We start from the raw sequence: 57,671 nt of genomic DNA on the forward strand, positions 1-57,671 counted from the left end.
TACCTTACATCGTTGTATTCTTGAACAAATGCGACCTTGTAGACGACGAAGAGCTTCTTGAGCTGGTTGAAATGGAAGTTCGTGAACTTCTTTCTACTTATGACTTCCCGGGCGATGACACTCCAGTAATCCGCGGTTCTGCACTTGCTGCACTTAACGGTGAAGCTGGTCAGTATGGCGAAGACGCTGTTGTTGCACTGGTTGAAGCACTTGACTCTTACATTCCAGAGCCAGAACGTGCAATCGACCTTCCATTCCTTATGCCAATTGAAGACGTATTCTCAATCTCTGGTCGTGGTACAGTAGTAACTGGCCGTGTAGAGACTGGTATTGTTAAAGTAGGCGAATCAGTTGAAATCGTTGGTATCCGTGATACTCAAGTAACTACAGTTACTGGCGTTGAAATGTTCCGTAAATTGCTTGACGAAGGTCGTGCAGGCGAGAACTGTGGTGTTCTTCTACGTGGTACTAAGCGTGAAGACGTACAACGTGGTCAAGTATTGACTAAACCAGGTGCGATCAAGCCACATACTAAATTCGATGCGGAAGTATACGTACTTTCTAAAGAAGAAGGTGGTCGTCACACTCCATTCCTTAACGGTTACCGTCCACAGTTCTACTTCCGTACTACGGACGTAACTGGTGCGATCGCGCTTAAAGAAGGCGTTGAAATGGTTATGCCTGGTGACAACGTTGAGATGTCAGTAGAGCTAATCCACCCAATCGCAATGGACCCAGGTCTACGTTTTGCGATCCGTGAAGGTGGTCGTACAGTGGGTGCTGGTGTAGTTGCTAAAGTAACTGCATAATCATAGAATAAGATAAACGGGTTGGGGTTTCGGCTCCAACTTGTTATTTTGCAGGTCAGTAGTTCAATTGGTAGAGCGTCGGTCTCCAAAACCGAATGTTGGGGGTTCGAGTCCCTCCTGACCTGCCAAGTTTTGAAAAAGACGCTTGATGTCGGCAAAATTGGTCATATAATAAGTCGCGAAACCTACGACGAGTACAAAAATGTCGAATGAAAAATCACGCGACGCATTAGGCGAAGCGGCAATTCCTCAAAGAAATAATCCTGCAGTAGATGTAAGTTCTGGTTCTCCATTAGACATGGTTCTATGGGTTATCGCCTTGATTTTATTGGTTGGTGCAATGATGGTAAACCAATATTTACCAGCATACTGGGCCCCTGCGAATGATATTTGGGTGCGTGTTGGGGTGATTTTGGCTTGTATCGTTGCAGCATTCGGTTTATTATACGCCACCCATCAAGGCAAAGGCTTTATTCGTCTGCTGAAAGATGCACGAATCGAGCTCCGTCGAGTGACCTGGCCTACCAAGCAAGAGACTGTGTCCACATCTTGGCAAGTTCTTGTTGTAGTCGTAATTACCTCCATTGTTTTATGGTGTTTCGATTATATTTTAGGCTGGTTAATCAAGTTTATTATCGGGTAAGAGAGCTATGAAACGTTGGTACATTATTCATGCCTATTCAGGTTATGAAAAACAAGTAATGCGTTCGCTTAATGATCGAATCCAGCGTAGCGCTGTTGCCGATAGCTTTGGTGAAGTCCTGGTTCCTACCGAAGAAGTGGTAGAAATGAAGGATGGCAAGAAACGTAAATCAGAGCGCAAGTTCTTTCCTGGCTATGTTCTAGTCGAAATGGAAATGAATGACGACACTTGGCACATTGTTAAAGAATGTCCGAAAGTTTTAGGCTTTATTGGTGGTACGGCGGAAAAACCGGCGCCAATTACGCAAAAAGAAGCCGATGCGATTCTTGCGCGTGTACGCAATACTGGTGAAGCACCTCGTCCTAAGACGATGTTTGAACCAGGCGAAGAATTACTCGTAGTTGACGGTCCATTCACAGACTTTAAAGGTGTGGTGGAAGAAGTTCAGTACGAAAAGTCACGTTTGACGTTGACCATTAATGTATTTAACCGTCCAACTCAAGTTGAACTGGAATTTCGTCAAGTCGAAAAATCAGTTTAATTGGTTTGGGTTGAAAACGCCTGATTTGCGTGCAAATCAGGCATTGTTGTTGTAACGGTATCGTTACTTGAAATCATTGGGGAGCCTTCACCGGCGTTTGCACCCAGAGGTAATTTGAAATGGCTAAGAAGATTGACGGCTATATCAAGCTGCAAGTTCCAGCTGGTAAAGCGAATCCATCTCCACCGATTGGTCCTGCACTAGGTCAACGTGGTGTGAACATCATGGCATTCTGTAAAGAATTCAATGCTGCGACACAAAAAGTTGAAGCTGGTCTACCAATTCCAGTCGTGATCACTGTGTACAACGACAAGTCGTTCACATTCATCATGAAAACTCCACCTGCTGCTGTTCTTCTTAAGAAAGCTGCTGGTATCCAGAAGGGTTCAGCTGTACCTAACAAAACTAAAGTTGGTAAGTTGACTCGTGCTCAAATCGAAGAAATCGCGACTACTAAAGAACCAGATTTGACTGGTGCTGATTTAGACGCACGTGTACGTACCATTGCTGGTTCTGCGCGTTCTATGGGCTTGGAAGTGGAGCTTTAAGACATGGCTAAATTAACTAAACGTCAAAAAGCGATCGTAGCTGCTGTAGAAGCGCACAAAGTTTACACGCTAGAAGAAGCTGTTGCAGTTTTAGAGAGCCTTCCAGCTCCTAAATTCAAAGAATCTTTGGATATCGCGGTAAACCTAGGTGTTGATCCTCGTAAATCTGACCAAGTTGTTCGTGGCGCGACTACACTTCCTGCAGGTACGGGTAAAACTGTACGTGTAGCTGTATTCGCTCAAGGCGCTGCTGCTGAAGCTGCTAAAGCTGAAGGCGCAGACGTTGTTGGTTTCGATGATCTTGCTGAAAGCATCCAAGCGGGTAACCTTGACTTTGACGTTGTAATTGCTGCTCCAGATGCAATGCGCGTTGTAGGTAAACTTGGTACGATCCTTGGTCCACGTGGCTTAATGCCAAACCCTAAAGTGGGTACGGTAACTCCTGACGTAGCAACTGCAGTTAAAAATGCAAAAGCTGGTCAAGCACGTTACCGCGTAGACAAAGCGGGTATTATCCACGCTGCGATCGGTCAAGTAGGTTTCACTGCTGAAGCTGTTCGTTCAAACGTTGAAGCACTTGTTGCTGACTTGAAACGTTTAAAGCCTGCGACTTCTAAAGGCGTATACATTCAAAAGATCACTTTGAGCTCAACTATGGGTCCTGGTTTGATCGTTGATGTAGCAAACGTTTCTAAATAAGTCTCGACTTATACAGAATTTTAAAGCCCTGAGTAAGTTTTAAAGCACTGCTTTAAAACTTACGCAAGAAACGCTCCGTCGTATTTTGCAAACTTAGGCAAACTTTGAATTGATAAATGAAAATTTATCAGCGTCAAAGACCGCGGGCGAGGGGAGTTTTATGCTTCGCTCTTAATCGTCCAGCCTGCGTAGACGCGGTGGTGTGATTTGTTCATCCTCCGCGTGTTAGTCCAGTGATGGATTAACGAATTGGGAGTGTACTTCGCGTAAGTACATAAATCACCGTTAGGAGGTTTTACAATGGCTCTTCTTATCGAAGGCAAAAAACAGATCGTAGCTGAAGTAACTGAAGTTGCTTCTACTGCATTTGCCGCTGTTGTTGCTGACTATCAAGGTTTAACTGTTGAGCAATTAACTGCTCTTCGCGTTGAAGCTCGTAAACTAGGTGTTCACACACGTATCGTGCGTAACACTTTGGCTAAACGCGCTCTTCAAGATACTCAATTCAATATCTTGAACGACAACCTTGTTGGCCCAACAATCTTAGCTTTCTCGACTTCTGAAGACGACATGGGTGCTGCTGCACGTTTGTTCGAAGAATTCGCTAAAACTAATAAAGCATTTGAACTTAAAGCTGCTGCATTTGATGGCAAACTTTATCAAGGCGAAGAAGTTAGCGTTATCGCGAATCTTCCGAACCAAGAAAAAGCGCTTACTATGCTTGCAAACGTTCTTCAAGCTCCTATTTCGAAATTGGGCCGCTTACTTACAGCGCTTCAAGAGAAAAACGAGTCAGAAGCTGCTTAAGCTCAAACTTACACACATCATTCAATACCCATTTGGAATTAATCTCATGGCTTTAACAAACGAAGAAATCCTAAACGCAGTTGCTGAAAAAACTGTTCTTGAACTTGTTGAACTTATTTCTGCTTTCGAAGAGAAATTCAACGTTTCTGCTGCTGCTGTAGCTGTTGCTGCTGGTCCTGCTGCTGCTGCTGCTGAAGAGCAATCTGAATTCAATGTTGAATTGACTTCTTTTGGCGCAAACAAAGTTGCTGTAATTAAAGCAGTTCGTGAAGCAACTGGCCTTGGCTTGAAAGAAGCTAAAGACATGGTTGAAAGCGCTCCTACAGTTCTTAAAGAAGGCGTTTCTAAAGAAGAAGGCGAAGAACTTAAGAAGAAACTTGAAGAAGCTGGTGCTACAGTTACTCTTAAGTAATAGCTTAAGGGAGCCGGTTTTTTTATAATCAGCTCCAAAAATTGGCTGATGGCTCTTGGGTCATCAGCCTTTTTGCGTTACAATAATCGGCTCGATTTTTGTTTGCATGATATAAAAATCATACAAATTAAAAATAAACATAATGAACAAACGTTTACCAATATTTTTCAGTAAAAAAATATTGATAAGCGTTTTAATACCACTAAAAATTGCAGCATTTGTAAAGAGTGGTGGCCATATCGGCCAGCGTAATTCCTTCTGAGCCCGTTCTGCAGGCGGGCTTGGTTTACACTTTCCGAGGACTCCAGATGGCATACTCATATACCGAAAAGAAACGGATCCGTAAGAATTTTGGTAAATTGCCTAGCGTTATGGATGCTCCGTACCTGCTCGCGATTCAAGTCGACTCGTACAGAACGTTCTTACAAGATGGCAAATCACCAAAAAACCGCGAAGATATCGGTCTCCAAGCCGCATTTCGTTCAGTTTTTCCTATAGAAAGTTATTCTGGCAATGCTGCTTTAGAATTTGTTGAGTATAGTCTTGGTAAGCCTGAGTTTGATGTACGCGAATGTATTCTTCGTGGCTCAACTTATGCAGCACCAATGCGTGTAAAAATTCGTTTGATCCTGAAAGATCGTGAAACGAAGTCAATTAAAGACGTACGTGAACAAGAAGTCTATATGGGCGAAATGCCATTGATGACGGATAACGGTACCTTTGTAATTAATGGTACCGAGCGTGTAATCGTATCTCAATTACACCGTTCACCAGGCGTATTCTTTGACCACGATAAAGGTAAGACTCACTCAAGTGGTAAAGTCCTTTATTCAGCGCGTATCATTCCTTACCGTGGTTCATGGTTAGATTTTGAATTCGATGCCAAAGACCTGGTCTATGTACGTATTGACCGTCGTCGTAAATTACTTGCGACTGTGGTGCTGCGTGCGCTGGGTTATAGCAACGAAAACATTCTCAACATGTTCTACGAGAAAGTCCCTGTATATCTTGACATGGGTAGCTATCAAATTGACTTGGTGCCGGAACGTCTGCGCGGCGAAATGGCACAATTTGACATCTTGGATAAAGATGGCAAGGCAATCGTTGAACAAGGTAAACGTATTAACGCGCGTCATGTACGTCAGATGGAAGCTTCAGGTCTTGAAAAACTTGCAGTGCCTGATGAGTATTTGTATGAGCGTATCACGGCTGAAGACATCGCATTAAAAGATGGCGACGTGATTGCTGCAAATACCGTATTGAGCCATGAAGTCATGGTGAAAATTGCAGAAGGCGGCGTGAAGCAGTTTAATGTTCTGTTCACCAATGATATCGACCGTGGTTCATTCGTTGCAGATTCTCTACGTGCAGATACTACGACCACTCGTGAAGAAGCATTAGTAGAAATCTACAAAGTCATGCGTCCGGGCGAGCCACCAACCAAAGAAGCAGCTGAGAACCTGTTCAATAACCTGTTCTTCTCTTCTGAGCGTTATGACTTGTCTCCAGTCGGTCGTATGAAGTTCAACCGTCGTTTGGGTCGTCCTTACGAAGTGGGTACAGACCAGAAGTCGCGTGAAGTTGAAGGTATTCTCTCGAACGAAGATATCACTGATGTATTGAAAACATTAGTTGAAATCCGTAACGGTAAAGGTGAAGTCGACGATATCGATCACTTGGGTAACCGTCGTGTTCGTTCTGTGGGCGAAATGACAGAAAACCAATTCCGTGTCGGTCTGGTTCGTGTAGAACGTGCTGTTAAAGAACGTTTATCTCAAGCTGAAACAGACAACCTGTCTCCGCAAGATCTAATCAATGCGAAGCCTGTTGCTGCTGCAATCAAAGAATTCTTTGGTTCAAGCCAGTTGTCTCAGTTCATGGATCAAAACAACCCGTTGTCTGAAATCACGCACAAGCGTCGTGTATCAGCACTTGGTCCCGGTGGTTTGACGCGTGAACGTGCGGGCTTTGAAGTACGTGACGTACATCAAACGCATTACGGTCGTGTATGTCCAATTGAAACGCCGGAAGGTCCAAACATTGGTTTGATCAACTCGCTTTCTGTATATGCTAAAGCGAACAACTTCGGTTTCTTGGAAACGCCTTACCGTAAAGTAGTTGATGGCCGTGTAACCATGGACATTGAATACCTGTCTGCGATTGAAGAAGTGGGTACTGTGATTGCACAGGCCGATTCTGCAGTAGATGCTGATGGTAATTTATTAGAAGAAGTTGTATCTGTACGTCACCAAGGTGACTTTGTACGCATGCCGCCGGAAAAAGTAACGCATATGGATGTATCTGCTCAGCAGGTTGTATCTGTGGCTGCGTCACTGATTCCGTTCCTTGAACACGATGATGCTAACCGTGCATTGATGGGTTCAAACATGCAACGTCAGGCTGTTCCTACGTTAATCGCTGACAAACCACTCGTAGGTACGGGTATGGAAGCGAACGTAGCACATGACTCTGGTGTGTGTGTGATCGCTCAGCGTGGTGGTCGTATTGAGTTTGTTGATGCATCTCGTGTCGTGATTCGTGTGAACGAAGAAGAGATGATCGCAGGTGAGGCAGGTGTAGATATCTATAACCTGATCAAATACACCCGTTCAAACCAAAACACCTGTATCAACCAGAAAGTTCTGGTGAACCTGGGCGATAAAGTGGGTCGTGGTGACGTATTAGCTGATGGTCCATCGACTGATGGCGGTGAGCTAGCGCTTGGTCAAAACATGCGCGTCGCATTCATGACCTGGAACGGTTACAACTACGAAGACTCGATCTTACTTTCAGAGCGTGTACTTCAAGAAGACCGTTTAACCTCGATTCATATCCAGGAATTGTCATGTGTCGCACGTGATACTAAGCTTGGTGCTGAAGAAATCACGGCCGATATCCCGAATGTGGGTGAAGCAGCGCTTTCTAAACTTGATGAATCAGGTATTGTTTACATCGGTGCTGAAGTAACAGCAGGTGATATTCTTGTTGGTAAAGTGACGCCTAAAGGTGAAACGCAGCTAACGCCGGAAGAAAAATTGCTTCGTGCAATCTTCGGTGAAAAAGCAGCTGACGTTAAAGATTCATCTTTACGCGTTCCATCTGGTACCAAAGGTACTGTGATTGATGTTCAAGTGTTTACACGTGATGGTCTTGAAAAAGACGAACGTGCTCAAGCAATTGAAAAAGCTCAGCTTGATGCTTACCGTAAAGACTTGAAAGAAGAGTTCAAGATCTTTGAAGAAGCAGCACGTGAACGTGTAATTCGTTTGTTGAACGGTCAAGAGTCGAATGGTGGCGGTACCACTAAACGTGGCGACAAACTGTCTGAAGACGTGTTGTCTGGTTTAGAGCTTGTTGATCTTCTTGAAATTCAACCGGTTGATGAAGCAATCGCTGAACGTCTAACGCAAATTCAAGTGTTCTTGAAAGAGAAGAGCTTCGAAATTGACGAGAAATTTGCTGAGAAAAAACGCAAACTTTCTACAGGCGATGAGCTGACCACTGGCGTATTGAAAGTAGTTAAAGTTTATCTTGCGGTAAAACGTCGCATCCAGCCGGGTGATAAGATGGCCGGTCGTCACGGTAACAAGGGTGTTGTATCAAACATCTTGCCGGTAGAAGACATGCCACACGATGCCAATGGTGTACCTGTTGATATCGTACTGAACCCGCTGGGCGTACCATCGCGTATGAACGTGGGTCAGATTCTTGAAACTCACTTAGGTATGGCTGCCAAAGGTCTTGGCGATCAAATCGACAAGATGATGAAAGAACAGCGTACTGTACTTGAGCTTCGTGATTTCCTGGACAAGATTTATAACAAAGTTGGTGGCGAGCAAGAAGATCTTGACAGCTTGACTGATGAAGAAATCTTGAAACTTTCTGGTAACTTGCGTGCTGGTGTGCCTTTGGCAACACCTGTATTCGATGGTGCTGAAGAAGGTCAGATCAAAGAATTGTTACAACTTGCAGGTCTATCAAGTACTGGTCAGACAGTATTATATGATGGTCGTACTGGTGAGCGTTTCGACCGTCCAGTAACTGTAGGTTATATGTACATGCTGAAACTGAACCACTTAGTTGATGACAAGATGCATGCGCGTTCAACTGGTTCTTATTCTCTAGTCACGCAACAGCCGCTGGGTGGTAAAGCACAATTCGGTGGTCAGCGTTTCGGTGAGATGGAAGTCTGGGCACTAGAAGCTTACGGTGCAGCATATACGCTACAAGAAATGCTGACTGTGAAATCGGATGACGTTGAAGGCCGTACCCGTATCTACAAGAATATTGTAGATGGTAACCATTATATGGACCCGGGTATGCCTGAATCGTTCAACGTATTGACCAAAGAGATCCGTTCTTTAGGTATCAACATTGAACTGAAAAATGGTGACTAATTAGTTCCATTGAATCTCCCTTGCGAAGCAGTGCTTCTCACCTCTTTAAGAAAGAGGGGAAAGTCCCTCTTTATAAAGGGGGATTTAGGGGGATTCTTGGGATTCCCAATTCAGTTAAAAACAATATTTGTGACCCAGTCGAGAAGTGAAAATCTCCTCGACACACGGAGAAAAAAATTGAAAGACTTGCTCGATATCATGCGCAAAAAGACGGATTCAGACGGTCATGCTCCTGTAGAGTTTGACCGCATCCGTATTGGTCTTGCGTCACCAGAAATGATTAAGTCATGGTCTCACGGTGAAGTTAAAAAGCCAGAAACCATTAACTATCGTACGTTCAAACCTGAACGTGATGGTTTATTCTGTGCCAAAATCTTTGGTCCAGTAAAAGATTACGAATGCTTGTGTGGTAAATACAAGCGTATGAAATACAAAGGCGTCATTTGTGAAAAATGTGGCGTTGAAGTAACAACTGCGAAAGTTCGTCGTGAACGTATGGGTCACATCGAGCTAGCTTCTCCAGTTGCACACATCTGGTTCTTGAAATCATTGCCGAGCCGTATCGGTCTATTATTAGACATGACGCTACGTGATATCGAACGCGTATTGTATTTCGAATCTTATGTGGTTACCGATCCTGGTATGACACCATTTGAGAAATACCAGCTTCTGAACGATGAAGAATACTTCAATGCGTTGGAAGAACACGGTGATGAATTCACAGCGAAAATGGGTGCTGAAGCGGTTCAAGACTTGTTGAAAGACATCGATCTTGAAGCTGAAATTGCGCGTCTTCGTGAAGAAATTCCTGTGACAACTTCAGAAACCAAGCTGAAAAAAGCCTCTAAGCGTTTGAAGTTGATGGAAGCATTCAACGATTCGAACAACAAGCCAGAATGGATGGTGTTGACTGTACTTCCAGTTCTGCCACCAGACCTTCGTCCGTTGGTACCACTTGAAGGTGGTCGTTTCGCGACTTCTGACTTGAACGATCTTTACCGTCGTGTGATTAACCGTAACAACCGTTTGAAGCGTCTTCTTGACCTTGCAGCGCCAGACATCATCGTACGTAACGAAAAACGTATGTTGCAAGAGTCTGTCGATGCATTGTTAGACAACGGTCGTCGTGGTCGTGCAATTACCGGTTCAAACAAGCGTCCGCTTAAATCTTTGGCAGATATGATCAAAGGTAAGCAAGGTCGTTTCCGTCAGAACTTATTGGGTAAACGTGTCGATTACTCAGGTCGTTCGGTCATTACCGTTGGTCCAAACCTGCGTTTGCACCAATGTGGTCTTCCGAAGAAAATGGCACTTGAACTGTTCAAGCCATTCATTTTCGCGAAACTACAAGCATCTGGTCAAGCAACCACCATTAAAGCTGCGAAGAAAATGGTTGAGCGCGAGACGCCAGAAGTTTGGGACGTTCTTGCTCACGTGATCCGTCAACATCCAGTGATGTTGAACCGTGCGCCAACACTTCACCGTCTAGGTCTTCAAGCATTTGAACCGATCCTGATTGAAGGTAAGGCGATCCGTCTACACCCACTCGTGTGTGCTGCGTTTAACGCCGACTTCGATGGTGACCAAATGGCGGTACACGTACCATTAACACTTGAAGCGCAGTTAGAAGCGCGTGCGTTAATGATGTCGACCAACAACATCTTGTCTCCAGCGAACGGTGAGCCAATCATCGTGCCGTCTCAGGACGTTGTCTTGGGCTTGTATTACATCACGCGTGATGCAATCAATGCCAAAGGTGAGGGCATGGTGTTCGCGGATACTCACGAAGTAAACCGTGCACTGGCAACAGGTCAGGTTGATCTACACGCTCGCGTTAAAGCACGTGTACACCAGACTGTCATCGATGAAGATGGCAACCGTGAACATCAAACCATTATTGTAGATACCACACCTGGTCGCTGCCTACTTTGGGAAGTTGTGCCTGAAGGTATGGATTTCCAGCAAATTAACGTTGAGATGACCAAGAAAAACATCTCTAAGTTAATTAACTCTTGCTACCGTAAATTGGGTCTGAAAGATACTGTTATCTTCGCTGACCAATTGATGTACCTAGGCTTCCGTCAGGCGACGCGTTCAGGTGTATCTGTCGGTATGGAAGACATGGTTATTCCACCGCAAAAACAAGTCATTATTGGTAAAGCGGAAGCTGAAGTTCGTGAAATCGAACAACAGTTCGAACAAGGTTTCGTAACTGCCGGCGAACGTTATAACAAAGTGGTCGATATTTGGGCGCGTACCAATGACCAGGTTGCTAAAGCGATGATGGACAACTTGTCTTTCACGACTGTTAAAAACAAACAGGGTGAAGACGAGAAGCAAAAATCATTCAACTCGATCTACATGATGTCTGACTCGGGTGCCCGTGGTTCGGCAGCTCAGATTCGTCAGTTGGCGGGTATGCGTGGTTTGATGGCGAAGCCGGATGGCTCGATCATTGAAACGCCTATTAAAGCGAACTTCCGTGAAGGTTTGACTGTACTACAGTACTTCATCTCGACACACGGTGCGCGTAAAGGTTTGGCCGATACAGCACTGAAAACTGCGAACTCTGGTTACTTGACGCGTCGTCTGGTAGACGTTGCGCAAGACTTGGTGATTACCGAGCCAGATTGTGGCACCTTCGACGGTCTAGTAATGACACCATTCATTCAAGGTGGCGATGTCATCGAGAACTTGGGTGCACGAGTATTGGGTCGTGTGGTTGCTGAAGATGTGAAACGTGTCGGTACAGACGAAGTTCTGCTTCCACGTAATACTTTAATTGACGAGAAACTGGCGACGTTTATCGAAAGCCAAGGTGTCGACGAAATTAAAGTACGTTCGGTTGTAAACTGTGCGTCTACTTTCGGTGTATGTGCGAAATGTTACGGCCGTGACTTGGCGCGTGGTCATCAGGTGAACCCGGGTGAGTCTGTTGGTGTCATGGCAGCTCAATCAATTGGTGAACCAGGTACACAGTTAACTATGCGTACCTTCCACGTGGGTGGTGCTGCAAGCCGAACGTCTGCTGCAAACAGCGTACAAGTTCGTAACCAGGGTACAGTGCGTTTCCACAACGTGAAAACAGTACAACATGCCAAAGGTCACTTGGTATCGACTTCACGTTCAGGTGAGATCGGTATTGCGGATGATTTAGGTCGTGAGCGCGAGCGCTATAAACTGCCTTACGGTGCATCTATCTTGCTAAAAGATGGCGAAGCTGTAGAAGCAGGCGGTATCGTGGCGACTTGGGATCCGCATACACATCCATTGGTAACAGAAGTTGCAGGTAAAGTGCGTTTCAGCCAGATCGCTGATGGCGTGACCGTGACTTCGAAAACTGATGATGCAACAGGTATGTCAACCATCGAAATCTTGCCAGTGACTTCACGTCCTGCGTCAGGTAAAGATTTGCGTCCTGCTGTAGTGTTAGACACAGTTGAAGGCACTGAACAGTTCTACTTCTTGCCACAAAACACCATTCTTTCTGTCCGTGATGGCGAAACGATTGGTGTCGGTGACGTTATTGGTCGTGTACCACAAGAATCTTCACGTACCCGTGATATTACCGGTGGTCTACCGCGTGTAGCTGACTTGTTCGAAGCACGTAAGCCGAAAGAGCATGCAATCCTTGCAGAAGTATCGGGCGTTGTGAGCTTCGGTAAAGAAACCAAAGGTAAGAACCGTCTGGTGATTACACCGGATGATGGCTCTGAGATTTACGAAGAGCTGATTCCGAAATGGCGTACCATTAACGTGTTCGAAGGCGAACATGTGAACCGTGGTGAAACCATTTCTGATGGCCCACAGAACCCGCATGACATTTTACGTCTGAAAGGTGAAGTGGCGTTGACCAACTACATCGTGAACGAAGTTCAGGACGTATACCGTCTGCAAGGTGTAAAAATCAACGACAAGCACATTGAAGTCATCGTACGTCAAATGCTGCGTAAAGTGGATATCACTGATGGTGGCGATACCAGCTTCATCAAAGGCGAACAAGTGGATTACATCCGTGTTGTACAAGAAAACCAAGCAGTTCTTGCACAAAACAAGTTCCCTGCGAAGTTTGAACGTCTGTTGATGGGTATTACCAAAGCGTCGCTTTCGACTGACTCGTTCATCTCTGCTGCATCGTTCCAGGAAACCACACGTGTGTTAACTGAAGCGGCTGTAACAGGTAAAGAAGATGACTTACGCGGTCTGAAAGAAAACGTGGTTGTAGGTCGTCTGATCCCAGCGGGTACAGGTTTGGCTTACCATCTCGAGCGTCGTCGTCAAGAAGCAGAAGCTGCAGAATTTGAACTGCACAATGACTTCTCTGATGTTGATCAAGCTTTAAGTCAAGCATTTAACGAAGAATTCTAATTCAAGTTAAAGCTAAAAAAGAGACGCCTTCGGGCGTCTTTTTTTGTCTTAAATACATAAAAATTAAAAGCTAATTAAAGGCTAAACAGCGGAATAATCCATTGATACTTACAAAACTCAGCAGGAATACCGAGAGAAGTAACACGCTCCATGTTTTAGTTTTATAAAATGAAGATAAGCTAAATTAAAGTATGAAAAGGAAGGCCAAAGTCATGAAAAAATTAATGGGTGTGATGGCAGTTGCAACTCTCTCCACCTTTATGCTGGCAGGTTGTGAAAGTATGTCTGCCAATGAGCAGCGTATCGGTGCTGCCGCCTTAGGTGGTGCAGTCGGTGGTGGTGTAGGTAATAGTGTCGGGGGTGGTCTTGGTTCTGCAGTCGGTGGTGGTGCAGGCGCAGCCGTGGGAAGTAAGTCCCAAGGTGGCTCAAACCGTAATGCGACCTATAGTGGTGTCGGCGGTGCTGTAGGCTCAGCTGTAGGTAAAAGCATATTCGGTGGGAATGCTGGTGCTGCGATTGGTGGTGCAATCGGTGGTGGCGCAGGTGCTGCGATCGAACAGGATAACCGCCGTCGTTAAGTCTACACTGACTTTAAATCGATTCAGATCTAAAAGCGCCCATGTGGCGCTTTTACCTTATTCAGTTTTTTGAATTTTTCCTTTGCTTTGTTTGCGCCGGATATAAACCGTTTTTTGTACTTCGGCAATTCGAACGCCAGCCTCATCATAGATATTGAGCTGGTAATGGCGATATACCGGTGCATAGTCAGCAGTCAGGTCAATAATAGTACTGACTTCTTCAGCAGAGATGCGCACATCAGCAAAGACGGTGCCGCGACCCGGTGCTAAAAACTGGATACTCGCGCCCTTATCCCAGACGATATATTTCGGCCCTAAATGATGCATCAGTAAGAGCATATAAAATGGATCGACCATTGAATATAAGCTGCCACCAAAATGGACGCCGACAATATTCTGGTTTTTACGGGTCAGTGGCATTTTGACCCGAATGTGATAATGATTAAAATCAATTTTATCAATTTCGATGCCTGCACCACGATAGGGGGCATAGCGGTTCAGAATAAATTTTGAAACCAAAGGCAGTTTTTGAATTTTCTGGAATAGGCTCATGCTGACATTCTTTTTTCTTGTGTAGTTATGCATACTAGAGCAACAAAAATGCGCTGGCATTGATAAATTATTCCGATTTATAAACTATGCGGTCAATAACAACAACAGGATCAAAACATGGAAATGCAATGGGTCGATACCACGGATCAGCAGCGTCTTTGCGTTAAAACTTACGGACAGCCCACACGGCCGGCATTGGTACTGGTTCATGGCTACCCCGATCATCAAGCGGTTTGGGAGCCAGTCATTGCTTATTTGAGTCAGGATTATTTTGTTGTGAGCTACGATGTGCGCGGCGCAGGTGAGTCCAGTATTCCTCAAAAAATCTCGGATTACCGCTTGGCACGCTTAAGTCAGGATCTGGAAGAGGTAGTGAGCAAGGTATTGCCGAATCGTGGTTTTCATCTGGCAGCGCATGACTGGGGTTCAATTCAGTCTTGGGAATCTGTCACAGATTTAAGATTCAAAGGCCGAATTCTGTCTTATAGCACGCTGTCTGGCCCTTGTCTGGATCATGCTGCTTTCTGGATGCGCGAGCAGTTCAATCAAGACAAAGCAAAATTTTTAAAGCAAATGAGCAAGTCCTGGTATATCGCGGTATTTCAGTTGCCTTTACTAGCCCCCTTGGCCTGGAATTTTTTTAATCCGCAGCGCTGGGCCAAGATTGTCCGGCAATTAGAAAGACGGGACGATCTGCCGCTGAACCCGAAGATCGTCAAAGATGGCAAGTATGGGGTAAACCTGTATCGGGCCAATTTTTTACCGCGTTTGGCCCGACCACGGCAGCGCTTTGCCATCTGTCCGGTACAAGCGATTGTACTGAAATATGACCAGTTTGTCGGGCCTGATCTGGTCGATGAGATGGCAAAATGGGTCGATAATTTCTCTAAAGTGGAACTGGACGCCAATCACTGGGCAATTCTGAGCCAGCCAGAACAAGTGGCTCAATTAATTGATCACTTTATTCAGCGTCAATCTGCTGAAGTCGTCTAATCAGCCTCAGCACTGAACATGACTGCTGAAAGGAAAAGTGGCGGAATTTTTATCCGAATTTTCTGATAAAATAGCCGCTTTCTCTCTATTCCGATTCATTATGTTCGCAATTCTTGCTGCTATTGGAGTCATGTTCGGACTCTCATTGGCACGTGTACCTGTGGTTTTTGCCTTGGTCATTGGTGCTGTTACGGGTGGTTTACTGGCAGGTCTTGGCCTTCAGGGAACCTTGGACGCGTTTAACAATGGCTTGGGCGGCGGTGCCAAAATTGCCTTGGCTTACGGTATTTTAGGTGCATTTGCTTTGGCGTTGGCACGTTCAGGTTTGCCGGATTTGTTGGCGTATAAAATGATCAACACCTTAAAAGGTGAGGCTGATTTTAAAGCACAAAACCGGGTGAAATATCTGATCTTTTTTACAGTAGCCATTGCTGCGGTATTTTCCCAGAACGTGATTCCGGTACATATCGCCTTTATTCCAGTCCTGATTCCACCATTATTGACTGTATTTAACCATTTAAAGCTCGACCGTCGTTTGATTGCCTGTTTGCTGACCTTTGGTCTGGTAGGCACCTATATGCTGATTCCGGTCGGTTTTGGTGCCATCTTCCTGAATGACATTTTGGGTCATAACATCAATACTTTTGGTAAGCCATATGGATTTGAAATTAGCTATGACCAGATTCCATCTGCGATGGCAATTCCAGTATTCGGTATGTTTGTGGGCTTATTGGTGGCGATCTTTATTAGCTATCGCAAACCACGTCAATATCAAGATATTCATGTCCAGGAACAGCAAAGTATTTCCGCTGAATTGGGTGTGGCTGAGCAGGTTAAACCGCAGATTGCCAAATTTACCATCTGGATGGCCGGCCTTGCAGTTATTGCCACATTGGCGGTACAGCTTTATTCAGACTCGATGATTCTGGCCGGTCTGGTCGGTGTCGCAATCCTGAGTTGTGCCGGGATCTTTAAATGGAAAGAAGCGGATGATGTGATCATTACCGGTATGCGCATGATGGCGCTAGTTGGCTTTATCATGATTGCGGCACAAGGCTTTGCCGCGGTGATTGAAGCGACTAATCAGGTACCAACCTTGGTTGAAGCATCAGTAAACTGGATTGGTAATAGTCAGGCACTGGCCGCATTTCTGATGCTGTTGATTGGTTTGCTGATCACATTGGGCATTGGTTCGTCTTTCTCGACCATTCCCATTCTGGCGATTATCTATGTGCCGCTGTGTATCCAGTTTGGTTTTAGCCCCGCAGCAACCATTGCCATTATTGGTACGGCAGCAGCATTGGGTGATGCCGGTTCTCCAGCGTCAGATTCAACTCTAGGCCCAACATCCGGTCTGAATATGGATGGTCAGCATGACCATATGAAGGATAGTGTGGTTCCAACCTTCATTCATTTTAATATTCCGCTTATCATCTTTGGCTGGATTGCAGCCATGGTTCTGTAAGTCAATTTCAATCTGCTCTGATATCTATTGGAGCAGATTTATCTGGATTTAAAATAAATAATAAGATGTATTTAAAATATATGTTTAAATAAAAATTAATATAAACCTGATTGTTTTGCTCTGAATAAATACATGTTTATCTGATTAATATACTTGATATTTAAAACCAACCAATCTAGTCAATTTAAAATAAATTATTTTTTAAATCAGTATGTTAAATAATAATTAAAAATTAGTTTTATAATCCTTATTGCATATTATTTTCCCTCGTGTTTATTATTAATTAGGATTTATTTTCTTAATAATTATTTCTTCCAGTGGGGTATTTTAAAATGTTAAAGCAAGCTGCTCTAATTGCATTAATGGGTCTTTCTGCATCGGCAATGGCTGGCCAATGGCAAGTGAAAGTTGGTGGTTCTGTTTTGGCGCCACAGAATGACGACAACGGGACATTGAATATTGCTGGAAAAGCAGAAGTAAGTAATGAAATTGGTTTTACTCCATCTGTTGAGTATTTTTTTGAAAATTCACCTCTGTCAGTAGAAGTTCTTTTAGCAACGCCATTTACGCATGATGTTGCAACTGAAGCTTTTGGTGAGAAAACAGCTGAGTTTAAGCACTTACCACCAACGATTACTGCTAAATATAATTTTAAAAATTCAACTCGCTTTACCCCGTATATTGGTGTTGGCGCTACTGTTGTAGTTCCTTGGGATGAGGAAATTGCATTACCAGGTCATAAGCTTGATGCAGATGTCGCTTATGGTGTAGCCGGTCAGGTTGGTTTTAACTTCCAGCCAGCCGATGCTAAAAACTGGGGTGTATTTGCAGATGTTCGCTACGCTCAAGTTGAAACAGATCTTACTTTGACAACGCCTGATGGTACAAAAGTCGACTTGGGTGAATTAAAGGTAAATCCTTGGGTATATACAGTCGGCTATAGCTATAAATTCTAAGCTTGCATTTTTCTGGATTGGTTTTCCAAAAGCCTCATCTTGTATGAGGCTTTTTTTCAAAATAACAACGATTTATAACCTATTGAAATTGAGCAGATTGGCAATGTTCAAATATATTAAAACGAATAAAGTAAATATTAATTGAATACGACTTAATAATTGAATAATAAGGAAGATCAGCATGAGATTTTTAATGAAGAGTATTGTGATCTTCTGCGGCCTGTTGGTCGCACCTGCCTATGCCGCAAGTTTTGATTGTCAGAAAGCTGAAACCGTGACCGAAAAAGCCATTTGTGAACATCGTCTGCTTAATGATGCCGATGTCAAAATGAGTACCAGCTATCATATCTTACGGCGTATGGTTCCCATGGGCACGCGTTCAGTGATACAGCGCGATCAGGTCAAATGGTTGCAGTTTCGCGACCAGTGTCTGGAATCGGTCTCTTGCCTGAACCAAGTCTATAATATGCGTCAACAGCAACTGGACTTGCAGTTTCAGCGCATTTATAAGCTTGGGCCTTATTAAGTCTGACAGTCGGTCTGGCAAAGATTAAAACCCTGCCAGATCAAGTGCTCAAAAATATCTTGTGAAAAAATATACCACTGACTATTGAAAATTGAGGAACTCACTCCATTCATATAGGCAACAGTATTGACCTGTATTTAAAATAAAAGGAGTGATTAATGAGCGAGTCTAACGCACAAAAACATAGTTTCCAGGCTGAAGTGGCTCAGTTACTACATCTCGTGACCCATTCGCTTTATTCAAACCCTGAAATTTTTCTGCGCGAACTGATTTCGAATGCCTCGGATGCTTGTGACAAATTGCGTTTTGAAGGGATCAATCATCCCGAATTTTATGAAAATGATCCGGATTTACGTGTTCGTGTCAGCCTTGATGCAGAGAATAAGACCATTACCATTTCAGATAACGGAATTGGTCTAAGCGAACAGGAAGCTATTGATAATTTAGGCACCATTGCCAAATCGGGCACCAAAGACTTTATGTCTAAACTGACCGGTGACCAGAAGGCCGATGCCCAGCTGATTGGCCAGTTTGGGGTCGGTTTCTATTCCGGTTTTATTGTGGCAGACAAGATCACGGTAGAATCACGTCGTGCCGGTGCAGATGCATCTGAAGGTGTACGCTGGATTAGTGGCGGTACTGGTGAATTTGAAGTTGAACAAATTCAAAAAGCAGGTCGTGGTACCGATATTATTCTGCATCTGCGTGACGATGCGCTGGACTATTTGCAAAGCCATAAAGTCAAACAGATCATCAATAAATACTCAGACCACATCAGCCTGCCAATCCAGATGCAAAAAGAAGTCTGGCAGGAAGAAGAAGCAGCTGAAGGGGAAACACCGAAAGGTGGCCAGTATGTCAAGACTGATGAGTGGGAAGCGATTAACTCGGCCAGCGCACTCTGGACACGGAGCAAGTCTGAAATTACTGAAGAACAATATGTCGAGTTCTACAAAAACTTAAGCCATGATTTCACGGCGCCATTGGCCTGGGCGCATAACCGGGTGGAAGGCAGTACTGAATATACCCAGTTATTGTATATTCCAAGCAAAGCCCCACATGACATTTTCACCCGCGAATCCAAAGCTGGTATCAAGCTGTATGTGAAACGCGTCTTTATTATGGATGATGCGGATAATCTGATTCCGAATTACCTGCGTTTTGTACAAGGCGTGGTAGACAGTGCCGATTTACCACTGAACGTCAGCCGTGAGTTACTGCAAGAAAGCCGCGATGTGAAAACCATCCGTGACGGGAATGCCCGCCGTATCCTGACGATTCTGGATCATCTGGCCAAATCTGAAGATGAAAAAGATCAGGAAAAATTCAAGACTTTCCATCAGGAATTTGCTTCAGTGTTGAAAGAAGGCCTGGGTGAAGATTTTGCCAACCGTGAACGTATTTTGAAACTGCTGCGTTATGCAACCTCGAACAATGATGAAGTCAGCACGTCATTGGCAGACTATAAAGCAGGCATGAAAGATGGCCAGAAAGCCATCTATTATGTGACTGCAGACAGCCTGAATGCTGCAAAGAATTCACCGCAGCTGGAACTGTTCAAGAAGAAAGGCATTGAAGTTCTGCTCATGACCGAACGCGTAGATGAATGGGCGATGAACTTTGTGAATGAGTTCGATGGCACGCCGTTGCAAAACGTGTCTAAGGGTGCAGTTGATTTGGGCGATCTTCAGGATGCTGAAGAGAAAAAAGCACTTGAAGAAGCCGCAGCCCAGTTTAAACCGGTGGTCGAGAAGCTGACTGATTCACTCAAAGACAAGACCAAAGAAGTGCGCGTGACTACGCGTCTGGTCGATTCACCGGCCTGTCTGGTGACTGGAGAAGGGGAACTATCTCCACAATTAATCCGTATGCTGAAAGATGCAGGTCAGCCTGTACCGGATATGAAGCCGATTCTGGAAATCAACCCGGAACATCCTTTGGTGAAAAAACTGGATGGCTCAGCGCAGTTTGACGATCTGGCCAATGTGATCTTTGATCAGGCGGTGATTGCAGAAGGTGGATTACCAGAAAATCCTGCTGAGTATGTGAAGCGTATCAATAGCTTGTTGCTTGCTTAACACATGATGCTCTAAGCTAAAAAATCCCTCTACGGAGTAATGCCAGTCAGTTAAGGAATTGACTGGCATTTTCTTTTTCAAATTCATGATTATATCTGATAGATAGAAAAGTCATCCGCAACTGTTTGAGGCATGAGGTGTATTGCACCACAAGATTTAAAAATGATTGTTTCTGCGACAAATTTACTAATCGATGGTGGCTGACGAGTTTTGCGGTGAGGAGTGTTGCTCCGCAAGATGCCTTCCTTGCGAAGCTTCGCTTCTCATTTGGGCGAAACCAAAGTAACAAATTATTTTTAAGTATTTGATTTATAAATTTAAGACTCCGTCGTGAACGACTAAAAAGTTAAAGAGTCTATTTCTAAACTCCTTAACTGATCAGCATTACCTCTACGGAGGGATTTTTTAGCTTTGCACCGCGCTTGAGTTTAAAACAATGCCTCTAAACGCACCAAAGCACCAACATAGTGATCACGATCTTCGCGATGATCATTCAGATAGTTGAGGTCGGTCTGGACAAAAAACCATTCACGTAAAAAAGGCTGTCTCCAGGACACATACGGTCCCCAGCGATTCAGACGCAGATCCTTGTCATTTAGATAACCGCCAGTATAAATACCATAGCTAAAACGGTTGTCCTGAAAAAACTGATGTTGCCTAAAGGTATAGTTGTCCCAGGTCAGATCATCATCTTGATCATCTGCATAGGTCAGACTGAGCTGATTGGAAAAAAATGCCTGATTGGGACGGGCATGGATCAGTTCCAGATTGGTACGCAAATAGTTTTCACTTTGAATCCCGTAGCGATAAATCTGTTCGGCATGAAAAAAGTAGTCATTTTCCAGTGTCCAATCTTTACTGGCTTTGACGCGCAGGTAAATATCATCTCCGGAGCGTAAACCTAGATCCAGATCGGTTTCAAAAGGAATCCGGTCTGACCATTCCGACCAGCGTAAGGCGAATGAGCTGTTATCCTGGCGTGCGCGCTTGGTATCGAGACGCTTATCTCCAGATGTTGCCGGATTTTCATTGGTAATCGCGACATTACTGTCTAATTCATTGTCCAGACTGTCATCACCGAAGACCAGACTCAGCTTTTGTTCTAAGGTGGGAAGTTTGATTCTGCCACGGATACGGGGCTTAATCTCATAGCCCTCATATTCATCCCAGCGATTATCCAAAATGACACGCAGTGTGGCGGCAGCCGGCTGATCCGGATCAGTTTCACCAAACCAGTTATCAATTTTATGCGCAGTACGATCTGCCCATTCTCGGATGCTTTTCTGTTTCTGATCGGCCCATGAATGATTTTCCGTTTCTAGCGTTGGCGGGACGATGGCGGTATTCGACTGCTCTGGAAGAATGGTTGGTGTTGCATCAATCAAACGCGGAATTTGATCCAGCAGTCCTGAACGTGCCGGCTCAACACTCTCCGAGTTTTTTTCCTGGTCTGAAGAAGCATCTTTTACTGAATTTGCCCAAGACATGCTACTGCTGATTCCCATGCCAAGAGAGAGCAGGAAGATCTGAGTAATTCGATTTATTTGCATGAGATATTTATTACTCTTGTATTCTTTTATTCAGCTGTAGTTTTCTTAAATATAGCGATAAAAAGCAAGTTAAAGCTACAAAATAACAGCAATTATTCAATGATTTGAGTCTGAATTGCCTGATAAAGCTCCATGACCTGAATGGGTTGCGACATCATTAAAATAATCGTGTGAATTTTTTGCCAGTTTAGCTGTTGATCACGTTGCAGCAAGATAGATGGATAGGCCAGTTCATCCTCTGCGAGAGACAGGCGTTTTTCACCATGAATCACGCGTATTCGCTGATGTTCTTGCAATAAGAGTATCGGTGTAGAGAAATCCGCAAGGGCTTCCTCAAATGAGATAAATTTTTGTTTCTGAATCGAATCTGCCGGAATATAAGGATAATAATCGGGTTGTGTCCAGACTATTTCTGCTTGTTGCAAATAGGCTTTTGACAACAGATGCAATTGCGTGAAACCTGTACTTAATTGAGGCCACGACAGCGATTTAATCGCAGCAGCCTGATACTGATGCTGACTCAACCAATGCTCAATACAATAGTGCGCCTGTAATTGACTTGATGCACCCAAAAGCATCAGATATTTAATAAACTGGCCTTGCAGATTCAGCTGCTCCACCAAATAAACTTGGCGTGCCTGCCAGTGATCTTCTGCGGCATAATACAGCACAATATCCAGATAGGCTGGATGCCCGACATCAGGTTCCAATTCTAAAGCACAAAGCCGCTGGAGATTGGTATCTTCCGGAGTCAAAGGCTGAACCTGCGCAATCACGTCTCCCAGTTGAATCTCGGTGGGAAAATCGATCACTTCTGGGACAATAATTTTTTCCTGCACAATCGCAGTTTCAGTGGGTAATGGATGATCTAGATACTCAGACGTGGCCTGTATCTGAATGTGTGGTTCATCTGAATGATTTAAGCTTAATGAGTTGATTTTTGCTTTTTGTCGGCCACGATGATATCGAGTCGTTGCCGCCGCTTTTAAGCTAGCTTCTGCTTCATTCAGGGATAAGGCCGGTACAGTCAATGGAGGAGCCGCTTGCAGACCGGTTGTCAATTGTTGCTGTGACAGCCAGATAGAACATTGTTGTAACTCATTCCATTCACTGTTTAGTGCAGGATGCTTCGGTGCCGGAATTAGCCAGACCTGCCAGCCACGCTCAGGATGATGTAGAATTGCCCAGCCTATATCTGGCTGGGTATACAGTGCCTTTTCCAGAGCTGGAATTTCAGTGAAATAACCACAAAAACTTAGATGATAGGGGGTACTGGCGGAAAATTGATAGGCAGCAAGTTCAGGCTGGGTCTGGGCTTTAAACGCTAAAATCTGATTTTTAAAAATAGGTTCATCACAAAGATTAAAGATATCACGAATTCTTTTTTTGAAACGGGCCACGTCGTACAGAGGTAGAGCCTGATGCTCCAGTTGCTGGATCAATTCATGTAATTCCTTGACTAAGTGTGCTTTTTTTAAAGCGTTCATTTTATATCTCTAGATATGTTTTAGCGCTTTATCCAAAGTTTGGGCCAGCACCATATTCAGCGCCAACTCGATTAATTTGTATTCAGCAGAATGAGGATCTGTATGGCGTTCTGCCATTTCAATCAGAAAATCAATAGAAATGGACTGAGGTGAAATTTTGCCCTGCACCAATGCCTGAAGTCTGTTCATAACAATGCTTTTGTATTATGAGTATTTTTATATTGCTACAATTATATGCGTAGATCACATGAAATAGTGATTTATTTTAACTGTTTTATATTTATAAACTAGTAAATTTAATGACAAAAAAGCGATCAATATCAATGGAAAATAACAAAATATGAAATGATCGATAATTTTTAAAATACAGATTTTCTTCAGAGAGCAGCTAAATTAAATCGATATAAAAAAACAGGCTGAATCAATCAGCCTGTTTGCATAAAAACTTGTTGGGTATTAAGCAGTTTTTTCAGTTGCCGGCGTTGCAGTTTCTGTATTTACAGTTTCAGCAGGTGCTTTGCTTGCCGGAAAGTCTGGCAGATAAACCACTTGTGCCATTTGCGCTGATGCTTGAACAGAAAAAGCCATAACAGTTGCTGCGAAAGCAAATTTAAGAGCATTCATGGGACGACCTTTAATATCAGGGTGTTCAACAACTTGAACAGAGGGGAGAGTATTTAAACTTGATTCGGGTGAAATCATAGCAAATAAGGCTGAATAGAAAATGATAGATTCGGCAAAAGCAGCACCTAAAAAATTAGAAAAATTATTCTACAAAACAATATATTAGTGTATTTGCTCTAGTCTGGGTTTCAGCTGTTTATGGGGCTTTTATGGTTGTTAGTCACAATGGAAATTTGAATACCATGAACTGCCAAAATAAGGTCAACAGATTTTCATCTGCTCAGATGAAAGCTTTGTTCAATCCATGTAAGTTTTTGCTGTCGCTTGTTTACGCGCTGCTGCAATCCTGTGGGAATGAACTAAGATGGATTTTCATTCATGTTTACAATGAGAGTTTCATTATGGCAATTGCAAAAGTGGTGGAAGTTAATTCAAGCAGTACGAAAAGCTTTGAAGATGCGATTCAAACCGGTATTCAAAAAGTCACAGAAACCATCAAAAATGTACAAGGTGCCTGGATCAATGAACAGAAGGTGGTCATCAAAGAAAATAAAATCACGGAATATCGTGTAAATTTAAAAATTAGTTTTCTGGTCGACTAAGTCAATGAGTGTAAATGACAGGCAAAAAACATCCCCATCTGAAATGGGGATGTTTTTATAAATTTTCTGAGTTCGATTGCCTAGGCGTACTGCAACTCTCTGTTGAGTATTATTCAGCCGGATTTTCTGCTGCAGTCTCCAGCGCTTTCTCAAAAACCTGCAAGAACACGTCTTTAGGCTGCGCGCCTGCCAAGGCCACACGTTGATCAAAAACAAAGAAAGGTACACCAGTCACTTTGAGCTGATCCTGTGCCACTTCCTGATCAAATTTGACAAAATCGGAAAATTCATCAGAGTCCAGTAAGTCATCGACCTCGACCGGATTCAGGCCAATACGTGCTGCGACATCTTCTAGTGTTTCACGCTCTCCAATGGCCAAGCCTTGCGTCATATAGCTATAGAAGAAAGCTTCCTGTGCATCAGTACCCAAACCTTTGCTTTGCGCCAGATGAATAATACGATGCGCATTGAAAGTATTGCCTGAGTTGGCACCTTCCCAGTTAAATTCAATGCCTTCAGCTTTGGCCATCTCGGCAATATTACGCTGCATTTCTTCGACTTCAGCTACGCTACGACCATATTTTTGTGCCAGACGCTCAGAATTGGACACTTCCTGGCGCACTGGTGCTTCAGGGTCGAGCTGGTAACTGTGCCAATGCACTTCAAGTTCAATGCCTGCTTCTTGTGCAGCTGCTTCTAAACGTTTTTTACCAATATAGCAGAAGGGGCAAACCACATCTGACCAGATATCTACGCGCATGTCATGTCTCTAATTTACTCTTGTGTTTAAGTATGAGGGTGAAGAATCAGAATTTAAAGTCCTTGAGCATCAGAAGGGGATTTCTACAGCATATTGGCAGCATGAAGATTGGACGAGAATATGAATGATAGCCTGATGATTTTGTCCAGAGAGTCTGCTTATGGCTATTCAAGAAAGATAAAAATCCCATAAAAAAACGCCCCGTAGGGCGTTTTTCGAATGCAGTCAATTATGCAGTTTTTACTGCAGCTTCAACAGCCAGCATGTGACCATTTTCTTCGAAGTTTGAATGCCAAGACAGCGCTTCACGAAGCAGATGAGGCGTATGGCCGCCTTTTGCAGAAGCACGGTCAAAGTAATCATTCAGGGCATCACGATACATTGGGTGTGCACAGTGATCAATCACTGCACGGGCACGCTCACGTGGCGCTAAACCACGAAGATCTGCCAAACCTTGTTCAGTTACCAGAATATCTACATCGTGTTCCGCATGGTCGATATGTGAAGCAAAAGGCACTACAGAAGAGATGTCGCCACCTTTCGCAATAGATTTGGTCACGAAGATCGCCAGGTGCGCATTACGTGCGAAGTCACCTGAACCACCAATACCGTTCATCATTTTGGTACCGCAGACGTGAGTCGAGTTCACGTTACCGTAAATATCAAACTCAAGTGCCGTGTTGATACCGATAATACCTAAACGACGTACCAGTTCAGGATGGTTCGAAATTTCCTGTGGACGTAATACCAGTTTGTCTTTGTATTGTTCCAGGTTGTTAAATACTTTCTCGCCATATTTAGCAGACAGGGTAATCGAAGAACCTGAAGCAAACTTCATTTTGCCTGCATCAATCAATTCAAAGGTACAGTCTTGTAGTACTTCTGAGTACATGATCAAGTCTTCGAAGTTCGAATCTTTCAGACCGGTCAATACTGCGTTGGCAATTGAGCCAATACCCGCCTGTAATGGACCTAAGTTTTTCGGTAGACGCTCTTCAGCCACTTCTTTTTCAAAGAAAGCGATCAAATGATTGGCGATGCTTTGCGTCTCATCATCTGGTGCAGTCACTGTAGATGGTGAGTCGTGCAAGTCATTGTTGAATACGATACCGACAATTTTTGCTGGATCGATGTTGATCGCATGTGTCCCGATACGCTCATCCACTTGAGTCAAAGGAATCGCTTGACGCGTTGGACGGTATGACGGGATATAGATATCGTGTAAGCCTTCAAATGCCGGGCTTAAGTTGGTATTGATTTCTACAATTACTTTTTCAGCAAAGATTGCAAAGCTTGCAGAGTTACCTACAGATGTGGTTGGAATGATGCCGCCATCTTCAGTGATTGCAACCGCTTCAATGATCGCAACATCTGGTTTTTTCAGCTGTTGGTTACGCATTTGTTCAACAGTTTCAGACAAATGCTGGTCGATGAACATCACTTCGCCGTTGTTGATCGCCTTACGTAAAGTGTTGTCGACCTGGAACGGTAAACGACGTGCCAGTACGCCAGCTTCAGTCAGTTGTTTGTCTAGATCGTTTCCTAGTGATGCACCAGTAATTAACGTGATCTTTAATGGATTTGCTTTTGCTTGTTGAACTAAAGCTAAAGGAACCGCCTTCGCTTCACCCGCGCGAGTAAAGCCACTCATACCCACAGTCATGCCATCTTTGATGAATTCAGCCGCTTGTTCTGGGCTAATGACTTTGTTGTGTAGGGAGGCTAAACGGATACGATCTAAAGACATTTTAACTCTCATTAATTCTTAAACTATGAGACGGATTGTACCGCTCAAAAAATGTATTGTGCATAGGTGTTAGGCTAAGGTCTAATTTTTTAGCTAAATGTAGGTATAATAAAAAATGATGATTTTTAAGTGATTGAATTAATGAAATATAAAATGAATTGTATAGAAAAACTACAAAATCATTTGCTCACTGACTGATCGTTTCTTAAAAGCGATCAGTCAGTGTTTGGCGGATTTTATCAAGTGTGGTGGCTGGGGGAGGCGTCTCTGGGTTAAGCTGATTCAAGGGGAGTGAGATGATGGCTTCAAGTCCACCTTCAGGGCGATTATGAATGCGTAATTGACCTTGATGAATATCGACAATCCGTTTCACAATAGCCAGTCCCAAGCCACTGCCTTGGACGGTTCGTGCTGAATTTCCCCGTACAAAAGGCTGCATCAGCGCTTCAATCTGGTCTTCCGGAATGCCTTCGCCATGATCTGCAACACAAATTAACAGCTGGTTTTCCTCGACATGTGCAGAGATTTCAATCGGTTCTGAACCATAGCGTTTTGAGTTATTGATCAGGTTGCCAATCAGTCTTTTTAGCGACATGCTGCGCGCCTGAATCAACGGTATTTCTTGCGGACTGAAACGGATATCGAGCGGTTTAAACTGCTTGACCAGTTCCTGAAGCAATACATTGACATTGGTGTCCTGTGGTTCTTCATCGGAACCATCGCGCATATAGGAAATGAACTGATCCAGAATCGCGTCCATATCTTCCACATCATAAATCAGACCTTCTTTGAGAAAGTCTTCATCGGGCATCATTTCGGCACTGAGACGAATCCGCGTTAAAGGCGTGCGCAAGTCATGTGAAATACCGGCCAGCATGATGCGGCGTTCCCGCTCGGTCTGGTCCAGGGTATAAATCATCTGGTTAAAGGCATGATTGACCTGACGGATTTCCAGTGGGCCATGATTGGTGTCCAGATAGGGTGCTGAACCAATGCGGCTATAACTGTTGGCGGCATTCTGCAAGCGGCGTAAAGGACGGTTGAGCTGACGCACCAGGGTCAGGATAATAATGCCGACAATAATCGGCGTGCCCAGTAACCAGCCCAGAATCAGCTCATTACTATAATTGGCATAGGTTTTTAAAGGCTCTTGCACCCAGTGACCATTCATTTCAGGGGTCTGGATCCAGATACGCGGGCTTGGTTTAAACTGGAAATAGACCGTGGCCTCTTCAATACGTAGTTCTTTGGCCAGCTTGGTTTCGATCTGCCGGGTAAAAAATTCTGCAATCACTTTTTCCCGGACAGTGGGATACTCTGCCGGATTGGTCACATATTCAATACCAACGCGGTTTTTTAACCAGGTATCAATATCGACTTCCTGCTGTTTATGATACAGGCGTAGATCGGGATTATTGAGAATTTCCAGTTCCATGGCCAGATAGCGCGCATGTTGCTGGATTTCAGGTAAAAATAAGGTACGCCAGAAGAACCACAAAGACATGAACAGGCTGAAACAGACCACAAAGACCACCAGAACTGTGGTACGCATGGCGGCAGAACGCGGTTTGATCTTGTCCAGAAAGCGTTCCCCACGGGTGCGTTTTTTTTCTGAGTAGGTAACAAAATCGGTAAATTTTTGTGGGTCGATGGGGTCGAGTTTCACACTGCGTCCTTTTGCTCAAAAGGGGAGGCTTCCCCCGTAGTTGGATACACGTTAAGGTCATCCGCAACTGTTTGAGGCACGACTCAAGATGGTCAATGATGTTTCTGCGAGAGAATTGCTTGAATGACGGAGGTTGTCGAGTTTTGCGGATGACAATGGTTTTGCTTACTTTTGTCGAAACAAAAGTAAGGCGAACCGCAGGTTAAACCCTATAAATGAGCTTAAACCATCAGACTCCGTCATGAATCAAGGTATTAATTTACTCCGCACCATCTGGAACAAACACATAACCCACCCCCCAAACGGTCTGGATATAACGCGCACGCGCCGGATTTTCTTCAACCAGACGGCGTAAACGTGACACCTGAACATCAATCGAACGTTCCATGGCACCCCATTCACGACCACGCGCCAGATTCATCAGCTTGTCACGGGTGAGCGGTTCGCGTGGATGCTGAACCAGAGCTTTCAATACCGCAAACTCACCTGTGGTTAAAGTCACGACTTGACCTTCACGGGTCAATGTACGGGTTGATAAATCCAGTGACCAGGGGCCAAATGAGACCACTTCCATTTGCTGGCTCGGTGCGCCCGGTACTTCACGCACTTGACGACGCAATACCGCACGAATACGCGCCAGCAATTCATTCGGATTAAACGGTTTAGGCAGGTAATCGTCCGCACCGGCTTCAAGCCCTGCAATACGGTCAGAATCGCTGCCGCGCGCGGTCAGCATAATAATAGGCGTATCGATATTGGATTGGCGTAAACGACGACAGATACTTAAACCGTCTTCGACCGGAAGCATAAAGTCGAGCACGATCAGAGAAAACAGTTCCCGCTGTAAAAGTCGATCCATCTGCGTGGCATCGTGTGCAGTTTTCACCACAAAGCCTTTATCTTCGAGAAAACGTTGCAATAGGGTACGCAGACGAACATCATCATCAACAACCAAGATGCGTTCGACTCGGTCTGTTTCGGTATGTACGGCATCGGCTTTTTCAGCAGGTACAACTAAACTCATGAGATGCTCCTTTATTCTTTATTGTCGTCATAAACAAAAAATGAAATATGCTTTGAGTATACGATTCATTGATATTAATTGACTATGCTCTAAAGCACCAAATATTGCAGTTAAAATCAAGACATAGATACCAAATATATACATCTAAATGGACAAAAAATATGATTTGGAGCAACATAAAAAGCAAAGTTCATGCAAACTATATTCAGAAAAGCTGAAAACTGTCGCACTTCATAATATAAAGTTGAGACAAATTAATAAAAACAATGGTGGATTTTATAGGCCCGGTCTTTATAATCATGCCATTTAGTACTTATCCTTGTGGGATCAAACACGATGACTGACTTAGTTCAGCAGTTGGCAAAAGAACTTGCCGTACGTCCAAACCAAGTTGAAGCTGCCATCAAGCTTATTGATGAAGGTGCCAGTGTTCCTTTTATTGCACGTTACCGTAAAGAAGTAACGCAAGGCTTAGACGATACGCAATTACGTCAACTCGATACGCGTCTATCATACTTGCGTGATTTGTATGAGCGCCGTGACAAGGTGATTGAATCACTCAAAGAACAAGATAAATTGTCTGATGATTTGTTGGCGCGCGTGAATGCAGCGGAAACCAAAAATGCATTGGAAGAAATTTACGCGCCGTACCGTCCAAAACGTACCAGCAAATCATTCAAGGCCAAAGAAGCCGGTTTAGGCCCGATTGCCGAGAAAATCTTTGCCGAAGCGGTAGATCCAGCAGAAGCGCTGGCCGGTTTCAGCCATGACGATTATCCAGATACTGAAAGCCAGCTTGATGCGATCCAGCACATCCTGATTGATGACTGGGCGCAAAATATTGCACTGACTACTGAACTAAAAGCCACTTTTGCCAAAACTGCAGTGCTGAAAAGTTTGGTTGCCAGTGATGAGAAAAAAGAAGTCGGTAAAAAATTCCGTGATTATTTCGATTTCTCTGAAAACTTGAATAAAGTGCCTTCACACCGTTTATTGGCGATGCTGCGTGGCCGTCAAGAAAACGTTCTGGGTTTAAAAGTAGAGGGTGAAGATGCCGCACCGCTGGCGCGTATTGAAACTGAATACAATTTAGAAACTGTTCAGCCACAAGCGCGTCAGGATTTCCTGAAGCAAACTGCAAAACTATTCTGGCTCGGTAAAGTTCGTCCAACGATCGAACATTCATTGCTGACTGAAAAACGTCTGGCTGCTGAAACAGAAGCGATGAACGTCTTTGCTGAAAACCTGCGTCATTTACTGCTTTCTGCACCTGCAGGCGCACGTACCACTTTGGGCGTGGACCCGGGTATCCGTACTGGTGTAAAACTGGCGGTGGTGAACGAGTCTGGTGATGTACTGGCACATAGCACGATTTATCCATTTGCGCCAAAAGACGATAAAGAAGGTTCACTGGCTGAGCTGGCGCGCTTATGCCGCGAGTTCAATGTTGACCTGATCGCGATTGGTAATGGTACTGCAAGCCGTGAAACTGAAGCTTTAGTTGCTGAAATGATGGCTGCGAACAGTGATCTGAAAATGACGCGTGTGTCTGTGTCTGAAGCCGGTGCATCGGTGTATTCAGCGTCGGAATTAGCTTCACAGGAACTTCCAGAGCTGGACGTGTCGATTCGTGGCGCGGTATCGATTGCACGTCGTTTGCAAGATCCATTGGCGGAACTGGTGAAAATCGATCCGAAATCGATTGGTGTGGGTCAGTATCAACATGACGTAAACCAGACCGGTCTGGCGAAAACCCTTGAAGCGGTCGTTGAAGACTGTGTGAACTCGGTGGGTGTGGATGTAAATACTGCATCAGCAGCGATTTTGGGTTATATCGCGGGTCTAAATAAATCAATTGCACAGCAAATTGTGGAATTCCGTAAGGAAAATGGTCGTTTTGACAATCGTCAGTCTTTGAAGAAAGTGCCACGTTTAGGCGAGCGTACTTTTGAGCAGGCTGCGGGCTTCTTGCGTATTCAAGATGGTACAGAACCACTAGATGCTTCTGCGGTTCACCCTGAGTCATATGATTTGGTGAGCAAAATTGTTGAAGCGAAAGCAACGACTGTAAAAGACATCATTGGCAATACTGAAATCATTCGCCAAGTGAATGCTGAAGAATTTGCAGACGAGAAATTCGGTCTGCCGACAATTCAAGACGTATTGGTTGAACTGGAAAAACCGGGCCGTGACCCGCGTCCAGAGTTCCGCACTGCTAAATTCCGTGATGACATTACTGAAGTTGCGCAATTGTCTGAAGGCATGCAACTGGAAGGTGTAGTCACCAACGTGACTAACTTCGGTGCATTTGTCGATGTCGGTGTACATCAAGACGGTTTGGTGCATATTTCTGAACTTGCCAATGAATTTGTCGCTGATCCGCATAAAGTGGTGAAACCGGGTCAAATCGTACAAGTACGTGTTTTGAATGTGGATGCTGAACGTAACCGTGTCAATCTGTCGATGCGTCCTGAAGGTTCTGAAGCGCCGGCAAAAGCACCACGTCAGCCACGTCGTGAGAATGAACAGCGCGGTGAGCGTAAGCCTCAAGGCAAACGTCCACAACAAGCACGTCCGCAAGGTGAGCGTCCTCAGGGCAAGAAACCGCAAGCGGCTAAACCACAAGAGCAAAAAATTGGTGGTTTGGGTGCGTTGCTACTTCAAGCAGGCATTAAAGGTTCAAAGTAATCTTTAATTGCTAAAAGAAAACCTCCCGATCGGGAGGTTTTTTATATGTGATTTTTATGAATTGATCATCGGTACAATCCAGCTGGTAATAATCAGCAAAATACCCAGATGCCCCATTTTTCGTGTCACATAGACCAGTTTCGACGGTGGCTGTTCCAGTCGTTTGGCATATTCTTCCATGGTAATGCCTGCTTTGGTTTTACTGCTAAATAAAAACACGCCCAAGTCAATACAGATCAGAATCGTACCAATATCAGCGACCAGCTCCATCAAGACAAAATCTTGGTTATACAGCGACATGCTCACGCTATAAGTCAGATAGACGGCAAAGGCCAGACACAGGTATTGCAGGACCACTAAAAACTTCTGCATAAATCTCAACAGTTCACAAAATGAAGGCAATTATACAAATAATCGGGCACTCTCGGTCAATTACAAGCCTTTCATGACCTCAGCAAAATTTTGCTTCTCGACCAGTTCCAGAAATTCATCGCCTAAACGCTGACTTTCAGCAATACAGGCTTTCCATAATTTGATCCGTTCTGCCTGATCTAGGCCCTTCAGGGTAAAATCCTTACGATCCGGTAAGCGGCCTGAAGGCAAACTTTGCAGATAGTCCTGCGATGGAGAAAGCAACAAGGTGCGTGCCTGATTTTCCGGATTTGAGGTACGTTTAAATAACTTGTCGAACCAGCCGGGAGTAATGCTGTCAGTAAAATGTGGATAGAGCACAATGCCTTTGCTCTGAAAGGGCAGGTCAATGTGATAGTCAATCAGGCCACCATCGCGGTAATAACCCTGCGGTGCGTCTGGAATATTGTTCACCGCTGCCATTACCCCGGGAATCGACGCCGAGGCCATCAGCCAGGACAATACACTCTGCTCGGTCAGGGCATGATAATGTGTAGTAAATCCATCTTCCGCGATTTGAAATTGTTCCCCCATATTCGGCTGGCTAATCACACGCTGCATAAAATGACGGCTGTGTTTACGTGCGACAGCAGTCGTTCCGACAATTCCGGCTACAGAAGCCAGCAAAGGCAGCGCTTTGTCACTCTGGAAAATGTGCTTGGCTTTAATTGAAATCACAGCGAGATGATAATCCGGATGATTGACCAGATCATTTTCCTTGCCTTGTACCAGGTCGAGTAGCATGCCGCGGCAAACTTCGCTGACCTCCTGGCGGGTCATTTTTTTATGGAAATAAAGGTTGGTATACAGCTCAGCTAAACGCTCGGTTCCCTGTTGAGCCCCATGTGCAGCCATACTGGCAAAACGCCAGCTACCAATCGAGGAACCAACGAGAGTACGCCGTTGTGGGGCACGTGGGAAAAACTCGCCAAAAATCGCCTGATCCAGACCCTGAATCCCGATTCCTTTTGGGCCACCCGCAGCACCGGGGATAATATCGACCTGTTCAGGTTGTAATCCTTGTTGCAGAATCAGCTCACGTGCCAGATGGCCAGCACGAATCGTCAGCGCAGGCGCCCGTTTTTGTAAAATCTGTACCATGATTCAACCCATACCAGCCAAGTGTGTGCTTATTTTAATCGATGCGTCTTTAGACCCAATGGCAAGATATGTCCTAAGGTGACTTGAGAGTCATGGCATCGGGTTGATGTAAGTGTGCATGAGTTCTTTATTGCGTAAATTTAAAAAAGGTAGATTAAATGAAATAATCAAAAGCATGGTTATAGGATAGCTTGGCCAGTAAAAAGCATGAATTAGAAAGAAACTACCTGCAAGACCTATCCATATTTTTAAAGCTAGTATTAGCTGTGTTTGTCGTAGACAGAATAGAAATAACAACGGAAGCAGGTTAAAGCTGACAATGAGCCAGAAATAGTCACTATGAATCAGGCGGTAGAATGTGGTATTGGCAGCAGGGGACCATGCAAGCCAATGGGCTGTTTGGTTGATATAGAAAAAAATATCTATCCATGTTGGGAAGCTGTAAAGTAGTGCAGTGAGAAAGGTTTTTTGTCTATTCTGGCGATACAGTGCGCATAAAAAACTATATTTCATTTGGATATTCTTGTTTTATTTTTTCAATAATTTAAGCATAAAAAAGCCTGACGAATCAGGCTATTTAAAAAATTATTTCGAAATTCGCCAGACTGCCAGAACGCTCACCAGCACAATCAGAAGCACCGACACAAACCATGGTGAAATAATCGCAATCGACAGCAGAATGGCCATGATACTGCCAAACATCCAGCTACGTTTTTGCTGAAGTTCCATTTGCAGGCGCATGCTTTGCAGTTCATTGAGCTGTTTGGCATGCCAGGCTGACTGGTTTTTCAGACCGTTCAGGCTATCAATTATCAAGGTTGGTAGATCCTGTGCCCCTAATAGCAGATCCGGAATTTTTTGTCCCAGTTCTTTCAGGTTTTTCTGCGGATTCATTTGTGCCTTGATCCAGTCGGTCAGGATCGGTTTGGCCAGACTCCAGATATCCAGTTCCGGATACAGGTCGGTTCCCAAGCCTTCGACATGCACTAGTGTTTTGAGTAGCAGCATCAGTTGCGGTGGAATTTCCAGATGGAAACGACGGGCAATGTCCATCACTTCAATCAAAATACCGGCAAAATCCAGCTCATGCATTGGTTTAGAGACCATCGGCCCGACACTGCGGCGCATTTCACGAGCCAAAGCATCCTGATCGGTACCCGGTGGAATCCAGCCAGCTTGATGCACCACCTGAATCAGTTGCATGAAGTCGCTGTTCATGACCGCCAGCAGCATGCGTGCTACGGTCATCTGGTCGTGTTTGGACAGCTCACCCATAATCGCGCAGTCCAGCGCAATAAAGCGCGGATTGCTCGGATTGATGGTTTCGACAAAGACATTGCCCGGATGCATGTCGGCATGGAAAAAGTTATCGCGAAAGACCTGGGTAAAGAAAATAGTCAGGCCTTTACGTGCCAGATCAGCACGATCCATGCCGAGTCGGTCAAAGGTCGCGATATCTGAAATTGGCACTCCGGTAATGCGCTCGGCCACCAGCACATCTTTGCTGTCCATATACACTTCCGGCACGTACATCATGCTGGAGCCGGTAAAGTGATGGCGCATACGGCGGGTATTGTCCGCTTCCAGGGTCAGGTCCAGTTCATTCAAAATGATCTGACGATAATCCTGAATAATTTCAGACAAATGTAAAGCACGTGCAGCTTCGAGACGTTTTTCCAAAAAGTCCCCCAGCCATTGCAGAATTTCAAAATCCTGCAAAATCTGCTGGCGAATATTCGGACGGGTCACCTTGACCACCACTTCACGACCATCGTGCAGGGCTGCGGTATGCACCTGTGCAATCGAGGCTGCTGCGAGTGGTTGCACATCAAAACGGGCAAACAGGGTATTTACATCGGCTTTCAGCGATTCCTGAATGCGCATCCGCGCCACGTCATTGTCAAAGGGCTTGACCTGATCTTGCAGCAAAACCAGTTGCTGTAACAGTTCAGGTGCAATCAGGTCGCGACGAGTGGAGAGCAGCTGGCCCATTTTGATGGCCAGCGGTCCCATTTCCTCTAGCGCCAGTTTCAGCTTGAGTGGATTCTTACGTTCACGACTGGACCAGGCGGCCGGATGCATACGGATCAAAGACAGAATATGCCGGGCCTTTTCTGGTAATTCTTCCGCAGGAAACAACGTATCGAGTCGATAGTGCGCGGCGATGCGCCAAAGTTCGAGTAAACGTGAAACATGCGGAATCATAAAGCAGCGTACCTAGTCTTGAGTAGAATTGTTTGAGGTATCGATCTGGGCCTGAAGCTGCTGGATTTTCGCTTCAACCCGATCTAAATTTTGATTCAGGATACGGGTGTCCTGATTCAGGTCATCCATTTGCCAGCGTGGGGCAAACAGACCACTGTCTTCTTTTAAGGCATCTTCGGCAAAGAATAGCTGACTTTGCAGGGTACGTTTCAGCTGTTTGGGTAATAGCTGAAATTTACCAATTTCATGTGCCAGTGCCGGGCCAATCCAGGGACTTAAGTGCGCCGCCAGATCCAGCTCTGCCTGTTGCATGATGCGCTGGATTTCCTGCAATAACTTGTAGTCACCTTGTAGGGGAATATTGCCGACTTCATCGGACAGCAGCAGCTTGAGTAATTCCACCACATTGCTGACCTGCAAGGTTGCAGTCGCTTCGGTGACTGTAGATGAGCCAGCATCAAATGGACGCTGTTCAAAGATTGAAGATGCTTCACTATGACCAGTCGCGGTCGGCTCCAGACGAAGCTTGTCTTTATCAAAAAACACATCGACCGAAAGCTGCGGCGAAGCAATCACCACCCGCAGCATTTTACCAGACAAAGCATTTAGCTGGATGCGGGTAATCGCATCCAGATCAATCACATGGTGAATCACGCGTTCAACAGCACCGAGTGCCAGAATTGACCACATAGGGAGTGAACCTTAAAGTTTAAAACCGCGGTGAACTGCAACAATCCCGCCAGTCAGGTTGTGATAGTCACAATTCTGGAAGCCGGCATTTTCCATCATGCCTTTTAAGGTGCGCTGGTCTGGATGCATACGAATCGATTCAGCCAGATATTTATAGCTTTCAGAATCATTGGCAATGATTTTACCCATGATTGGCAAGGCTGTGAATGAGTACAGATCGTAAAGCTTAGAGAATGGCTCAAACACCGGTTTAGAGAATTCCAGCACCAGTAAACGACCACCTGGCTTGAGTACGCGATACATCGATGCAAGTGCGGCATCTTTATCAGTCACGTTACGCAGACCGAAAGAAATCGTCAAAAGATCAAAACTGTTGTCTGCAAATGGTTCTAAGGTTTCAGCATTGGCCAGTACGAAATCGACATTGGTACAGCCGGCATCGATCAGACGGTCACGACCGACATTCAGCATCGATTCGTTAATATCAGACAGCACCACATGACCGGTCGGGCCCACTTCACGGCTAAACACTTTGGCCAGGTCACCGGTACCGCCGGCAATATCCAGCACCTGCTGGCCACGGCGTACACCGGACATATTGATTGCAAAACGTTTCCACAGACGGTGAATCCCGAAAGACATCAGGTCATTCATGATGTCGTATTTGCTGGCCACCGAATGGAACACTTCAGCCACTTTCTGGGCCTTTTCTTCGCTGTTTACGGTTTGATAACCAAAATGTGTGGTTGAACCCACGTTGCCGGTATTGGCACCGCGTGGCAGGTTATATTTCGGCACCGAGCCTGTGACCGGCGTATCAGTCAGGCGTTGTTCGAGGGATTGTTGCTGACCTTGCGGCGTACCTTGTGGAAGAGGTTCAGTTAAGAATGGGCTCACTTTGTCTGTCTGTTGTGCCGACTCAGGGGTAGGGGTAGGCGTTGTATTTTCATTCGACATTGGAGTCACTCCTAACATATCAATCGGGTTAATCTTGCATTCTCTGCATCATGACAGATTCTAAAGGCTTATTCAGCAATCATGATGCAATTGTTATGAATAATATACAGAAAAATGTGTGCTTGGCAGAAATACTGCGCTGCTATTTATTGAAATGGCAACGCATCGCCAGAATGCACTTTCTCAATAATCTGGCGTTCGGTTGCGGTAAATTCACGGACAAATTTTTCTGCCGATTTCAGCGGCTTCATGGCCAGGAAACCATCCTGCATAAACGCATACATCACTTGAAAGTTATATTTATTGGCCGCGCCTTTACACATCTTGAAGGCCGCATAGACCACAAAGGAGCGCATGTATTTATCCAGACTCATACCGAGCTGATCCAGCAAGGCCAGTTGTTTTAACCGTGCCTGACCCTGATCCAGTTTGAGATAGGTCAGGCGCATCATCTCATCGGTCAGTGTTTCATGCGGATGATAATCCTGTAATAACTGAATCGCGACCTGCTCATCCAGCTGTACCGCTAGAATCGCCAGTTCTACACCCAATGTCCCGGTTTTGATGGCATTTTCAGGAATCACTTTTTCTGCTTTATGGGCATATTTCATCAGCCGGGCAATCTGTGCTGCCAGTGCATCAAATTCGGCACCACCATAGAGACGGTTCAGGAAATATTCGGCCATCAACTGATTGGGTTTTTCCGCAAAATGCGCGCGATGAGTTCGCTGCATGCGAACTTTCTGCCAGGCCTGTACATCCTGTAAACGGCTCAGAATGTCCGGTTGGGTATGATAGCTCAGCTGATAATAATGCGCTAACAGATCATCGAGAACGGCAAGTTTGGACATGAGATTTCAATTATAGTTTGAGAATGCAAGAATCTTAGAGGCTGCCGGGCAATCCTGCTATGACAAATTGAACAGAGATCGGGCATTTGTCTGTCAATCTGTTGTTTAAATAGCCAATTTAATCGTGTGAAAAACGTTGCCAGAGCTATTTTTGCGCCAAAACTCATCGTTATACTGCAAACAGAATAAAACATCAGGGTTGAAGATACGCATGGAACAACCACAATTTCAGTTAATGGATGAAGATCAGTTATCGGTCGAGCTGATTGATGCTCAATATGATTTAAAAAAAACACGCGGCCAGAAAAATGCCAAAAGCCTGTTGATTCTGGTCAACGGGATTGAGCTGGCCGGTAAGGGTGAAGCGGTCAAGCAACTGCGTGAATGGGTCGATCCGCGCTATTTGCGCGTGAAAGCAGATGCACCGCAAGTGGCCGGGCCTAAACAGACTTTGTGGCAGCCTTATGCGCGCTTTATTCCGGCCGAAGGACAGATCATGGTCTTGTTTGGCAACTGGTACAGCGACCTGCTGAGCAGGGCTATGCAAGCTTCAGATCCGATCACTAATGCACAGTTCAATCATTATCTGCAAGAGATGCAAGCCTTTGAACGGGACCTGAAAAATAATCATGTCGATGTGGTCAAGGTCTGGTTTGACCTGTCCTGGAAAGCCCTGCAAAAACGGCTGGATGCCATGGATCCGAGTGAAGCGCACTGGCATCAGCTGCATGGTCTGGACTGGCGCAACAGAAAACAGTACGACACCTTGCAGCGCTTGCGTCAGCATTTTACCGAAGACTGGTTCATTATTGAGGGTGAAGATGAACAGCAGCGTGACCAGCAATTTGCCCAGCATATTCTGGGTGCTCTCAAGCATTGCCCCAATCATCCGGCCAGAGCCAGTGGACGATGGAAACAGGCCAAGATTCCCGAACTGTTAAAACATCCTGCCGAAACTCGAGCCAAGGCAGAGGATTACAAGCCGGAGCTGAAAAAATTAACGGCTAAGGTGGCCAAGGCGATGCGGTCCGATCCGCGGAATGTGGTGATTCTGTTTGAGGGCATGGATGCGGCTGGAAAGGGCGGCGCGATCAAGCGCATTGTGAAAAAACTGGATCCGCGTGAATATGAAATTCATACCATTGCCGCACCAGAGAAATATGAGCTGAGCCGTCCCTATTTATGGCGCTTCTGGACCAAACTGCAAAGCGATGATGATATCTGTATTTTTGACCGTTCCTGGTATGGGCGGGTACTGGTAGAGCGGATAGAAGGTTTTGCTAGTGCCGCAGAATGGCAACGTGCGTATGCGGAAATTAACCGTTTTGAGCAAAGTCTGGTCAAGCATCAAACCGTGGTGATCAAGCTGTGGCTGGCCATTTCCAAAGATGAACAGGCTGCACGTTTCAAGGCACGCGAAGATACACCGCATAAGCGTTTTAAAATTACTGAAGAAGACTGGCGTAACCGGGAACGTTGGGAGGATTATCTGAAAGCGGCAGCCGACATGTTTGAACGTAGCTCGACCGATTATGCACCTTGGCATATCATTGCGACCGATGATAAAAATACCGCACGGGTCGAGGTGTTAAAGGCCATTTTAAAACAGCTTCAGGCAGAATAATCTGCCTGAAGTAGCACGGGCTCAGCTGTTTAAAATATTGAGCTCAAATGTGCTTAACCTTGAGCGATCTGTTTTTGCTGGATATTTTTAGCCGCACGGTAGCATTCCTCGACATGAGCTTCGGCAATTTTTTTCATGACAAAATAGCCCAGACTGGCGGCAATCAATTGACCACCCAGGGGAATGAATTTTGTCACTTGCTTTGTGATCACTTTCGCTGCAACATTGTTCAAAGATTTTTTGACGGCAGTTCGCGCGACCACCAGACCAGAAAATTCTACGCCGCGTTTACGCAGCTCATTCCAGTGCACCTGACGGGTTTTTGGATCATAGACACTGATCTGATCAGGCGCCAGTCCGAAGCGGGCATTGATCTCGGGAATCAATTGCGACAAGATGCCGATGTCAATGACGACATCCATAAACGGCACTGGAATAATGGCGGCACCCGCAGAATAGTAGGCACGTTTTTTGGTGAGTTCCAGGCACTCGGCACGAATTTGTTCCAAATCTAAGCTTGGATCGATACGTTCAGGAATTTTATCTAATTTCATGGGCACTACCTAAGCTCTATGTTGTTTTTTTCTATGCAAGCATCATTAAGATGCTTTTTTCAAAGAAATTTTTCGACTGAAGTGTGGTTTTAAAGTGTCATACAGCGCTCGAGATGTATAGTAACTAATCTTTATCATTTTGTAGTAAAACTAGTTCAGCAGTTCAGGGGAAACGATGGCAATCCATGTTATTCAGAGTCAACGCATTGATGTGCTTTTGGATAGTATGCTGCGTATTGTCAATCAAACTGCCCGGCATCCGTTTGAAGTGTTACAGCCCCGGCATTTTATTGTGCCGTCTCCGGCCGTAGAAAGCTGGTTGACTCAAAAAATTGCCGAGAAGAAAGGCATCAGTGCCAATAGCCAGTTCCATCACCGAATTCGTGCGTTTCAGTGGACGTCTTATCAGTGGGTGCTGAATGCGCCTAAAGAAGTCGAACAGGTTCGAGAAGCCAATATTCCGCGTATTATCATCAAATGGCGCGTGTTTCAGGCACTGCGCAAATGTATTCTGCCAGAACAGATTCCCTTAGACGTCGATCATCCGCTGTATTCAATTGTAAAGCGGATTTACGACAGTGCCGACCGGCTGGAGCAGGGCACGGAAAAACAGCTGAAAAAACAGAGCATGCTGTACTGGGTGGCCGAGCAGGTATCGCGCCTGTTCAGCCATTATATGGATTATCGCGGTTATTGTGCACGTAACTGTCCACCGCAAAGCTGCAGCTGCCCGACCAACTGGCTAGAGGCCTGGGGACAAGATATTGCGCTGGATATCGAGCAGATGATTTATAGTCCCAAAGATGAAAATGGTCACGAAATGCAGGTGGCCGATTTCGTCAAAATTCAGGCGCGTGAGCTGGAAGCCTGGCAACGCTGGTTGTGGCAGCATGTATTTCAGGAGGATTATGCCAAAATTCTGGAGATTGAGCGCCTGTATTGGGAACGGCTGGAGAATCCGGAAACACGAAGCGAAGCCCTGAAACGCTTGCCGGCACAGATAGTGGTATTTAGCCTGCTGGAACTTCCGCCCAGCCAGCTGGACTTTTTACGCCGGCTGGGGCAATACATAGACATTTATATCTTTCATTTTAACCCCTCGCAGGAATACTGGGCCGACAGTGTCGATCCGGACTGGAAAGCCAGATTTGATTTGCAGCGGGAAGAGCGCTTTATTCAGCGTTTTGAAAAAACCCGTCAACGTAAACCGAATGATGCAGAAATAAAAGATTTCAGGATCAAGCAGCTGAATTTTAATGCCGAAGACCGGGAATCGCGGCATCCGCTGTTGACCCGATTTGGCAAGCAGGCACGTGATCATTTCTCTTTACTCTCTAAACTGTCTTCAGGGGAAGAAGGTCTCTGGGCCGATGTCTTTGTCGATGACTATCAGGATAAATTACTGGCAAAAATCCAGTCAGATATTTTATATTTACTCGAACCTGAACAGCATCAATATGCTTTAAATCCGGCCGATGATTCGGTGCAGATTCATGTCTGTCATTCCTCGTTGCGTCAGCTGGAAGTACTCAAAGAACAGCTGATTCACTGGCTGGCACAAGGTACGGAACAGCAGCCACGGCAACCGAGCGACATTCTGGTGCTGAGTCCGAATCTGAAAGAACTGGAACCGGCGATTCGCAGTGTCTTTGCCCCGCCGCCACGTGAGCGTGAGATCGGCAGCCAACGGTTGCAGAAAGATAACCTGTATTTACCGATCCAGATTGCCGGGGTGTCGCGTCTGGATGTTAGCAATGCCTGGCGCGCGGTACTGGGCCGGATCCAGTGGGTACGTCGCCGTTTCAGTATTGAGGACTTTGCCGACTGGCTCAGCCTGAATGCCACCCAGCAACGTTATGCTTTGGACTATAGTCAGGTAGAACGGATGTTGCAGTTGCTGACGGAGGCTGGCTTCAAGCGCGGTCTGGACCAGCAGCATTTACAGCAAAGCCTGAGCGCAGGCGATGATGATTACCGTTTTAGTTTTAAATTCGCGCTAGACCGTCTGGCTTTGGGCCTGGCCATTCCTGAACATACAATGTTTGAGGATACCTTGAGTTATGCCAAGGTTCTGACCAGTGATTTCCCGTTGATTTCAACCCTGATCCAGATTTATCAGGATCTGGTGCAGCGCCGTGACTGGCTGACTTTGCATGAGACCGGACAGCGCACACCGGTGAAAACCTGGCTGGAATATTTGCGGGCTGACCTGAATGAATTTCGTGATGCCGGGGTGGAATCGCTCAAAACTGTGGCCGAGATTATCGACAAGCAGATGCGGATGCTGACCCTGGCCGATTATCATGAGCAGGATGATTCACATGCCAGTCAGGAGCTGGTGGCACTGAGTTTGCCTTTGCCTTATGTGCTGGAAGAAATTCAGAATACGCTAGAAATGCAGCTGGATCAGGCCGAACCAACCGGACAGATCACTTTTAGCCAGATTGGCCAGATCCGGCCACTCCCTTATCAGCTGGTGGTGATGCTGAATCTGGATAGCGGTAAGTTTCCGAGCCGGAATCAGCAGGTGCCGTTTGATCTGATGCGCAGCCTGAAGCCGCAACTCGGCGATCGTTCGCGTCTGGATGATGAGCAGGGTGCTTTTCTGGATGCCTTACTATTGGCGCAGGATAATTTATGGCTGTTTTATAATGGCTTTGATCTGGACGATGGCGAGGCCCGAGATCCATCCACTGCCTTGCAGGAACTGATTCAGCATATCGCATTCATCTGTCAGTCGGAACAGCCGGATGCCGAAGTCGATCCTGTGGTGGAAATCAATGGTCTGTCAGTGGCTAAACATATCCAGCAGCTTTATCATGTACATCCCTTGCAGCCTTTTGATCCGGCCGGATTTGCAGGTGCGCAAACACCACGTTATCGGGATCAGTGGTTTGCGGTGGCAGAATATATCCGCAGCGCCGAAGGCAAGCGCAGCAGCTGGATCAATGCGCATTATCCGGCAGTTGAACAAAAAGAACTGCGGGTGCTGAAAGGCGATGAGTGGATTCGGGACATGATTTTCCCGGCACGTTTATTTCTGAAAAGTGTCGGAATTTCCACAATTCGCTATGCAGATTTGCCGAGTTCCCGTGAGCCCTTGTTATTAAACAAGCTGGAACAATATCAGGTGCGGGATTTTCTATTACAACAAGATCAGCAGATTGAGCCGAGCTTGATGCTAGACCGTTTGCCAGTAGGCAAAACCCAGCAAGCCACCTGGCTCAGCAGTCAGCAGGAACAGCAGTTGTTGCAAGAACGTTTGCTACAGCTCGGCAAAGAACTGACGCCGGTGACCCAGCAATCCCTGCAATTTAGTCCTGAACTGATCATTCATATTAACGTGCCTCAGGTTTCATACAGCAGTTACTGGTTAAGTCTGCAATCCTCTTCGGCCTCGGAAAAACGCCGTGCCCAGATCTGGCTGGAATATCTGTTATGGCTGGCTTACTTAAATGATGATGCACGCTCACCAGAACTGGAACGTATTGTGATTTTCAGTAATAAGACCCTGAAATTTTCCGGCTTGAGTTCAACTAAAGCGCGAGAATATTTACAGTTCTGGTTCAAAGCCTGGGAAATTGGTCAACAGCAGCCGCTGGTGTTGCCAGCGGAATTGTTGATGAAAAAAGAGTGGCAGTGGGCCGAAAATGAACAGGGCAAAATGACCATTGTGGAAATGCCGGAACTGCTAAAAGCCTGGAATAATAGCTATGAAAGTGCCAAGCCTTTGGCTTCGGATGAATCCAGCCTGTTGCATCAGGACTGGCAGTTTATTTTGCAGGATCAGGACCCGGATCTGGCCTTGCAGCGCTGCTGTCATGATTTCGCCCATGCTCTGTATGCGCCGATTCACCAACATCTGGAATGGGTGAAATAGCAATATGACCGTGTTAAAGCAGCAGATGCAAAAAGCCATTTCTACCAATCCGATTCAGGACATGACGTTCCGGGGCTTACACTGGATTGAGGCCTCGGCAGGCACCGGCAAGACCTATACTTTATCCAGTTTGATGGTGCGGATTTTTCTGGATCAGTATTATCCGCATCAGGTGATTGCAACCACCTTCACCCGCAAGGCAACGGCCGAACTGAAAAACCGGGTACGGCTGCGGGTCGAAGAAACTTTGGCCTATATCCAGCGTCATCAGCAGCTCAATTCTGTGGAAATTGCAGCGAAGATTCAGAGCGAAACTGATCCTTTATTTCAGCAGGTATTGAAAGATTATGGCACACGGATGGACTATGCCCGTCGCCGCTTGCGTCTGGTACTGAACCAGCTGGATGAACTGTTTGTCGGGACGCTGGACAGCTTTAGCCAGAAACTGTTACGTGAATTTGCTTTTGAAAGTGGCAAGATTGAACGTGCTGAACTGACCGAAGATCAGGATTTATATATCCAGCAACTGATTCATGATGTGCTGCGTGACTGGATTCAGCAGCAGCCACAATATATGGTCAATCATTTGTATGTGCAGAATCTGCTGAAACCGGTCGAGCATTATACCGGGCTGGTTCGGGATGCTCTGAATTTTAGCAAGCAGCAATTCCAGAAGGTCGAGCCGGCTGAATGTGATCTAGGTAAATTAGAAGCCTGTATTACCCAATTATTGAATATTCATGAGCATGATCTCGAAGTCATGCGGCGCTATTGTCAGGAAAGTCCAAAGTATTTTCACAAGAGTTTTTTGACCAAGTTAACCGACGTTTGTGAAAACTTTATGACCTGGAGCGCAGCCCTAAAAACTCAGGGTGGCATGAGTTTCTTTGATGCAGAATTGCAACCGATTTTACTGAATCTGTGCCATTTACGCCGTAAAAAAACTGATTTCCAGCCGACCACTCAGGTTTTTAACAAGAGCTGTCCGGAAGCGGAGCAGCAGCTGATTTTGCAACACAGCCTGATTGTGGCAATTGATGCACTGTGTGAGGTCAAACAGGATCTGGATGAGCAGTTGAAGCAGCTCACGACCTATCTGGAATTTCATATTATTCAAAGTGTGCAAACTCGTTTGCCGCAAACCCTGCAACAGCAGGGTGAAACGACTTTTTCCCAGCAAATCCGCACACTGGCAGAAGCACTGCAAGGACAACAAGGCCAGCGCTTTGCCCAGTTTGTACAGGCACGTTATCCGCTGATTCTGGTGGATGAATTTCAGGACACCAATCAGGATCAGGATGACCTGCTGGCCAAGATCTGGCGGGATGCCAGCCGGGTTCAATCCGGCTGCATGATTATGGTCGGCGATCCGAAACAGGCGATTTATGGTTTCCGTGGTGGCGACATGCTGACCTATAACAAGGCACATGCTGACGTGCGGCAGAAGCAGGGCCGCGAATATACCCTGATGCAGAACCATCGTTCGGTCAAAGCGCTGGTCGAAGTGGTCGATGCTTTATTTCAATGCCAGATGGATTTTGGTGAACAGGTGCAGTACACCCTGATTCAGGCCGGTAGTCGGCCACATCCGGATCTCATCGATAGCGCTGTCTGCAATCCGCAGCCCTTACGCTGGATTCAGTTGGGTGAGTCGGATGTAGAAGCCGATCAGGTGGCCTGGAAAATCCGTGCACTCCTCAATCAGTCTGCTCAACAGCAGTTATATTTTCAGCAGCAGAACAGTATTCAAAGCCTGAAAGCCGATGATATTGCAGTGCTGGGGTTTGGACATTTTGCCCTTGAGCAGGTCAAGCAGCGCCTACAGCGTATGGGTATTCCTTGTTATAAAGAGTCCAAACAAAGTGTTTTTGCCAGTGCTATTGCGCAGGATGTCGCGGCCGTCTTGACTGCAATCATGGATCCTTTTAATGAATCCAAGGTCAAACGTGCCTTACTGACCCGCCTGCTGGGTTTCAACCTGAAAAAACTGATTGAGTTACAGGCGCAGAGTGAAGGGCTCAGTCGCTATATTGCCGATCTGGATGCAATTCGGGAAATGTGGTTCGAAAAAGGTTTTCTCACGGCATGGAATTATGCCTTAAACCTGTTTCAGGTCTGGACTCATCTGGTGGCCAGTCAAAGTCTGGACAATGAACGGGTGGTGGTGAATCTGCGTCATCTGACCGAAATTCTGAGCCAGCAAAGCGAATATTATCAGGGTGCCCAAAAACTCTATCACTGGTATTTGCGTCAGTTACAGTCCCCTTCAGGCAAAGACAGTGAAAAAGAACGCAAGCTGTCTGGTGATCATGGGGTACAGCTGATGACCATCCATGCCTCTAAAGGGCTGGAATTTAAAGTGGTATTTTTATTGGGCGCAGATGCTGCTTTTGATGTAAATAAAGGCAACTTGAACTTTTCATTAAGTGGCACACTGTCTGAAAGTATTTTAGAACAATCCCGGGTGATTGCAGTCAATCATAAGCATTTGCACGAGCAGGCGATTTTACAGAATGCAGCGCGTAATGCAGCGGAAAATCACCGGCTTTGGTATGTGGCGCTGACCCGTGCCAGTCATCGGGTGTATGCCATGTTACAAGACCACGCTGCACAATCCGATTCGGGCTTGGCGTTCTGGCGTGGCCAGGGCGATGCCATCTTCGAACATGCTTTATCTCTGGTCGAGCAGCCGCTGTCTCAGGAACCGGCACGTCTGGTCGAGCAGTCACACCATCATAAGATCGACATGCTGGCGCAACCTTTGCCAGAGCGACAGTTCTATCCACGCACCAAAACCAGTTTTACCGCATTGTCGCAACACCAGTCACATGCGCCAGTTTTGCAGGATGATCTGGTCAATGCACAGGAACACCCGGATAGTGCAGCGGATGAAATCAATCTGAATGCTTTAGCAGATCAGCCGGCTGTCACACCGCTAGACTGGATCAAGCTGAATTTCCCCAAAGGTACGGTGGCCGGGACTTTCTTGCACAGTATTTTTGAACATATCAATTTTCAGGATAGCAGTTACTGGAATCTGGAAATTCGCCGTCGTTTTAAAAATACTGCACCGCAAATCTGGCAAGAACTGAAAGAAAAATTTGAACAGGCCTTCCAGTTGCGTACTGTGCTGGAGCAGACCTTTGCGCCGCATTATCAGGCCGCAGCGGTGAATCTGCGTACCCTGTTTCAAGCCGCAGCGCAGGCAAATTTCAAAGCAGATGAGTTGCAACAGAGTATACAACGCGTTTTGTCCAGCCTGAACTATAAATTGCTGAGTGGCATTCGCCTGCATGATCAGAGCGAAGCTTATCGTCAACAATGGCGACAGTTATTTCAATCGGCACAGCAAGACCGATCAGCCTTGGTGGTTTTTTTAAGCCAGTTTGAGCGTTATTTCACCGAGCTGGATGATGACAGCTTTGTCCTGTTTTTTGAACAGGAAATGGCCCAGATTGCACACCTTGCAAGTCCTGAACAGCTCAATGTCGAAAGCATATTCCAGACTGCTTTAGATGGATTGCTTGATGAAATTAGGGAAGATATTTTACTCAATCTGATGCATGACTGGGTGCATGATATTCTGGTCACTCCGATTCAGGCAGATTTTGTTTTGGCACAACTGGGTGATCAACAGTATCTGTCAGAGTTCCCTTTCTATCTGTCACTCACCGATGCGCCTTTGCAGATCCGACAAATTCATCAGCTCTTTGTTGAACATGACATTGTCATGAGCGATTTTAATGAAGCCAAATCGGCACGTTATCTGACCGGTTCCATCGATCTGGTGTATTTCGATGGCCAGCGCTACCATATTGCCGATTATAAAAGTAACTTTCTCGGCCCAGATCAACAGCATTATACCGCTGAGGCTATTCAGCAGAATATGAGCCAGTCCAGTTACTGGTTGCAGGCAGCCTTGTATCTGGTGGCCCTGCATCGTTATCTGAACGCAAATATGCAGGCGTATTCAATGCAGCAGCATCTGGGCGGCGCAAGCTATTTATATTTACGCGGTATGCACGGGCAGATGGAACAAGGTGTATATCACTGGCAACCAGACATCGAATTCGTTGAAAAACTGGATCAGATTTTGGGCTATTTTGAGCAGAAAAAAACAGCATAATTTTGCTGCCTGATAAAATATATAGAGATTAAACAGAAAATTATCCTGTGGATAACTTTGAGGATAACTGTGTGGAAAATGAGCAGAATCACGTGTCGCAACAAAACGCCAGTTTGATGGCCTGGATTGACTATTTATGTCAGCCTCCATTTAGCTCGGCTACATTTGATCCGGCAGCAAAATTACTGATTCAGCAATTGCTTGAGGCGATGCAGGCCGGCGATAGCTGCATTGAAGCGCTTCCTCAACAAATGGCATTATTGCATAATCTGGTGCGTGATCATGCTCAGCAAGGCACGGGTATTGCCCCCTTGGTGTTTGACGATCAGCATTTATATCTGTACCGCTACTGGCAGCTGGAACAGGCAGTGGCAACGCATATAGCACGAATCAAGACCCAGTCTATTGTAGCCCTGGAGTTAACAGCACGTGACCGCAGCCTGCTCTCAGATCCACAGCAGCAAAAAGCCTTGCAAATGGTGGCAGAGCAAGCCTTCAGTATTATTACTGGCGGGCCGGGAACCGGTAAAACTTATACGCTGGCGCATATTATTGCAGTTTTATATGATACGCTGCCGAATATCCGGATTGCCATGGCCGCGCCGACCGGAAAGGCTGCGCAGCGGATGAAAGAAGCGCTGCAAAAAGCCTTACAGACTGAAGCTTTGCAGCAGTTTGAAATAGCTGCACTACAACAGTTACAACCTGTGACCCTGCATCGTTTATTGGGATTGGGCACGCGCGGACAGCCACGTTTTCATGCCAAACAGCCTTTGCCCTATGACGTAATTGTGGTCGATGAAGCCTCGATGCTGGATTTAAGTCTGTCACAGATGTTGCTGGCCGCTGTACCATCTCAGGCACGTCTGATTTTACTTGGCGATGCAGATCAGTTGGCTTCTGTGGATGTCGGTACCGTTCTGGCAGATCTGCAACAGGTTGCGACTTTGCAGGATAATCGGGTCAACTTAATCACCACACGACGTTTTAAAGCAGGGGCCAAGATTGGGGCAATGGCTGATTTTATTCAGCAGCAGCATGAAGCTGCCAGTGTCCTGCAAAAATTTGAGCAGCAGATTGTCACTGCCAGTGAATTACAAGCCATCGCCTTGGATCAGGTTGAGATTGACCAGATCCAGTTGCAATATTTAGCGCCTAGTGCTGAACAGACGGCCACTACATTGAATCAATATTATGACCAGTTGATGTATGGTTATCAGGCCTATACACAGGTTGTCAAAAATAAGCAAGGCTTAGATAATTTCGAGCAATATGTACAACAGGTGGTGAGATCATTTGATGATTACCGTATTTTAACTGCGATTCGTTCTGGTGATCTGGGCTTATTCAAAATCAATCTACAGATTGAACAACGCTTTTTAGCAGCTCAAGGTCAACTGAAGCAGGGTGACTGGTATGTCGGGCGGCCGGTCATGATGACCTATAACGATTATCAACTGGGTTTATCCAATGGTGATATTGGCATCTGTTTTTTACGTGAGCAGTCTGGTCAGTGCCAGTTTGAAGTCTATTTTCCGAGTCTGGAAAAATGGGTCTTAGCCACCCGTTTGCCAAAGAGTATAGAAACCGCTTTTGCACTGACCATTCACAAATCTCAAGGTTCAGAATTTGCACATACCGCAGTGGTGCTGGATCAATATGCGCAAAATCTATTAAGTAAAGAGTTGATTTATACTGCAATTACCCGTGCTAAAAAAGTGGTCAGTTTATTGGTAGATTGTGACGCTTTTACACAAGCCTTATGCGTACGAACCACACGTAAAAGTGGTTTAAGTCAAAAAATACTTGAACAATCTACTAGTTTATTGGCAAAAAATAATCAGATCTTGTAGGTAAAAGCTTACACGGATTCAAGAAATTGCCGCATAGAGCTTTTACTCAGTTTTTGAGAAGATTGGTCATACAAAATAACTCAACACGGAAAGTTGAGCATAATCGTATAATTATAAAAAGAATGTCAGTAGACAGCGAACTTACAGTGAGGTAAGTAAAAAGAGGAAACTTACAGCCGCTAAGCCTTGTAGTTTTGGGAGAGACTACAAGGCTTTTTTATATTTAATTAATTTATATTTCAAAATACTAGATATTTACCTTAATTCTAAAGTTGGATATTGTTGTGGAATGGCTGGATTTAAGCGAATTAGGTTAAATAAAGTGGTATTAATGTAATATTATGCAACTTTTAGGCTAGTTATTGTACGAAATAGCTTACAGCAAGATACGCTAAATGCCTCTACTTGTCTTTGTAGAATATGGCAAAATCTACCACACAAGGAAGGTGATTTTTCAACAGGATGTTTGAAAATAATAACAAGCGTAAAACGCTATAAAAAACACAATAAATAATAATGATAAGAGAAAGAACTACAGCGCCAAAAAGCCCGACTAAACTCGGGCTTTTTTTTATCCATTTTTTATCCATTTTTTATTCAGACAGACGACGGTACATTAAAACAATAGAAAAAGCGTTCTAACTGCTTAGGTCGATTTCTCTATTTAAGTGGTCTAGATGATCTCGCTTAAAACAGTACAGATCTTGAATAACTCAGGATCAATGGACAACAGCTTCGCTTTAAATAAATCACCGATTGAAAACATTCAAAAGTGCTGATCTATTTTTGCAATTTGGCGCATTTTCCCTTAAAATATGCAACTTGCTGTAGTGATGCACGGCAGTCAAGGTTTTGAATTCTCATTACATTGATTTTTATCAAAATATATAAGCATCTCGGAGAAATCGAATGGCTTTAACTAACGCAGATCGCGCAGAGATCATTGCTAAATTCGCACGCGCTGAAAACGACACTGGTTCACCAGAAGTTCAAGTAGCTCTTTTGACTGCTCAAATCAATGACTTACAAGGTCACTTCAAAGAGCACAAACACGACCACCATAGCCGTCGCGGTCTAATCCGTATGGTTAACCAACGTCGTAAGCTGCTTGACTACCTAAATGGTAAAGACCACGGTCGTTATGTAGCATTGATCGGTGCTTTAGGTTTACGTCGTTAATTCGATTTAAACTTTATTTTCGGGTTATTGCATGCTTTGTGCTTTATTGCTGAAAACTAAAGTCGGTTTAGCTTTTGGCTAGGCCAGTGGAAGGGGCGAATGTTTCGCTCCTTCTTTGTGTTTAAAAATAGTATTTAATCTGGTGAGGTCGGCTTCTAAGCTTTGTCATTTGTTCGTCTATATGGTCGTGAATGCCAAACCTTAGGGGTCTCCACTAGAATAATTGTTCACAAGAACTAGGAAAAAATAAAACATGTCGATGTTTAATATTATTCGTAAAGAATTCCAATTCGGTCAACACAACGTGATTCTTGAAACAGGTCGCGTTGCACGTCAAGCAAACACTGTTGTGATCACCATGGGCGGCGTACAGGTTCTTGTTGCTGTTGTAGCGCAACCTAAAGCAAAAGCCGGTCAAGACTTCTTCCCATTGACTGTTAACTACCAAGAAAAGCAATATGCTGCAGGCCGTATCCCGGGTGGTTATGGTAAGCGTGAAGGCCGTCAGTCTGAAGCTGAAACTTTAATTTCACGTCTGATCGACCGTCCAATTCGTCCATTGTTCCCAGAAGGTTACTTCAACGAAATTCAAGTGACTGCGACAGTAATTTCATCTGACAAAACCATGGATGCTGACATTGCTGCAATGCTGGGTACTTCTGCTGCATTGTCGATTGCAGGTACGCCTTTCCGTGGTCCAATCGGCGGCGCTCGCGTTGGTTTGATCAACGGTGAATACATCCTGAACCCGAACCACGAACAGTTAAAAGAGTCTGATCTTGATCTGGTTGTTGCAGGTACTGAAGCTGCAGTATTGATGGTTGAATCTGAAGCGAAAGAACTTTCAGAAGACCAAATGCTGGGCGCTGTATTGTTCGGTCATGACGAAATGCAAATCGCGATTCAAGCGATCAAAGAATTTGCTGCAGCAGCTGGCGCAGTGGAGTCAACTTGGGTTGCTCCAAGCAAAAATGAAGCGCTTCTTGGTCAATTAAAAGATGCATTCGAAGCGAAAATCTCTGAAGCCTACACAATTGCTGTGAAACAAGACCGTTATGCGGCGCTTGATGCACTTCACGCAGAAGCTGTTGCCCAATTCGTTCCTGAAGAAGATGAAACAGGTATTGCTGACGAAGTAAACGAACTCTTCGAAGATCTTAAATACCGCACGGTTCGTGACAACATCTTGTCTGGTAAGCCACGTATTGATGGTCGTGATACTAAAACTGTTCGTGCAATCGATGTACAAGTGGGCGTATTAGGTCGTGCTCATGGTTCTGCATTGTTCACACGTGGTGAAACTCAGGCATTGGTTACAACAACTTTGGGTAATACCCGTGATGCGTTGATGGTTGATACCCTTGCAGGTACTAAAACTGACAACTTCATGCTTCACTACAACTTCCCTGCATACTCTGTAGGCGAAACGGGTCGTGAATCTGGTCCTAAGCGTCGTGAAATCGGTCACGGTCGTCTAGCACGTCGTGGTGTTCAAGCAGTTCTTCCTGCAGCTGACCGCTTCCCGTACGTGATCCGTATCGTATCTGACATCACAGAATCGAACGGTTCATCTTCAATGGCTTCTGTATGTGGTGCTTCTCTATCACTTATGGATGCAGGTGTTCCACTTAAAGCACCAGTTGCGGGTATTGCAATGGGTCTAGTAAAAGAAGGCGAGCGTTTCGCAGTTCTTTCTGACATCCTGGGTGATGAAGATCATCTTGGCGACATGGACTTTAAAGTCGCAGGTTCTGCAAACGGTATTACTGCACTGCAAATGGACATCAAGATCGAAGGGATTACTGAAGAGATCATGGAGTCTGCATTGAACCAGGCTTATGCCGGTCGTATGCACATTCTTAATGAGATGAACCAAGTAATTTCACGCGCTCGTCCTGAAATTTCGATGCATGCACCAACCTTCCAGGTAATCAACATCAACCCGGACAAAATCCGTGATGTAATCGGTAAAGGCGGCGCGACGATTCGTGCGATTACTGAAGAAACGAAAGCTGCAATCGATATTGAAGATAACGGTACAGTTCGCGTATTCGGTGAAACTAAAGCGGCAGCAGCTGCTGCAGTTGCGAAGATTCAAGCATTAACTGCTGAGATCGAACCAGGTACAATTTACGTGGGTAAAGTGATTCGTATCGTTGAATTCGGTGCGTTCGTGAATATTCTTCCGGGTACTGATGGCTTACTTCATATCTCTCAAATCTCGAACGAACGCATTGCGAACGTTGCAGATGTATTGAAAGAAGGTCAAGAAGTGAAGGTACAGGTTGCAGACGTTGACAACCGTGGCCGTATCAAATTGACCATGAAAGACATCGAACAAGTTTAATCATCTGAATATTCCCATGAGTTAGCTCATGGGAATGAAATATCAAAAGCCCTGAGCTTGATCAAAGTGCTTACTTTGGCTGTTCAGGGCTTTTTTTATGCTTCGGAAAATCTCCGCACATCTGGCCAAAATGTTTGAATCGCCCACAGGCTGTCAACGATTGTCGCACGATCTGAGTCTGTATTAAGCAGTTGATCTTAGGTCAGGGGATCGGCTTCAGAACTTTTTAGCAGACGATAAATTTCATCTTTCAATTTTAGCTTTTTACGCTTGATCGCTTCAATATCATTGTTGATATGATTGACCGGGTCGAGTTCAAGCTGACTAATTTTCCTGTCCAGCTCATTATGTTCCTCAAACAATTTGGCAAAGTATGGATTTTCCTCGCGAAGTTGCACAATCAAGTCGCGGTATTCGGGAAACATGTATTTCATTTTTTTATTACAATCTTTGGTTTTCATAGCGCTTTTTATACTCTAATCATCAAATTAAAAATAAATATGCCCTGATCTGCAGCGAAAGATACAGATAGACAGAGCATCAAAGGACTTACTTAAAATGCAAATGTTTGACCTCGCGGCGTAACTCCTGCACTTCATCGATGAGGTCCAGCATCATCGCGACTGCGGTAAATGACGCATCAAAATCGCGTTGCAGGCGATAGGCGCGTTGTGCACGTGAAATATCCTCACCGAGGAAAGTGCTGGCTGGCGTGACAGGAGAACGATCGGGCAGAATTCCATGTTCAATCAATTGCATGACCCATTCCGGGCTTTGTCCGCATGCTTCTGCGAAGTGGATGAGGTCAAATGAGTGATCGTCCATAATTTCTGACGGGGTATAGTCCTGTGAAAAGCTTTCTTGGTACTGAATTGTAGTCATGGCTCTACTCCTTAAACAGCCAAGTGTGCAAAATTGAGAGAATGAAAAGGTGCTGAAGTAAAACGCTTTCTATTCTTCGGATATGCAGACTCAAATGATCACGAGAAAAAAATCGGTATGTTTCGGTATTCAATGCCTCAGGAACGCGCGAATAAGAGAAGGTGAAAGTGAACGCTGTTTTTATAGTTTTATGTTTTATTGACCGAGTGTGTTCAAACACTTTCCTGTGTTGAATATACGCTGCCCTATGAGGACGGCAAAGCAGACCTGATGACAGAATTGAACAAGGCTGAAGATTGATCATCATAAATGGATAAAAAATAACCGTCTTCGATCCATTATTATGACTTTAGCTGCGCCAAAACAGTTTTTATTTGTACCTTATTGTTTCAAATCATGACAAAGAAAAAGCCCCTGATACAGAGGCTTTGAAAATCTTTCTGAAATTAATGTTTTATCCAGGTTACACTGCGGCCAATTACTGAGACACCGACATAACCACGCAAGGTTAGACGTTTGCCATTGGCGCTTAGGCGTGCTTTGCCTTTGTAAATTTTGCCACTGATCGGATCAAGCACTTTGCCGTCATGGTATTCACGTGGCTTTTTCGGATCTGCTTTAAAATCCCAGATAAACGGCAGGCCTATAAACGGTTTGTCTTTGAGCTGACCTGGACATTTATGACAGATGCCCATTTTCTCTGCGCCAGGCAAGCTACGTGTTGCGACAATTATTCCTTCATAGCTACCATCCGCTTTCTTACGAACTTCTACATCCGCACGAGAATAGCCTGATTGATCATCAATGGTTTTCCATTTACCCACTAATGGATCTTCATAGGCAAAGGCCAAGCTAGAAACCGCAGCCAAACTTATCCCCATCACTAGAGTGTTCAATAATTTTTTCATAACATACCTGTTAAATTTGATACTGTATTCATTTTAGAATTATTACTCTAATTTATTTTAAAAGCATAATTAAATCAATACTATAAAATGTGATTGTATTCTCATAATTTTTTTAAAACGATGATTATTTGGTCTTTGTTAATGTGAATAGTCTTATAATTTAAATGGGATTTTGAGGTGGGGTTTATCTGAGGATCGGATTCAGTGAATAGGCAGGTTTTCTACTGGAGGTAAATATGCTCTGTTGAGCTTCGTCATGTAAATTTTAAAACATAAAAAAGCACTCCTGAGGAATGCTTTTTTAAACTCATGCTTAGCACCGTTTAGCTTAGATGTTCACCACATAGACCTAAGGCCTCTTCGGCTGTAAAGGTATATTGGCTATTACAGAACTGACAATCCATTTTGATCGGATTCTGGAATTCCAGTGTTTCACGTATTGATTCTACGCCAATCTGTTGTAAGGCCACTGCACAGCGCTCTTTAGAACAGGTACAGCCAAATTTCAAGGCTTCAGTTTCTGGCAAGCGCACTTCTTCTTCATTATATAAACGGTAAAGAATGTCAGTGGCTTGCAGGCCGATTAGTTCTTCAGTTTTCAAGGTTTCAGTGAGCATGGTCAGACGCGGCCATAAATCTTCATCAACACGGCGCTGTTCTTCTTCACTATTCCGTGGCAATAGCTGAATCAGTAAACCACCGGCGCGCTGATGGTCGCTTGCCAGTACAATGCGCGTTGGAATCTGTGCAGACAGGTCATAATACTGCATGAGGCAGCCAGCCAGATTTTCTTTGTCCAGCGGCACAATACCTTGATAACGCTCACCAAATTCTGGTTCGATATTGATAAACAGCACTGGAGAAACCAGTGACTTTAAGATGGTGCTGCTATCTTCACCCACCAGAAAGTGCGGATCTTCTTCATAGTCCGCCAAAGCGCGAACTTCACCCAAGTGGTTGCATTCAGCCATTGCCCATTTAAATGTGCCTGATGCCTGAATTTGCAGGCTGATACGCCCTTTAATCTTCAAGGTGCTGGCAAGCAGTGCAGTCGCAGTGAGCATTTCACCCAACAGAATCTTGACCGCAGGTGCATAGTCACGTTGCGCTAAAATGGTTTGTAAAGCTTCTTCAAGATGCACCACTTCACCACGAACAGGGCTATCTTCAATAAAAAAGCGTTGGCGTAAATCAGACATAAAATTCTCCATAACCCTGCTTTAATGGTGTCATTATTGTAAAACACAAGTTATGACAGATCATCTCTTAACGCATCAATTCCTGCGCCGTTTGTATCCTGTTGCGGCTGTGTATCTGTTTTTTGAACTTTGTTGCGTTGATCCTGCGCAAACAGATGTTCGAGTTCTGCCAAGCTACTGCGGTGATGTTCATAACTTGCGTGTTGATCCGAATCTAGATGGTATTGACTGTTGAGTAATTTTTCATCATGTGCGCGGAAGTATTCAATCTGTTGCTGACTTTCTTCCGGAGCAGTATTCAACTGGCTTAACAAAGCCTCACTCATTTCCAGTGCTGAAAAGTAGTTTTCACGCCAGATTTTTTCTACACCTAAATCCTGTAAC

Annotated in this window: 46 protein-coding genes and 1 tRNA gene (1 of these 47 running past the window's edge); 24 read left to right on the forward strand and 23 right to left on the reverse strand. The window is 45.1% G+C overall.

Annotated features, from left to right (window positions below; genetic code table 11):
• From FTU44_RS05515 to rplL, 8 genes are all read left to right on the forward strand, one after another.
• Nucleotides 1–809 (forward strand): elongation factor Tu (locus tag FTU44_RS05515; protein WP_180000122.1); only part of this gene is annotated, 809 nt, incomplete at its 5' end.
• 52 nt (nucleotides 810–861) lie between these two features.
• A tRNA-Trp gene (locus tag FTU44_RS05520) sits at nucleotides 862–937 on the forward strand.
• A 74-nt stretch (nucleotides 938–1,011) separates the two neighbouring features.
• Complete coding sequence (gene secE / locus FTU44_RS05525) at nucleotides 1,012–1,452, forward strand: preprotein translocase subunit SecE (RefSeq protein ID WP_005095267.1); 441 nt, start codon at nucleotides 1,012–1,014, stop codon at nucleotides 1,450–1,452.
• A 7-nt stretch (nucleotides 1,453–1,459) separates the two neighbouring features.
• The gene (gene nusG, locus FTU44_RS05530) at nucleotides 1,460–1,993 is read left to right on the forward strand and encodes a transcription termination/antitermination protein NusG (protein WP_004278615.1); all 534 of its coding nucleotides are present in this window, start codon (nucleotides 1,460–1,462) and stop codon (nucleotides 1,991–1,993) included.
• A gap of 119 nt (nucleotides 1,994–2,112) precedes the next feature.
• Nucleotides 2,113–2,541 (forward strand): 50S ribosomal protein L11, encoded by a 429-nt coding sequence (rplK, locus tag FTU44_RS05535; protein WP_004278614.1) that lies wholly within the window; start codon nucleotides 2,113–2,115, stop codon nucleotides 2,539–2,541.
• 3 nt (nucleotides 2,542–2,544) lie between these two features.
• The gene (gene rplA / locus FTU44_RS05540) at nucleotides 2,545–3,240 is read left to right on the forward strand and encodes a 50S ribosomal protein L1 (RefSeq protein ID WP_005095271.1); all 696 of its coding nucleotides are present in this window, start codon (nucleotides 2,545–2,547) and stop codon (nucleotides 3,238–3,240) included.
• A gap of 300 nt (nucleotides 3,241–3,540) precedes the next feature.
• Nucleotides 3,541–4,047, forward strand: a complete 507-nt coding sequence (rplJ, locus tag FTU44_RS05545) for a 50S ribosomal protein L10 (protein WP_005095272.1) — start codon at nucleotides 3,541–3,543, stop codon at nucleotides 4,045–4,047.
• 46 nt (nucleotides 4,048–4,093) lie between these two features.
• On the forward strand, nucleotides 4,094–4,459 hold the full coding sequence (gene rplL / locus FTU44_RS05550; RefSeq protein WP_005095274.1) for a 50S ribosomal protein L7/L12: 366 nt from the start codon (nucleotides 4,094–4,096) through the stop codon (nucleotides 4,457–4,459).
• A 63-nt stretch (nucleotides 4,460–4,522) separates the two neighbouring features.
• Here rplL and FTU44_RS05555 read toward each other — a convergent pair whose 3' ends face one another.
• On the reverse strand, nucleotides 4,523–4,774 hold the full coding sequence (locus tag FTU44_RS05555; protein WP_034608820.1) for a hypothetical protein: 252 nt from the start codon (nucleotides 4,772–4,774) through the stop codon (nucleotides 4,523–4,525).
• On the opposite strand from FTU44_RS05555, the gene rpoB reads away from it, so the two are divergent.
• From rpoB to FTU44_RS05570, 3 genes are all read left to right on the forward strand, one after another.
• On the forward strand, nucleotides 4,768–8,856 hold the full coding sequence (gene rpoB / locus FTU44_RS05560; protein WP_005095277.1) for a DNA-directed RNA polymerase subunit beta: 4,089 nt from the start codon (nucleotides 4,768–4,770) through the stop codon (nucleotides 8,854–8,856). The two genes, FTU44_RS05555 and rpoB, sit on opposite strands and share 7 nt — an antisense overlap.
• A gap of 177 nt (nucleotides 8,857–9,033) precedes the next feature.
• Entirely contained in the window at nucleotides 9,034–13,224 is a 4,191-nt protein-coding gene (gene rpoC, locus FTU44_RS05565; protein ID WP_005173031.1) for a DNA-directed RNA polymerase subunit beta', read from the forward strand.
• 212 nt (nucleotides 13,225–13,436) lie between these two features.
• A complete protein-coding gene (locus FTU44_RS05570; protein ID WP_005095281.1) occupies nucleotides 13,437–13,802 on the forward strand; it encodes a hypothetical protein in 366 nt (121 codons plus the stop codon).
• A gap of 57 nt (nucleotides 13,803–13,859) precedes the next feature.
• On the opposite strand, the gene FTU44_RS05575 is transcribed toward FTU44_RS05570, so the two are convergent.
• A complete protein-coding gene (locus FTU44_RS05575) occupies nucleotides 13,860–14,354 on the reverse strand; it encodes a DUF4442 domain-containing protein (RefSeq protein ID WP_218949971.1) in 495 nt (164 codons plus the stop codon).
• A 117-nt stretch (nucleotides 14,355–14,471) separates the two neighbouring features.
• Between FTU44_RS05575 and FTU44_RS05580 the strand changes: the two genes are divergently transcribed.
• From FTU44_RS05580 to htpG, 5 genes are all read left to right on the forward strand, one after another.
• The gene (locus FTU44_RS05580; protein WP_100355509.1) at nucleotides 14,472–15,347 is read left to right on the forward strand and encodes an alpha/beta fold hydrolase; all 876 of its coding nucleotides are present in this window, start codon (nucleotides 14,472–14,474) and stop codon (nucleotides 15,345–15,347) included.
• A 100-nt stretch (nucleotides 15,348–15,447) separates the two neighbouring features.
• Nucleotides 15,448–16,812, forward strand: a complete 1,365-nt coding sequence (locus tag FTU44_RS05585) for a Na+/H+ antiporter family protein (RefSeq protein WP_159138677.1) — start codon at nucleotides 15,448–15,450, stop codon at nucleotides 16,810–16,812.
• A gap of 332 nt (nucleotides 16,813–17,144) precedes the next feature.
• Entirely contained in the window at nucleotides 17,145–17,768 is a 624-nt protein-coding gene (locus tag FTU44_RS05590) for an OmpW family protein (protein ID WP_180049781.1), read from the forward strand.
• A 181-nt stretch (nucleotides 17,769–17,949) separates the two neighbouring features.
• On the forward strand, nucleotides 17,950–18,294 hold the full coding sequence (locus FTU44_RS05595; protein WP_005095291.1) for a lysozyme inhibitor LprI family protein: 345 nt from the start codon (nucleotides 17,950–17,952) through the stop codon (nucleotides 18,292–18,294).
• A gap of 158 nt (nucleotides 18,295–18,452) precedes the next feature.
• Nucleotides 18,453–20,372: a molecular chaperone HtpG gene (gene htpG / locus FTU44_RS05600; RefSeq protein WP_074383935.1), complete on the forward strand. Its 1,920-nt coding sequence runs from the start codon at nucleotides 18,453–18,455 to the stop codon at nucleotides 20,370–20,372.
• Nucleotides 20,373–20,800: 428 nt separating this feature from the next.
• Here the strand turns inward: htpG and FTU44_RS05605 are convergent, their stop codons facing one another.
• The 4 genes from FTU44_RS05605 to FTU44_RS05620 all read right to left on the reverse strand — a co-directional run bounded on the left by FTU44_RS05605 (nucleotide 20,801) and on the right by FTU44_RS05620 (nucleotide 24,033).
• Nucleotides 20,801–21,922 carry a hypothetical protein gene (locus FTU44_RS05605; RefSeq protein WP_005095296.1) on the reverse strand — a complete coding sequence of 374 codons (1,122 nt, stop codon included), beginning with the start codon at nucleotides 21,920–21,922 and terminating at the stop codon, nucleotides 20,801–20,803.
• Nucleotides 21,923–22,014: 92 nt separating this feature from the next.
• Entirely contained in the window at nucleotides 22,015–23,409 is a 1,395-nt protein-coding gene (locus tag FTU44_RS05610; protein WP_005095298.1) for a hypothetical protein, read from the reverse strand.
• Between the two features lie 9 nt (nucleotides 23,410–23,418).
• Nucleotides 23,419–23,598 carry a hypothetical protein gene (locus FTU44_RS05615; protein WP_005095300.1) on the reverse strand — a complete coding sequence of 60 codons (180 nt, stop codon included), beginning with the start codon at nucleotides 23,596–23,598 and terminating at the stop codon, nucleotides 23,419–23,421.
• A 267-nt stretch (nucleotides 23,599–23,865) separates the two neighbouring features.
• Entirely contained in the window at nucleotides 23,866–24,033 is a 168-nt protein-coding gene (locus FTU44_RS05620; RefSeq protein WP_171063334.1) for a hypothetical protein, read from the reverse strand.
• 401 nt (nucleotides 24,034–24,434) lie between these two features.
• On the opposite strand from FTU44_RS05620, the gene FTU44_RS05625 reads away from it, so the two are divergent.
• Nucleotides 24,435–24,635, forward strand: coding sequence for a dodecin family protein (locus FTU44_RS05625; RefSeq protein WP_005095303.1), 201 nt, complete (start codon nucleotides 24,435–24,437; stop codon nucleotides 24,633–24,635).
• A 109-nt stretch (nucleotides 24,636–24,744) separates the two neighbouring features.
• On the opposite strand, the gene FTU44_RS05630 is transcribed toward FTU44_RS05625, so the two are convergent.
• The 4 genes from FTU44_RS05630 to ompR form a co-directional block, all read right to left on the reverse strand.
• The gene (locus tag FTU44_RS05630) at nucleotides 24,745–25,395 is read right to left on the reverse strand and encodes a DsbA family oxidoreductase (RefSeq protein ID WP_005095305.1); all 651 of its coding nucleotides are present in this window, start codon (nucleotides 25,393–25,395) and stop codon (nucleotides 24,745–24,747) included.
• A gap of 229 nt (nucleotides 25,396–25,624) precedes the next feature.
• A complete protein-coding gene (locus FTU44_RS05635) occupies nucleotides 25,625–27,142 on the reverse strand; it encodes an acetyl-CoA hydrolase/transferase family protein (RefSeq protein ID WP_005095307.1) in 1,518 nt (505 codons plus the stop codon).
• A 205-nt stretch (nucleotides 27,143–27,347) separates the two neighbouring features.
• Entirely contained in the window at nucleotides 27,348–28,808 is a 1,461-nt protein-coding gene (locus FTU44_RS05640; protein WP_100329320.1) for an ATP-binding protein, read from the reverse strand.
• A 259-nt stretch (nucleotides 28,809–29,067) separates the two neighbouring features.
• A complete protein-coding gene (gene ompR / locus FTU44_RS05645) occupies nucleotides 29,068–29,832 on the reverse strand; it encodes a two-component system response regulator OmpR (RefSeq protein ID WP_004278590.1) in 765 nt (254 codons plus the stop codon).
• Between the two features lie 336 nt (nucleotides 29,833–30,168).
• On the opposite strand from ompR, the gene FTU44_RS05650 reads away from it, so the two are divergent.
• Nucleotides 30,169–32,520: a Tex family protein gene (locus FTU44_RS05650; RefSeq protein ID WP_180049783.1), complete on the forward strand. Its 2,352-nt coding sequence runs from the start codon at nucleotides 30,169–30,171 to the stop codon at nucleotides 32,518–32,520.
• Nucleotides 32,521–32,574: 54 nt separating this feature from the next.
• Here the strand turns inward: FTU44_RS05650 and FTU44_RS05655 are convergent, their stop codons facing one another.
• From FTU44_RS05655 to FTU44_RS05685, 7 genes are all read right to left on the reverse strand, one after another.
• On the reverse strand, nucleotides 32,575–32,892 hold the full coding sequence (locus FTU44_RS05655; protein ID WP_005095313.1) for a hypothetical protein: 318 nt from the start codon (nucleotides 32,890–32,892) through the stop codon (nucleotides 32,575–32,577).
• 60 nt (nucleotides 32,893–32,952) lie between these two features.
• Nucleotides 32,953–34,032 carry a patatin-like phospholipase family protein gene (locus FTU44_RS05660; protein WP_180049785.1) on the reverse strand — a complete coding sequence of 360 codons (1,080 nt, stop codon included), beginning with the start codon at nucleotides 34,030–34,032 and terminating at the stop codon, nucleotides 32,953–32,955.
• 90 nt (nucleotides 34,033–34,122) lie between these two features.
• Nucleotides 34,123–34,545, reverse strand: a complete 423-nt coding sequence (locus tag FTU44_RS05665) for a hypothetical protein (protein ID WP_180049786.1) — start codon at nucleotides 34,543–34,545, stop codon at nucleotides 34,123–34,125.
• Between the two features lie 72 nt (nucleotides 34,546–34,617).
• The gene (locus tag FTU44_RS05670) at nucleotides 34,618–36,237 is read right to left on the reverse strand and encodes an AarF/ABC1/UbiB kinase family protein (RefSeq protein WP_180049788.1); all 1,620 of its coding nucleotides are present in this window, start codon (nucleotides 36,235–36,237) and stop codon (nucleotides 34,618–34,620) included.
• 12 nt (nucleotides 36,238–36,249) lie between these two features.
• Entirely contained in the window at nucleotides 36,250–36,927 is a 678-nt protein-coding gene (locus tag FTU44_RS05675; protein ID WP_005095321.1) for an SCP2 domain-containing protein, read from the reverse strand.
• 12 nt (nucleotides 36,928–36,939) lie between these two features.
• Entirely contained in the window at nucleotides 36,940–37,884 is a 945-nt protein-coding gene (gene ubiE, locus FTU44_RS05680) for a bifunctional demethylmenaquinone methyltransferase/2-methoxy-6-polyprenyl-1,4-benzoquinol methylase UbiE (protein WP_005095322.1), read from the reverse strand.
• A gap of 146 nt (nucleotides 37,885–38,030) precedes the next feature.
• Complete coding sequence (locus FTU44_RS05685) at nucleotides 38,031–38,735, reverse strand: hypothetical protein (protein WP_100329316.1); 705 nt, start codon at nucleotides 38,733–38,735, stop codon at nucleotides 38,031–38,033.
• Nucleotides 38,736–38,940: 205 nt separating this feature from the next.
• Between FTU44_RS05685 and FTU44_RS05690 the strand changes: the two genes are divergently transcribed.
• Entirely contained in the window at nucleotides 38,941–40,359 is a 1,419-nt protein-coding gene (locus FTU44_RS05690; protein WP_180049876.1) for a phosphate--AMP phosphotransferase, read from the forward strand.
• Nucleotides 40,360–40,412: 53 nt separating this feature from the next.
• On the opposite strand, the gene FTU44_RS05695 is transcribed toward FTU44_RS05690, so the two are convergent.
• On the reverse strand, nucleotides 40,413–40,913 hold the full coding sequence (locus FTU44_RS05695) for a hypothetical protein (RefSeq protein WP_180049790.1): 501 nt from the start codon (nucleotides 40,911–40,913) through the stop codon (nucleotides 40,413–40,415).
• A gap of 175 nt (nucleotides 40,914–41,088) precedes the next feature.
• Here FTU44_RS05695 and FTU44_RS05700 point away from each other — a divergent pair, with 175 nt between their 5' ends.
• The 5 genes from FTU44_RS05700 (at nucleotide 41,089) to pnp (ending at nucleotide 54,298) form a co-directional block, all read left to right on the forward strand.
• Nucleotides 41,089–44,793, forward strand: a complete 3,705-nt coding sequence (locus tag FTU44_RS05700) for an exodeoxyribonuclease V subunit gamma (protein ID WP_180049792.1) — start codon at nucleotides 41,089–41,091, stop codon at nucleotides 44,791–44,793.
• Nucleotides 44,794–44,797: 4 nt separating this feature from the next.
• Nucleotides 44,798–48,919, forward strand: coding sequence for a UvrD-helicase domain-containing protein (locus tag FTU44_RS05705; protein ID WP_180049794.1), 4,122 nt, complete (start codon nucleotides 44,798–44,800; stop codon nucleotides 48,917–48,919).
• A gap of 71 nt (nucleotides 48,920–48,990) precedes the next feature.
• Nucleotides 48,991–50,772: an exodeoxyribonuclease V subunit alpha gene (gene recD / locus FTU44_RS05710; RefSeq protein ID WP_180049796.1), complete on the forward strand. Its 1,782-nt coding sequence runs from the start codon at nucleotides 48,991–48,993 to the stop codon at nucleotides 50,770–50,772.
• Nucleotides 50,773–51,681: 909 nt separating this feature from the next.
• Complete coding sequence (gene rpsO, locus FTU44_RS05715; protein ID WP_004637724.1) at nucleotides 51,682–51,951, forward strand: 30S ribosomal protein S15; 270 nt, start codon at nucleotides 51,682–51,684, stop codon at nucleotides 51,949–51,951.
• A gap of 259 nt (nucleotides 51,952–52,210) precedes the next feature.
• Entirely contained in the window at nucleotides 52,211–54,298 is a 2,088-nt protein-coding gene (gene pnp / locus FTU44_RS05720; RefSeq protein WP_171063368.1) for a polyribonucleotide nucleotidyltransferase, read from the forward strand.
• A gap of 197 nt (nucleotides 54,299–54,495) precedes the next feature.
• Here pnp and FTU44_RS05725 read toward each other — a convergent pair whose 3' ends face one another.
• The 5 genes from FTU44_RS05725 to FTU44_RS05745 form a co-directional block, all read right to left on the reverse strand.
• Complete coding sequence (locus tag FTU44_RS05725) at nucleotides 54,496–54,759, reverse strand: YdcH family protein (protein ID WP_005095339.1); 264 nt, start codon at nucleotides 54,757–54,759, stop codon at nucleotides 54,496–54,498.
• 88 nt (nucleotides 54,760–54,847) lie between these two features.
• On the reverse strand, nucleotides 54,848–55,180 hold the full coding sequence (locus FTU44_RS05730; protein WP_005095341.1) for a chaperone modulator CbpM: 333 nt from the start codon (nucleotides 55,178–55,180) through the stop codon (nucleotides 54,848–54,850).
• 446 nt (nucleotides 55,181–55,626) lie between these two features.
• A complete protein-coding gene (locus FTU44_RS05735; protein ID WP_005095344.1) occupies nucleotides 55,627–56,088 on the reverse strand; it encodes a DUF2147 domain-containing protein in 462 nt (153 codons plus the stop codon).
• 323 nt (nucleotides 56,089–56,411) lie between these two features.
• A complete protein-coding gene (locus tag FTU44_RS05740) occupies nucleotides 56,412–57,287 on the reverse strand; it encodes an Hsp33 family molecular chaperone HslO (protein ID WP_005095347.1) in 876 nt (291 codons plus the stop codon).
• A gap of 50 nt (nucleotides 57,288–57,337) precedes the next feature.
• Nucleotides 57,338–57,671 carry the 3' end of a cation:proton antiporter gene (locus FTU44_RS05745; protein WP_100329312.1) on the reverse strand. The gene runs 1,520 nt beyond the window's last position, so only the last 334 of its 1,854 coding nucleotides appear in the window; the start codon falls outside the window, past its right edge; it ends in the stop codon at nucleotides 57,338–57,340.

The organism is Acinetobacter sp. YH12105, from assembly GCF_013419095.1.
In the GTDB taxonomy this organism is placed as follows: Bacteria; Pseudomonadota; Gammaproteobacteria; order Pseudomonadales; family Moraxellaceae; genus Acinetobacter; species Acinetobacter pseudolwoffii.

Excerpts from the sequence above, each read along its gene's own strand:
- secE (WP_005095267.1), top strand. The coding sequence starts at position 1,012 with ATGTCGAATGAAAAATCACGCGACGCATTAGGCGAAGCGGCAATTCCT.
- nusG (WP_004278615.1), top strand. The coding sequence starts at position 1,460 with ATGAAACGTTGGTACATTATTCATGCCTATTCAGGTTATGAAAAACAA.
- rplK (WP_004278614.1), top strand. The coding sequence starts at position 2,113 with ATGGCTAAGAAGATTGACGGCTATATCAAGCTGCAAGTTCCAGCTGGT.
- rplA (WP_005095271.1), top strand. The coding sequence starts at position 2,545 with ATGGCTAAATTAACTAAACGTCAAAAAGCGATCGTAGCTGCTGTAGAA.
- rplJ (WP_005095272.1), top strand. The coding sequence starts at position 3,541 with ATGGCTCTTCTTATCGAAGGCAAAAAACAGATCGTAGCTGAAGTAACT.
- rplL (WP_005095274.1), top strand. The coding sequence starts at position 4,094 with ATGGCTTTAACAAACGAAGAAATCCTAAACGCAGTTGCTGAAAAAACT.
- rpoB (WP_005095277.1), top strand. The coding sequence starts at position 4,768 with ATGGCATACTCATATACCGAAAAGAAACGGATCCGTAAGAATTTTGGT.
- FTU44_RS05555 (WP_034608820.1), bottom strand. The coding sequence starts at position 4,774 with ATGCCATCTGGAGTCCTCGGAAAGTGTAAACCAAGCCCGCCTGCAGAA.
- FTU44_RS05570 (WP_005095281.1), top strand. The coding sequence starts at position 13,437 with ATGAAAAAATTAATGGGTGTGATGGCAGTTGCAACTCTCTCCACCTTT.
- FTU44_RS05575 (WP_218949971.1), bottom strand. The coding sequence starts at position 14,354 with ATGAGCCTATTCCAGAAAATTCAAAAACTGCCTTTGGTTTCAAAATTT.
- FTU44_RS05580 (WP_100355509.1), top strand. The coding sequence starts at position 14,472 with ATGGAAATGCAATGGGTCGATACCACGGATCAGCAGCGTCTTTGCGTT.
- FTU44_RS05585 (WP_159138677.1), top strand. The coding sequence starts at position 15,448 with ATGTTCGCAATTCTTGCTGCTATTGGAGTCATGTTCGGACTCTCATTG.
- FTU44_RS05590 (WP_180049781.1), top strand. The coding sequence starts at position 17,145 with ATGTTAAAGCAAGCTGCTCTAATTGCATTAATGGGTCTTTCTGCATCG.
- FTU44_RS05595 (WP_005095291.1), top strand. The coding sequence starts at position 17,950 with ATGAGATTTTTAATGAAGAGTATTGTGATCTTCTGCGGCCTGTTGGTC.
- htpG (WP_074383935.1), top strand. The coding sequence starts at position 18,453 with ATGAGCGAGTCTAACGCACAAAAACATAGTTTCCAGGCTGAAGTGGCT.
- FTU44_RS05605 (WP_005095296.1), bottom strand. The coding sequence starts at position 21,922 with ATGCAAATAAATCGAATTACTCAGATCTTCCTGCTCTCTCTTGGCATG.
- FTU44_RS05610 (WP_005095298.1), bottom strand. The coding sequence starts at position 23,409 with ATGAACGCTTTAAAAAAAGCACACTTAGTCAAGGAATTACATGAATTG.
- FTU44_RS05615 (WP_005095300.1), bottom strand. The coding sequence starts at position 23,598 with ATGAACAGACTTCAGGCATTGGTGCAGGGCAAAATTTCACCTCAGTCC.
- FTU44_RS05620 (WP_171063334.1), bottom strand. The coding sequence starts at position 24,033 with ATGAATGCTCTTAAATTTGCTTTCGCAGCAACTGTTATGGCTTTTTCT.
- FTU44_RS05625 (WP_005095303.1), top strand. The coding sequence starts at position 24,435 with ATGGCAATTGCAAAAGTGGTGGAAGTTAATTCAAGCAGTACGAAAAGC.
- FTU44_RS05630 (WP_005095305.1), bottom strand. The coding sequence starts at position 25,395 with ATGCGCGTAGATATCTGGTCAGATGTGGTTTGCCCCTTCTGCTATATT.
- FTU44_RS05635 (WP_005095307.1), bottom strand. The coding sequence starts at position 27,142 with ATGTCTTTAGATCGTATCCGTTTAGCCTCCCTACACAACAAAGTCATT.
- ompR (WP_004278590.1), bottom strand. The coding sequence starts at position 29,832 with ATGAGTTTAGTTGTACCTGCTGAAAAAGCCGATGCCGTACATACCGAA.
- FTU44_RS05650 (WP_180049783.1), top strand. The coding sequence starts at position 30,169 with ATGACTGACTTAGTTCAGCAGTTGGCAAAAGAACTTGCCGTACGTCCA.
- FTU44_RS05655 (WP_005095313.1), bottom strand. The coding sequence starts at position 32,892 with ATGCAGAAGTTTTTAGTGGTCCTGCAATACCTGTGTCTGGCCTTTGCC.
- FTU44_RS05660 (WP_180049785.1), bottom strand. The coding sequence starts at position 34,032 with ATGGTACAGATTTTACAAAAACGGGCGCCTGCGCTGACGATTCGTGCT.
- FTU44_RS05665 (WP_180049786.1), bottom strand. The coding sequence starts at position 34,545 with ATGAAATATAGTTTTTTATGCGCACTGTATCGCCAGAATAGACAAAAA.
- FTU44_RS05670 (WP_180049788.1), bottom strand. The coding sequence starts at position 36,237 with ATGATTCCGCATGTTTCACGTTTACTCGAACTTTGGCGCATCGCCGCG.
- FTU44_RS05675 (WP_005095321.1), bottom strand. The coding sequence starts at position 36,927 with ATGTGGTCAATTCTGGCACTCGGTGCTGTTGAACGCGTGATTCACCAT.
- ubiE (WP_005095322.1), bottom strand. The coding sequence starts at position 37,884 with ATGTCGAATGAAAATACAACGCCTACCCCTACCCCTGAGTCGGCACAA.
- FTU44_RS05685 (WP_100329316.1), bottom strand. The coding sequence starts at position 38,735 with ATGTCCAAACTTGCCGTTCTCGATGATCTGTTAGCGCATTATTATCAG.
- FTU44_RS05695 (WP_180049790.1), bottom strand. The coding sequence starts at position 40,913 with ATGAAATTAGATAAAATTCCTGAACGTATCGATCCAAGCTTAGATTTG.
- FTU44_RS05700 (WP_180049792.1), top strand. The coding sequence starts at position 41,089 with ATGGCAATCCATGTTATTCAGAGTCAACGCATTGATGTGCTTTTGGAT.
- FTU44_RS05705 (WP_180049794.1), top strand. The coding sequence starts at position 44,798 with ATGACCGTGTTAAAGCAGCAGATGCAAAAAGCCATTTCTACCAATCCG.
- rpsO (WP_004637724.1), top strand. The coding sequence starts at position 51,682 with ATGGCTTTAACTAACGCAGATCGCGCAGAGATCATTGCTAAATTCGCA.
- pnp (WP_171063368.1), top strand. The coding sequence starts at position 52,211 with ATGTTTAATATTATTCGTAAAGAATTCCAATTCGGTCAACACAACGTG.
- FTU44_RS05725 (WP_005095339.1), bottom strand. The coding sequence starts at position 54,759 with ATGAAAACCAAAGATTGTAATAAAAAAATGAAATACATGTTTCCCGAA.
- FTU44_RS05730 (WP_005095341.1), bottom strand. The coding sequence starts at position 55,180 with ATGACTACAATTCAGTACCAAGAAAGCTTTTCACAGGACTATACCCCG.
- FTU44_RS05735 (WP_005095344.1), bottom strand. The coding sequence starts at position 56,088 with ATGAAAAAATTATTGAACACTCTAGTGATGGGGATAAGTTTGGCTGCG.
- FTU44_RS05740 (WP_005095347.1), bottom strand. The coding sequence starts at position 57,287 with ATGTCTGATTTACGCCAACGCTTTTTTATTGAAGATAGCCCTGTTCGT.